This window comes from Armatimonadota bacterium, from assembly GCA_022563855.1.
Taxonomy (GTDB): domain Bacteria; phylum Armatimonadota; class Fimbriimonadia; order Fimbriimonadales; family Fimbriimonadaceae; genus JADFMN01.
Genome location: JADFMN010000001.1, coordinates 1 through 57,671 on the forward strand (window position 1 = coordinate 1; position 57,671 = coordinate 57,671).

Annotated in this window: 45 protein-coding genes and 2 tRNA genes (1 of these 47 running past the window's edge); 25 read left to right on the plus strand and 22 right to left on the minus strand. The window is 58.9% G+C overall.

The features are described 5' to 3' along the window. Both IH944_00005 and IH944_00010 read right to left on the minus strand, forming a co-directional pair. A partial coding sequence (locus IH944_00005) for a PQQ-dependent sugar dehydrogenase (GenBank protein ID MCH7902931.1) occupies positions 1 to 790 on the minus strand: 790 nt, incomplete at its 3' end. Positions 791 to 1,078: 288 nt separating this feature from the next. After that, positions 1,079 to 2,824, minus strand: coding sequence for a PQQ-dependent sugar dehydrogenase (locus tag IH944_00010; GenBank protein ID MCH7902932.1), 1,746 nt, complete (start codon positions 2,822 to 2,824; stop codon positions 1,079 to 1,081). 325 nt (positions 2,825 to 3,149) lie between these two features. Between IH944_00010 and IH944_00015 the strand changes: the two genes are divergently transcribed. Then, positions 3,150 to 3,941, plus strand: coding sequence for a PEP-CTERM sorting domain-containing protein (locus tag IH944_00015; GenBank protein ID MCH7902933.1), 792 nt, complete (start codon positions 3,150 to 3,152; stop codon positions 3,939 to 3,941). Between the two features lie 208 nt (positions 3,942 to 4,149). Here IH944_00015 and IH944_00020 read toward each other — a convergent pair whose 3' ends face one another. Continuing rightward, positions 4,150 to 5,907 (minus strand): PQQ-dependent sugar dehydrogenase, encoded by a 1,758-nt coding sequence (locus IH944_00020; protein ID MCH7902934.1) that lies wholly within the window; start codon positions 5,905 to 5,907, stop codon positions 4,150 to 4,152. A 212-nt stretch (positions 5,908 to 6,119) separates the two neighbouring features. Between IH944_00020 and IH944_00025 the strand changes: the two genes are divergently transcribed. Both IH944_00025 and IH944_00030 read left to right on the plus strand, forming a co-directional pair. Continuing rightward, complete coding sequence (locus tag IH944_00025) at positions 6,120 to 7,220, plus strand: SLBB domain-containing protein (protein ID MCH7902935.1); 1,101 nt, start codon at positions 6,120 to 6,122, stop codon at positions 7,218 to 7,220. Then, complete coding sequence (locus IH944_00030; protein ID MCH7902936.1) at positions 7,217 to 7,939, plus strand: D-alanyl-D-alanine carboxypeptidase family protein; 723 nt, start codon at positions 7,217 to 7,219, stop codon at positions 7,937 to 7,939. The genes IH944_00025 and IH944_00030 overlap by 4 nt, the downstream gene beginning before the upstream one ends. Here IH944_00030 and IH944_00035 read toward each other — a convergent pair. Beyond that, positions 7,936 to 10,266, minus strand: a complete 2,331-nt coding sequence (locus tag IH944_00035; protein MCH7902937.1) for a hypothetical protein — start codon at positions 10,264 to 10,266, stop codon at positions 7,936 to 7,938. The genes IH944_00030 and IH944_00035 overlap by 4 nt on opposite strands. 45 nt (positions 10,267 to 10,311) lie before the next feature. Here IH944_00035 and tkt point away from each other — a divergent pair, with 45 nt between their 5' ends. Then, a complete protein-coding gene (gene tkt, locus IH944_00040; protein ID MCH7902938.1) occupies positions 10,312 to 12,297 on the plus strand; it encodes a transketolase in 1,986 nt (661 codons plus the stop codon). Between the two features lie 5 nt (positions 12,298 to 12,302). Here tkt and IH944_00045 read toward each other — a convergent pair whose 3' ends face one another. After that, positions 12,303 to 12,932 carry a hypothetical protein gene (locus IH944_00045; protein ID MCH7902939.1) on the minus strand — a complete coding sequence of 210 codons (630 nt, stop codon included), beginning with the start codon at positions 12,930 to 12,932 and terminating at the stop codon, positions 12,303 to 12,305. Between the two features lie 81 nt (positions 12,933 to 13,013). Between IH944_00045 and IH944_00050 the strand changes: the two genes are divergently transcribed. Continuing rightward, complete coding sequence (locus IH944_00050) at positions 13,014 to 14,036, plus strand: BMP family ABC transporter substrate-binding protein (GenBank protein ID MCH7902940.1); 1,023 nt, start codon at positions 13,014 to 13,016, stop codon at positions 14,034 to 14,036. 2 nt (positions 14,037 to 14,038) lie between these two features. On the opposite strand, the gene IH944_00055 is transcribed toward IH944_00050, so the two are convergent. Then, positions 14,039 to 14,314 (minus strand): hypothetical protein, encoded by a 276-nt coding sequence (locus IH944_00055; protein ID MCH7902941.1) that lies wholly within the window; start codon positions 14,312 to 14,314, stop codon positions 14,039 to 14,041. A 75-nt stretch (positions 14,315 to 14,389) separates the two neighbouring features. Here IH944_00055 and IH944_00060 point away from each other — a divergent pair, with 75 nt between their 5' ends. Together IH944_00060 and IH944_00065 are read left to right on the plus strand one after the other, a co-directional pair. Further along, positions 14,390 to 15,163 carry a tellurium resistance protein TerC gene (locus IH944_00060; GenBank protein MCH7902942.1) on the plus strand — a complete coding sequence of 258 codons (774 nt, stop codon included), beginning with the start codon at positions 14,390 to 14,392 and terminating at the stop codon, positions 15,161 to 15,163. A gap of 41 nt (positions 15,164 to 15,204) precedes the next feature. Continuing rightward, positions 15,205 to 16,272 carry a Gfo/Idh/MocA family oxidoreductase gene (locus tag IH944_00065; protein ID MCH7902943.1) on the plus strand — a complete coding sequence of 356 codons (1,068 nt, stop codon included), beginning with the start codon at positions 15,205 to 15,207 and terminating at the stop codon, positions 16,270 to 16,272. Between the two features lie 472 nt (positions 16,273 to 16,744). Here IH944_00065 and IH944_00070 read toward each other — a convergent pair whose 3' ends face one another. Further along, on the minus strand, positions 16,745 to 18,877 hold the full coding sequence (locus tag IH944_00070) for a thioredoxin domain-containing protein (GenBank protein ID MCH7902944.1): 2,133 nt from the start codon (positions 18,875 to 18,877) through the stop codon (positions 16,745 to 16,747). 141 nt (positions 18,878 to 19,018) lie between these two features. Beyond that, positions 19,019 to 20,209: a hypothetical protein gene (locus IH944_00075; protein ID MCH7902945.1), complete on the minus strand. Its 1,191-nt coding sequence runs from the start codon at positions 20,207 to 20,209 to the stop codon at positions 19,019 to 19,021. Between the two features lie 368 nt (positions 20,210 to 20,577). On the opposite strand from IH944_00075, the gene IH944_00080 reads away from it, so the two are divergent. Beyond that, positions 20,578 to 21,417: a hypothetical protein gene (locus IH944_00080; GenBank protein MCH7902946.1), complete on the plus strand. Its 840-nt coding sequence runs from the start codon at positions 20,578 to 20,580 to the stop codon at positions 21,415 to 21,417. A gap of 75 nt (positions 21,418 to 21,492) precedes the next feature. Here IH944_00080 and glnA read toward each other — a convergent pair whose 3' ends face one another. Together glnA and IH944_00090 are read right to left on the minus strand one after the other, a co-directional pair. Further along, positions 21,493 to 22,902 carry a type I glutamate--ammonia ligase gene (gene glnA, locus IH944_00085; protein ID MCH7902947.1) on the minus strand — a complete coding sequence of 470 codons (1,410 nt, stop codon included), beginning with the start codon at positions 22,900 to 22,902 and terminating at the stop codon, positions 21,493 to 21,495. A gap of 193 nt (positions 22,903 to 23,095) precedes the next feature. Beyond that, positions 23,096 to 24,682: an acyl-CoA dehydrogenase family protein gene (locus IH944_00090; protein ID MCH7902948.1), complete on the minus strand. Its 1,587-nt coding sequence runs from the start codon at positions 24,680 to 24,682 to the stop codon at positions 23,096 to 23,098. A gap of 87 nt (positions 24,683 to 24,769) precedes the next feature. Here IH944_00090 and IH944_00095 point away from each other — a divergent pair. Next, positions 24,770 to 24,845 (plus strand) — tRNA-Ile (locus IH944_00095). A 65-nt stretch (positions 24,846 to 24,910) separates the two neighbouring features. On the opposite strand, the gene lepB is transcribed toward IH944_00095, so the two are convergent. Genes lepB through trmD form a run of 3 tightly spaced genes read right to left on the minus strand, consistent with a single transcriptional unit; the run spans position 24,911 to position 26,934 of the window. Further along, positions 24,911 to 25,813, minus strand: a complete 903-nt coding sequence (gene lepB / locus IH944_00100; protein ID MCH7902949.1) for a signal peptidase I — start codon at positions 25,811 to 25,813, stop codon at positions 24,911 to 24,913. A 6-nt stretch (positions 25,814 to 25,819) separates the two neighbouring features. Continuing rightward, positions 25,820 to 26,170: a 50S ribosomal protein L19 gene (gene rplS / locus IH944_00105; GenBank protein ID MCH7902950.1), complete on the minus strand. Its 351-nt coding sequence runs from the start codon at positions 26,168 to 26,170 to the stop codon at positions 25,820 to 25,822. 53 nt (positions 26,171 to 26,223) lie between these two features. Continuing rightward, positions 26,224 to 26,934, minus strand: a complete 711-nt coding sequence (trmD, locus tag IH944_00110) for a tRNA (guanosine(37)-N1)-methyltransferase TrmD (protein MCH7902951.1) — start codon at positions 26,932 to 26,934, stop codon at positions 26,224 to 26,226. Between the two features lie 81 nt (positions 26,935 to 27,015). On the opposite strand from trmD, the gene gcvH reads away from it, so the two are divergent. From gcvH to IH944_00135, 5 genes are all read left to right on the plus strand, one after another. Then, a complete protein-coding gene (gene gcvH, locus IH944_00115) occupies positions 27,016 to 27,396 on the plus strand; it encodes a glycine cleavage system protein GcvH (protein MCH7902952.1) in 381 nt (126 codons plus the stop codon). Positions 27,397 to 27,403: 7 nt separating this feature from the next. Beyond that, positions 27,404 to 28,735, plus strand: a complete 1,332-nt coding sequence (gene gcvPA, locus IH944_00120) for an aminomethyl-transferring glycine dehydrogenase subunit GcvPA (GenBank protein ID MCH7902953.1) — start codon at positions 27,404 to 27,406, stop codon at positions 28,733 to 28,735. Positions 28,736 to 28,943: 208 nt separating this feature from the next. After that, a complete protein-coding gene (gene gcvPB, locus IH944_00125; protein ID MCH7902954.1) occupies positions 28,944 to 30,389 on the plus strand; it encodes an aminomethyl-transferring glycine dehydrogenase subunit GcvPB in 1,446 nt (481 codons plus the stop codon). A gap of 6 nt (positions 30,390 to 30,395) precedes the next feature. Then, the gene (locus IH944_00130) at positions 30,396 to 31,064 is read left to right on the plus strand and encodes a hypothetical protein (GenBank protein MCH7902955.1); all 669 of its coding nucleotides are present in this window, start codon (positions 30,396 to 30,398) and stop codon (positions 31,062 to 31,064) included. A 12-nt stretch (positions 31,065 to 31,076) separates the two neighbouring features. After that, on the plus strand, positions 31,077 to 32,060 hold the full coding sequence (locus IH944_00135; GenBank protein MCH7902956.1) for a hypothetical protein: 984 nt from the start codon (positions 31,077 to 31,079) through the stop codon (positions 32,058 to 32,060). A 45-nt stretch (positions 32,061 to 32,105) separates the two neighbouring features. Here IH944_00135 and IH944_00140 read toward each other — a convergent pair whose 3' ends face one another. Further along, positions 32,106 to 33,224, minus strand: a complete 1,119-nt coding sequence (locus IH944_00140) for a sigma-70 family RNA polymerase sigma factor (protein ID MCH7902957.1) — start codon at positions 33,222 to 33,224, stop codon at positions 32,106 to 32,108. A gap of 287 nt (positions 33,225 to 33,511) precedes the next feature. Beyond that, a complete protein-coding gene (gene sucD, locus IH944_00145; protein MCH7902958.1) occupies positions 33,512 to 34,393 on the minus strand; it encodes a succinate--CoA ligase subunit alpha in 882 nt (293 codons plus the stop codon). Between the two features lie 101 nt (positions 34,394 to 34,494). Between sucD and hisB the strand changes: the two genes are divergently transcribed. The 5 genes from hisB to rpoC all read left to right on the plus strand — a co-directional run bounded on the left by hisB (position 34,495) and on the right by rpoC (position 44,919). After that, positions 34,495 to 35,103, plus strand: a complete 609-nt coding sequence (hisB, locus tag IH944_00150; GenBank protein MCH7902959.1) for an imidazoleglycerol-phosphate dehydratase HisB — start codon at positions 34,495 to 34,497, stop codon at positions 35,101 to 35,103. A gap of 121 nt (positions 35,104 to 35,224) precedes the next feature. Then, positions 35,225 to 35,533: a hypothetical protein gene (locus IH944_00155; GenBank protein ID MCH7902960.1), complete on the plus strand. Its 309-nt coding sequence runs from the start codon at positions 35,225 to 35,227 to the stop codon at positions 35,531 to 35,533. 19 nt (positions 35,534 to 35,552) lie between these two features. Beyond that, positions 35,553 to 35,837: a hypothetical protein gene (locus IH944_00160; protein ID MCH7902961.1), complete on the plus strand. Its 285-nt coding sequence runs from the start codon at positions 35,553 to 35,555 to the stop codon at positions 35,835 to 35,837. Positions 35,838 to 36,085: 248 nt separating this feature from the next. After that, positions 36,086 to 40,114, plus strand: coding sequence for a DNA-directed RNA polymerase subunit beta (gene rpoB, locus IH944_00165; protein MCH7902962.1), 4,029 nt, complete (start codon positions 36,086 to 36,088; stop codon positions 40,112 to 40,114). 83 nt (positions 40,115 to 40,197) lie between these two features. After that, positions 40,198 to 44,919: a DNA-directed RNA polymerase subunit beta' gene (rpoC, locus tag IH944_00170; GenBank protein ID MCH7902963.1), complete on the plus strand. Its 4,722-nt coding sequence runs from the start codon at positions 40,198 to 40,200 to the stop codon at positions 44,917 to 44,919. A 10-nt stretch (positions 44,920 to 44,929) separates the two neighbouring features. On the opposite strand, the gene IH944_00175 is transcribed toward rpoC, so the two are convergent. Both IH944_00175 and IH944_00180 read right to left on the minus strand, forming a co-directional pair. Further along, on the minus strand, positions 44,930 to 45,334 hold the full coding sequence (locus IH944_00175; protein ID MCH7902964.1) for a helix-turn-helix transcriptional regulator: 405 nt from the start codon (positions 45,332 to 45,334) through the stop codon (positions 44,930 to 44,932). Continuing rightward, a complete protein-coding gene (locus IH944_00180) occupies positions 45,331 to 46,296 on the minus strand; it encodes a J domain-containing protein (protein MCH7902965.1) in 966 nt (321 codons plus the stop codon). Before IH944_00180 ends, IH944_00175 begins: the two co-directional genes overlap by 4 nt. A gap of 159 nt (positions 46,297 to 46,455) precedes the next feature. On the opposite strand from IH944_00180, the gene IH944_00185 reads away from it, so the two are divergent. Beyond that, a complete protein-coding gene (locus IH944_00185; protein ID MCH7902966.1) occupies positions 46,456 to 47,301 on the plus strand; it encodes an HDOD domain-containing protein in 846 nt (281 codons plus the stop codon). Between the two features lie 36 nt (positions 47,302 to 47,337). Here the strand turns inward: IH944_00185 and IH944_00190 are convergent, their stop codons facing one another. Next, positions 47,338 to 49,407, minus strand: coding sequence for an elongation factor G (locus tag IH944_00190; protein ID MCH7902967.1), 2,070 nt, complete (start codon positions 49,405 to 49,407; stop codon positions 47,338 to 47,340). Positions 49,408 to 49,626: 219 nt separating this feature from the next. On the opposite strand from IH944_00190, the gene IH944_00195 reads away from it, so the two are divergent. From IH944_00195 to IH944_00205, 3 genes are all read left to right on the plus strand, one after another. Further along, complete coding sequence (locus IH944_00195; protein ID MCH7902968.1) at positions 49,627 to 50,202, plus strand: carboxymuconolactone decarboxylase family protein; 576 nt, start codon at positions 49,627 to 49,629, stop codon at positions 50,200 to 50,202. 87 nt (positions 50,203 to 50,289) lie between these two features. Next, entirely contained in the window at positions 50,290 to 51,675 is a 1,386-nt protein-coding gene (locus IH944_00200; protein ID MCH7902969.1) for an aminopeptidase P N-terminal domain-containing protein, read from the plus strand. Between the two features lie 239 nt (positions 51,676 to 51,914). Next, the gene (locus IH944_00205; GenBank protein MCH7902970.1) at positions 51,915 to 52,508 is read left to right on the plus strand and encodes a PEP-CTERM sorting domain-containing protein; all 594 of its coding nucleotides are present in this window, start codon (positions 51,915 to 51,917) and stop codon (positions 52,506 to 52,508) included. 531 nt (positions 52,509 to 53,039) lie between these two features. Here the strand turns inward: IH944_00205 and IH944_00210 are convergent. The 3 genes from IH944_00210 to IH944_00220 form a co-directional block, all read right to left on the minus strand. Then, positions 53,040 to 53,116 (minus strand) — tRNA-Glu (locus IH944_00210). A 36-nt stretch (positions 53,117 to 53,152) separates the two neighbouring features. Next, complete coding sequence (locus IH944_00215; protein MCH7902971.1) at positions 53,153 to 55,396, minus strand: penicillin acylase family protein; 2,244 nt, start codon at positions 55,394 to 55,396, stop codon at positions 53,153 to 53,155. A 50-nt stretch (positions 55,397 to 55,446) separates the two neighbouring features. After that, entirely contained in the window at positions 55,447 to 55,635 is a 189-nt protein-coding gene (locus IH944_00220; GenBank protein ID MCH7902972.1) for a hypothetical protein, read from the minus strand. Between the two features lie 150 nt (positions 55,636 to 55,785). On the opposite strand from IH944_00220, the gene IH944_00225 reads away from it, so the two are divergent. Next, positions 55,786 to 56,664 (plus strand): NAD+ synthase, encoded by an 879-nt coding sequence (locus IH944_00225; protein MCH7902973.1) that lies wholly within the window; start codon positions 55,786 to 55,788, stop codon positions 56,662 to 56,664. Beyond that, on the plus strand, positions 56,661 to 56,924 hold the full coding sequence (locus IH944_00230; GenBank protein ID MCH7902974.1) for an acylphosphatase: 264 nt from the start codon (positions 56,661 to 56,663) through the stop codon (positions 56,922 to 56,924). Before IH944_00225 ends, IH944_00230 begins: the two co-directional genes overlap by 4 nt. Here the strand turns inward: IH944_00230 and IH944_00235 are convergent. Continuing rightward, a protein-coding gene (locus IH944_00235; protein MCH7902975.1) for an SIS domain-containing protein crosses the window boundary here: on the minus strand, positions 56,921 to 57,671 show its 3' portion. It continues 191 nt past the right edge of the window; the window shows 751 of its 942 coding nt (coding positions 192–942); its start codon lies beyond the right edge, outside the window — the gene reads right to left on this strand; its stop codon occupies positions 56,921 to 56,923. The genes IH944_00230 and IH944_00235 overlap by 4 nt on opposite strands.

Sequence of the window (57,671 nt, forward strand, 5' to 3'; positions counted from 1 at the left end):
ACCACAGGCGCCCGGTGAGCGGATCGAAAGTCAGGCCGAACGAGTTTCGGATGCCGTAGGCGAACAGCGCCCGTATCCGTGGATCGCCCTCGCCGATGAACGGGTTGTCGCCAGGGATCGAGCCGTCTAGGTTCAGGCGGGCGATCCCGCCGACGCCGGCAACTGCGGTCGAGTGGGTGTTCTGCTCGATTCGCGGGTCGCCGAAGGTTCCGCGACCCAGGTCTCCCGTGATGACGTAGAGCTTTTCGTCCGGACCTATCTGGATGATTCCGCCGTCGTGATTCACTGTGTTGGCTTGGGCAGGGTCAAACGGGAAGACGACGATCGTGGATTCGAACGTCAGCGTGCTTCCGTTCCACACGAACCGCTCAACTCGGTTATCCAGCCACGTGCCGCCCTGGAAAGTGGCCCGAGAGTAGTAAAGATACACGAGGGGGGTGATCGCAAAATCAGGGTGCAGACAGATGCCCAAGAGGCCTCTTTCACCGGTCGGAGAGACGTCCAAGTCGATGGCAGTCCCCTGAAACACCCCGTCCAGATAGTGCTGCACCCTGCCGGTGTTCTTTTCGAGAACGAGCAGTTCATCGTCATCGACGAACGCCATCGTAGTTGGGAGGCTTAGATCCGTGATGATGGTCTCGACGAAATATCCGGGGAGGGTAAACGTTTGCGATGCTGCCGAGCCGCTGATCGCGAGGAGCGCGAGCACGGCGCATGGCGACGCCAGGCACCGCTTCGACCGGGATCCATCGGAAGCCGCCCGGGGCTGAAGGTGTCGCATCGCCGCCATCACAACTAAATGATGCACGAGAAAGTGCCTGTTGCGTCGGCTTCGAACTGTTAAAAGTGCCATCCTGGCAGAATTACCTGGGCTTCACGAGGGGGATCGGCGTCACGTGAAATCGTTTCACGACGTACCACGAGAGTACAGATCGTCAGGTTCAAGAGAGTAGAATCGAGTTTGGTTCGAGGTAATTCGTAGCCGTTCCGTCAGCGTGCATACGTCGCTTCAGTGATCGAAGAGCAGAATGCGAGGGTCTGCGGTTCAAGTCCGCCCTGCGGCACCATTTTTTCTGACTTACACGCGCACGGTCCAGACGATCTGGTCGATGCGCGCTTGCCACGGATAGGAGATGATCGGCCCGGCCTCCTTCCACTTGAGCCGCGCGCGCATCTTGCGCGTTCCGGATTCGATGAACCGCGAAGCGCCAGCCAGGAACGTCAGCTCGATCACGGAGTCGGACGTCGTCGCGAGGCGCACGTCCACCTCCTCGTACATCCCGGTGGTGAAATTGAACAGCTCGATCCACTGCCTGAGGCCTCCGATGTCGGTCGATGCTTCAAGCTTAAACCGCAGCTCGGTAGTTGTGGATACCGGGGCGGTCGCCTCAACGATGACCTGCACGGGCGCGGCCGAGGCGTTGAGCGTTATCCAAGGGCGTACTACAAGCCGGTCGTCGTCGGAGGCTGCGAGGCTCTGGAGGTTTCCGGAGAGCAAAAGCCCGCGAAATATCTGAAAGCTCTCTGGCACGAACGGATCGAACACAGGGCGGATGCGGTACACCGCGCCCCGAGTGAGGCTGACGATGTAGAGGTATCCGTCTGGCCCGATTTGGAAGTCCGTAACGATTCCCCAGCTTGTTCCGACCGAGTACTGGATGCGCTCCGTAGCATTGTCGGCGACGCGGTCGCTGGTTCCCGTTCGCGGCACGACCCCGTCGCGGGCCGCGTTCGGCTCGAACAGGTACAGGCGGCCGTTGTTAGCGTCGCCCACCAAGACGTGGTTTCGGATGCTTGGCGCAAACTTGATGCCGCTGAGAAACCGGACGGAGGTCACGCCGATCGGCTGCAGCCAACTGAAGAGCGGATCTTGGTAGAAGGCGCCGGGGAGATAGATGAGGTCCGCCGCGTCAAACGGTGTGAAGTTGTTCCTGCTGTATGTGGCGTCGCGCGAATCCGGCCCCATGATCTTCAGCCAGCCCGAGTTCATGCCGGACTCCGCGATGTTCAGCTCGTCGTAGACGGTCGGTCCGTTCTCCGTGTACCACAGGCGCCCGGTGAGCGGATCGAAAGTCAGGCCGAACGAGTTTCGGATGCCGTAGGCGAACAGCGCCCGTATCCGTGGATCGCCCTCGCCGATGAACGGGTTGTCGCCAGGGATCGAGCCGTCGAGGTTCAGGCGGGCGATGCCGCCAACGCCGGCAACTGCCGTCGTGTGGGTGTTCTGCTCGATTCGCGGGTTGCTGAACGTTCCGCGAAGCAGATCTCCGGTGATGACGTAGAGCTTGTTGTCGGGTCCGATTTGAATGATGCCGGCGTTGTGCCACGGACCGTTGGCTTGCGCAGGATCGAACGGGAAGACGACGATCGTGGATTCGAACGACAGCGTACTGCCGTTCCACACAAACCGATCGACTCTGTTGCCCAGCCAAGTGCCGCCCTGGAAAGTGGCCAGAGAGTAGTAAAGATACACGAGGGGGGTGATCGCGAAGTCGGGGTGCAGACATATGCCCAAGAGACCCCTTTCAGAAGTCGGAGAGACGTCCAAGTCGATGGCAGTCCCCTGAAACACCCCGTTCAGATAGTGCTGGACTCTGCCACTGTTCTTTTCAAGAACCAGAAGTTCGTCGTCGTCGACGAACGCCATCGTAGTTGGGAGGCTTAGATCCGTGATGATGGTCTCGAAGAAATATCCGGGGATGGTAAACGTTTGCGATGCTGCCGAGCCGCTGATCGCGAGCATAGCGAGCACGGCGCATGACGACGCCAGGCACCGCTTCGACGGGGATCTGCCGGGAGCAGTAAAGCGATGAAGATGTCGCATTGCCGCCATAATACTGAATAATGCATGAGAATGGGCATTTTACGTCGGCTGTGAACGGTTAGAATTGCTATCCCGGCAGAATTACCAGGGCCTTACGAGGGGGATCGACGCAGCTTAGCAAGGAGTATTAGGCAAACAGCCAAGGGTTGATCTTAGTGGACTTTCTTCGAGCCGTTCGAGTTGCGGCCTAGCAGAGGTAGAGGCAGCGGAACGGCGGTTTTAATAGTCCAATTCTGGTAATAGTAACAGCCTATATTCAACCTTCTTGTACGGTACTGTAGGGTTTCGTCGGCGTCGTTGCGCATCCACCGAGGTGAGCTTTACTTTGAGCAGAAGAGGATTATTAGTTGTTGCGGCAGTTCTGGGCTGTGCAGTCTCGCACGCACACGTGATCTTTCTGACGCACAACGGTAGCGGGGTCGTTATCAACTCACACACTGCTTCGGTCGTCAACTGGCAGATGATCGGCGGGGCGAACCATGTGAACCAGCACACCTGGTACTTCCGCGATGGCGACGGTGGGGCGGCTTCGCCCATCAGCGACATCGGCACTCCGACTGACACGTTGTTTGGCACCCAAGGTGTAGAGATCGTCTACGCGAACAGCGACCTGACCGTGACGATCAACTACTTTCTGCAGGCCAATAGCGACGGCACGGCTGCTAGCTTGGCTGAGCAAGTTGCATTCGAGACCAACTTCGGTATTAACCTGCGACTGTTCCAGTACAACGACTATGACATTAACGGTACGCCCGCCGACGATACTGCCACGAGACTGAACAGTTCGACGATCGTGCAGTTCGACGGCGACTTTGCGGCGACGACGGGCGGCACGCCGTTCCCTGATTTCAGTGAGATCGGCCCGTTTTCAGCCCTTCTCCAGAACATTGAGGGCACAGCAGGTTATAACCTCAACACTCTCGCAGGCAACGGCATCGGTGAAACGGTGAACGGCAACATGACTTTCGCGTATCAGTGGAACCGCAACCTCGGTGACGGCGACTCGTTCGTTTTGAGTACCAACAAGGTCGCCGCAGTCCCTGAGCCCACAACGTTCGCAGTTCTCGGCGTTGGCGCGCTGGCGCTCCTCAGACGCCGCCGACGCATAGCCGCCTGATAAGCTGAATCACGCAGAGCAGGTCGCCTGAAATCGTTCCACTACGTACGACGAGAGTACACGTCGTCAGGTTCAAGAGAGTAGCCCTGATTCTAATTCCAGATAATTCGAAGCCGTACCGTCAGCGTGCATACGTCGCTTCAGTGATCGAAGAGCGGACTGCGAGGGTCGGCGGTTCAAGTCCGCCCTGCGGCACCAGTTTTCTGACTTACACGCGCACGGTCCAGACGATTTGGTCGATGCGCGCTTGCCAGGGATAGGAGATGATCGGCCCGGCCTCCTTCCACTTGAGCCGCGCACGCATCTTGCGCGTGCCGGGATCGATGAACCGCGAAGCGCCGGCCAGGAACGTAAGCTCGATCGCTGAGTCGGAAGTCGTCGCCATTCGCACGTCCACCTCCTCGTACATCCCGGTCGTGAAATTGAACAGCTCGATCCACTGCCTGATGCCGAAGATGTCGGTCGATGCCTCCAGCTTGAACCGCAGTTCGGTGGTCGCAGAAACCGGAGCGGTCGCCTCAACGATGACCTGGACGGGCGGCACGGAGGAGTTGATCACGATCCACGGGCGGACTACGAGCCGGTCGTCGTCGGAGGCTGCGAGGCTCTGGAGGTTTCCGGAGAGCAAAAGCCCGCGAAATATCTGAAAGCTCTCTGGCACGAACGGATCGAACACGGGGCGGATGCGGTACACCGCGCCCCGAGTGAGGCTGACGATGTAGAGGTATCCGTCTGGCCCGATTTGGAAGTCCGTAACGACGCCCCAGCCGGTTCCAACTACGTACTGATTCCGCTCCGTCGTGGTATCGGCGACGCGGTCGCCGGTGCCATTCCGGGGCTCGACTCCATCGCGGTTTGCGTTCGGCTCGAACAGATACAGTTGGCCGTTGTTGTTGTCGCCCACCAGTACCCAGTCGCGGAAGCTTGGAGCAAACTTGATTCCGCTGAGAAACCGGACGGACGTAACGCCTATCGGCCGCAGCCAACTGAAGAGCGGATCTTGGTAGAAAGCGCCGGGGAGATAGATGAGGTCCGCAGCGTTGAACGGTGTGTTGTTGTTTCTGCTGTAAGTTGCGTTGCGCGAATCCGGCCCCATGATCTTCAGCCAGCCTGAGTTCATGCCGGCTTCCGCGATGTTCAGCTCGTCGTAGACGTTCGGGCCGTTTTCCGTGTACCACAAGCGTCCGGTGAGCGGATCGAACGTCAGGCCGAACGAGTTTCGGATGCCGTAGGCGAACAGCGCTCGTATCCTTGGATCGCCCTCGCTGACGAACGGGTTATCGCCTGGGATCGAGCCGTCGAGGTTCAAGCGCGCGATCCCGCCGACACCGGCAACGGTCGTCGTGTGCGTGTTCTGCTCGATACGCGGATTGCCGAAGGTTCCGCGATTCAGATCTCCGGTGATGACGTACAGCTTGTCGTCTGGGCCGATCTGGATGATTCCGCCGTCGTGATTCGGTCCGTTGGATTGAGCGGGGTCGAACGGGAAGACCACGATCATAGATTCAAACGACAAGACGCTGCCGTTCCACACAAACCGCTCGACTCGGTTGTCCAGCCACGTGCCGCCCTGGAAACTTGCAAGAGAGTAGTAAAGATAGACGAAGCCGTTGCCCGCAAAGTCGGGGTGCAGGCAGATGCCCAACAGACCCCTCTCAGATGTTGTGGAAACGTCTAGATCGATGGCAGTCCCCTGAAACACCCCGTTCAGATAGTGCTGGACTCTGCCACTGTTCTTTTCAAGAACCAGAAGTTCGTCGTCGTCGACGAACGCCATCGTAGTTGGGAGGCTTAGGCCCGTGATGACGGTCTCGACGAAGTAGCCGGGCAGCGTGGTCGTCTGCGATGTTGCCGAGCCGCTGATCGCGAGCATAGCGAGCACGGCACATGGCGACGCCAGGCACCGCTTCGACGGGGATCCGTCGGGAGCAGTAAAGCGATAAAGATGTCGTCTTGCCGCCAACATAACCGAATAATGCACGAAAAAGGGCATTTAACGTCGGCTGTGAACCGTTAGAATTGCTATCCAGGCAGAATTACCAGGGCTTTACGAGGCGGAGATCGGCTCGGCTTTCTGTCGTTACGGCGATTCGCGAACTGTCTGCAGTACGCCAAAGAACCTAGGCAAAGTCGATGCTTGCCGGCCCCCCGGTGCGTCCGGTACTGTAGAGGAAAGTCATGCTTCGCCTGACCGTCGTTATGCTTGCGGCCTTGGTTGCCGCTATCGTCATTGCCCAAGAGCCGGCAACGATCGCCAACGGCGACCGTCTGCGGCTGCTGTGCGAAGAGGAGCCGCAGCTCAACAAGGAGTACTCGGTCAACAGCCAAGGGTTGATCCTAGTTGACTTTCTCGGCGCTGTGCGGGTCGCAGGTCTGACCGAGAGTCAGGCGGCGGAGCGGATCGCCACGCAACTGATCAAGGAACGCATTCTCCGATCAGCGACCGTCACAGTTCAGATCATCAAGCACGATCCAGCGCCTATCCGGTATCAGGGAAGGGTGACCAAGACGGGCGAGATGCCGTTTCGGAGCGGCATCCGGCTCTCAGACGTCATTCTGCTCGCGGGAGCGACTGAGGAGACAGACCTTGCGCGCATTCTGATAGTCAGCGACGGCAAGGAGAGGCAGTACGTCGACTACACGCGGTTCGATCCGGCGACCAACGAGAACAACCCGCTGCTAAAGCCAGGCGACGTCGTCACGTTTCTTGCAAAGCTCCGGCCAGATCAAGTCGTCGTGCTGGGCGGCGTCGAGCGGCCTGGAACGATCGACCTCAGCCCTGGAATGACTGTGCGGCAGGCGATACAAGCCGCCGGGGGGTTCTCTACGCTCGCGATACCGGCGGCTGTCAAGCTAGATCGGGACGGCGAGGCGCGCAGGACGCTTGACCTCAGTCGGCCCGGACCGGACGTTGAGCTGCGCGGTGGCGACCGAGTGTTCGTCGAGGTCAAGAGTCGCCGCGAGTACGTGCAGGTCATCGGCGCCGTCGTCAAGGGTGGGTTTATCGAGTTTCGACCGGGCATGACGGTCAGCCAAGCGATCGAGGCGGCTGGCGGCCTCCGGCCGGAGGCGAAAGCCGCCGCCGTTCGAATTGTGCGGTCTCGGACGAACAACTCCATCGAGTTGGTCGACTTGACAAAGGTCGCAAATGGCACCGCTATCGACGTGACGTTGAACGCTGGCAACAGGGTAGAGGTTGACGGATTTCGGTCGCAGAATCTCGACCTGGTCAGGATGGTCGCGACTCTGGCGCTGCTGTACTTCCTGCTTTCAAAATGAAGTGGGACAGAACCCGTGGCAGACCTGAGCCGATCGCCGCGCTCAACCGCGTAACTGAGCGAGAGAACGGCGAACCAATGGTCAATATCTTAAAGGTTGCACCAAAGGTACGCGTTTTTCGCGAGACCACGATCCCGTACGTCAGGAAGAGCGTCGCCCAAATGTTGAAGCGCGCTGCGGCAAGTCTTCCGCGCGGCGTGTATCTCAGCGTTACCGAAGCGTGGAGGCCGCTAAAGCGACAACAGCTGATCTACGAGTTCATGACCAAAAGCCTGTTGGAGGTCAAGCCGAACCTCACGTATCCGGCACTGCGACGGAAACTGAACCGCTGGGTAGCGCCAGTCGATCAAAAAACTCCGCCTGGGCACTGTACTGGCGCTGCCGTCGACGTCAATCTCGTGGACAGGCACGACAAGCCGCTCGACACGACATCGCCGTTCGAGCGGTTTGAATCGGCGCCGACGTTCGCTCTCGGACTGTCCGACGAGGCGCAGGCGAACAGGATGCTGTTGCACGATACGATGATCGACGCCGGGTTTTCGAACTGTCGCGACGAGTGGTGGCACTACAGTTACGGGGATGCGGCGTGGGCGGTGCGGACCGGACGCGACGAGTGCTGTTACGGTCTTGTCGACCTGCCAAAGACTCTTTTCGCGGCTCAGGAGAAGCTGTGGGTGCGAGAGCGAAAGAAGCGGGCCAACCCCTTTAAGGAGGGTTAGCCCTTCGGTGGTGGGCTTGCGAGGAGAAAACCGACCGGAGGCCACGGTCCGTCGGGCTGAAACCTGACAGGACTGGCGACGATCACATCTAGCTCTAGGTCGGCGGACGGCGGAGCGTCGAGATGCAGCACAACGTCGATCGTTCCCCTTGGCATGTTGGCGCTTCCGAGCTTGTACCACGCAAATCCCAATCCGTAAAAACTGACCGGATCGGCGTCTAGTCGCAAGGTTTCGGTTCCGATAGTGACGGTCACCTTGTCTCGAACCGATTCTGGAATCCGGGCGGCGATCCAGAACTCGTGTTCCCCTTCGGTTCTGGTTCGGAGCGGAAACCTGGCGTAGTAAGAGCTGTTGGTGCCGCTGAGCCGAGTGTCCAGCACCAGGCCGCCGTCGCCAGAGCAGCCAGGGATGAGGCGCGGCTCGCTAAAGTTGTAGTCGCGGCAGTGCTCACCTTCGATCCAAAGATACGGAGCCGCCTTTGGTATAGCCTCGTGCAGCAGGTGAGTCAACCCGGGGTAGGCGCCGCTAGGGTTTCGCTTGAACGCCTCGATCAACCTGACGAAATCGTACTGTCGACTGCCCGTGGGGTCAACCCGGTTTTCAAAGTTGGAGAACAGCGCAGTGAGCTGCAGCACGGTCTCCTCGTAGCTGACCTGTGGGATCGGGATTTCAAATGTGTTGCGGATGATGACCGGAATCGACGGCATGTTCAGCTCTATGCTGTCCCGGCGCTTTCGGATTCTCAAGTTGCGTCCATCTAGCGCCGTCAACTCTATGTTCTCTGTGTTAGAGAACAGGAGCTTGACGCGCATCCCGTCCTCTCTCGCCCAAATCACCGAGTATGAATCGGTCGAGCCAGCGTATCGGTAGCCGAGGAGTTGGCTGCCGTAGTCCAGTCGCTCGCCAGCAGCCGGCGCCGGATACCACCACCACCCGCCGAAGATGCGGCCTGGCCGGGCAGGATTCATTGCTGATTCGGGATAGAACAGGGGCGTGGGGCTCCACTCCGCGTCGGAAACGTCGGCTCGAAGCTTACGGGCTATCCGCGAAATGACGGCGACCTGCTCCTTGCTCTTGGCGCGGAAGAACGCACCTCGAACCCCCATGCTCTTCATCTCGAGCAGCGCTGCGCTGAGAGTGAAGCGACCTTGAGTCGTCAACTCGACGTCAGTGGCGAAAATCGCTGTGACCTGTTGCCGTACGAGCGCACTGCCAGCCGCCTTGCTGAGCTGGTCGATCACGTGATATAGGGAATCTCCTCTGATCCGAACGCCGACGCCGGTCAGTCCGATGCGGTCGCTGTCGTACGGACCCGACCATCCGCTCCAGGTCTGAAAGACGGGGCAGTTCAACTCCCTATTGATGCTCTGAAGGAGGCGCTCATACCGCCGCAGAGCGGTCGATCTAACGACCTCTCTGATATCCTTCCAAGCGAGGGAATTGATCCGATTGCTGGCAAACACCTTGTCGAACACGGGATCGTACAGTAGTTCGACGCCCCTGGTATCCGACCAGAGCGGTATCAGACGTGAGAGCTGCTCGAACGTTTCGATGTCGTTTGACCCAATGCTCCAAGCTCGCATACAGGTCACAGGGCTGCCGTACTTTCTTGCAAGGAAGGTCTCCAACTCTAGATGGAAGAGCGGCGAGGTCGGTACGGCGCTGAGGTCCGGCGCAGGGAAGACGGATACCTGACCCAACGGATCGAGTATCCCGCGGAATCCCGATCCGAGTTCGTTTCTCCGCAGCGTCAACAGCAGCTGATCGCGGTGCTCATCGAACCCCTCCCAAAAGTCGGGTATCCCGCTGTTGGTCAGCTCCGGATATAGCAGGAGCACGTGTGGCACAAGAACTTGGGTATCGAACTCTCTGTCGATGCGGCCGCCAGGGGTTTCAATGCGGCCAGCAAACCTAATCGCGCTAGTGCGGTTGTCCGCTATCACGGCTATCGCCGAAATCGCTCCCGGAATAGAGGCGACGACGTGCACGATTCCTTGCAGTTTCTCAATGCGGTAGCCGTGCGGCTCAACAGCTATCCCCCTTGAACTCGGCGCTAGAGACGAGATCGCAATCATGAATCTCGCGTCGGACTCGTGCAGAACTTCTAAGGTGGACTCCCAGCCTGAGCCGTCGACAGGCAGTTCGACGATGAGGTCCAAAATGCCGGCGTCGAGCGCCGCGCGGACGGATTCTGGATCTCCGGCGATCCGCAGCCCGATCGGCATATAAGGTTCGCCGTCCCACAAAACCGTACCGTGCTCGTTCACGGACCAGTTCGCGGGGGAGGCGGGCGAAAGGGCCAGGATCAAGGCAATCGCCTGAAGCATCGTCATAGAGGCTACCCCGCCTCGCCTGCCGGGTAGCATCCAACCGTGGTGTCGACAGAGAAGGATCTCGACGAAATTTGCATCAATACTCTCCGCGGTCTAGCGATCGACGCCGTTCAGAAGGCAAATAGCGGGCATCCAGGGCTGCCTTTGGGCGCTGCGCCGTTTGCATACGTGCTGTGGGACCGCCATCTCAAGCACAACCCCGCCGACCCGAGTTGGTTCAACCGAGATCGCTTCGTGCTGTCAGCCGGGCATGGCAGTATGCTGCTCTACGGCCTGCTTCACCTGTTCGGATATGATCTCAGCCTGGAGGAAATCAAGAGCTTCCGACAGTGGGGAAGCAAGACGCCGGGACACCCTGAAAACCACCTGACGCCGGGCGTGGAGACGGCTACCGGCCCCTTGGGGCAAGGCATCTCGACGGCGGTCGGCATGGCGGTCGCGGAGCGGTTTCTGGCGGCTCGGTTCAACCGACCTGATCACCAAATCGTCGATCACTACACATACGTTCTTGCCTCCGATGGCGACTTGATGGAGGGGGTCACGCAAGAGGCGTGCTCGTTCGCCGGCCACCAGAAGCTCGGCAAGCTGATCGTGCTGTACGACGACAACGAGATCACGATCGACGGTTCGACGGAGTTGACGTTCACCGAGGACGTCGCGCGAAAGTTCGATGCGCTCGGCTGGCACGTTCAAGGGTGCGACGGCAACGATCTTGACGACGTCGATAGGTTGATTTCGTTAGCGAAGGACGAAGCCTCACGGCCGAGCCTCATCATTTGCAAGACGACAATCGGATACGGGAGCCCGAACAAGGCGGGCTCGGAAAAGTCCCACGGCGCTGCGCTCGGCGTCGAGGAGGTCGCCCTGACCAAGCAGGCATTGGATATCCCCGAAGACGATTTCTTCGTGCCGGAAAAGGCCGCTGCGCACGGCCGGGCCGCCGTTGAACGAGGGCTCAAGAGCCAAGAGTCGTGGATGGACGCCCTCTCAGCCTACGCTTCCGCGCACCCGAACGAGCATCAAGAGCTCGTGGCCGCCCTTTCGGGCGATCGGAACTTCGCCTGGCTTGGCGAGCTTCCGACCTTCAGGGAGTCCGAGGCAACGCGCAACAGCAGCAGCAAGATCCTCAACGAAATCGCCGCAGAACATCCGACGATGATCGGCGGATGTGCCGACCTAGCTGGATCCGTAAAGACGGAAATCAAGGACGGCGGGATCATGTCAGCGGCAGTACCGGACGGAAGAAACGTCCGCTACGGGGTGCGAGAGCACGCGATGGCGGCGATCGTTAACGGAATGACGTTGCACCGCGGAACGATTGCGTTTGGCGGGACGTTCCTGATCTTCAGCGACTACTGTCGGCCATCGCTGCGTATTGCCGCGCTAATGCAATGCCCTTCGATCTTCCTGTTCTCTCACGATTCGATCGGACTCGGGGAGGACGGCCCGACGCATCAACCGATCGAACATGTTATGTCCCTGCGCGCTATCCCGAACTTCAACGTGATGCGTCCTGCGGACGGAAACGAGACGGCCGCGTGCTGGAAGGTCGCGCTAGAATCGACGACGACGCCGAGCGCGATTCTCCTGACGCGGCAGAACGTTCGCCAGCTTTCACCTAGCTTCGACGGGGAGCAACATCCCGCAGAGAGGGGCGCGTACGTGCTGCGCGAATGCGAAGGAGGGCCACAGGCAGTTCTCGTTGCAACCGGTAGCGAAGTCGAGATCGCCGTCGACGCTGCGACGATCCTCTCTGAGCAAGGGATTGCCTGCCGAGTTGTCAGCATGCCTTCGTGGCACCTTTTTGAGAGGCAAGACGCGGACTACAGACGGTCGGTGCTGCCGCCAGACGTCGCGACCGTTTCGGTCGAAGCAGGCAGGACATTTGGATGGAGCAAGTACGCCCAGGCGCACGTCGGAATCGACCGGTTCGGCGCGTCGGCTCCGGCTCCGACTCTGTACAAGGAGTTTGGAATAACGGCCGACGCCGTCGCTTCAAAGGCGGCTGAGCTGATCGGTCGTTGACGAGATTAGGTCTTCGGCTTGCGCTTTGCCCGCGCCCTTTTCTTGCCGCCAGGGCCGAGCTCCACTGCCGTGCTTTCTCCCTCAAACTCTGGGCTGAACACGACGTGCCGCTGCAACTCTCCATCGCTCAGCGTTGACCAGTTGACGCGCTCCAGCGACCAGTGCCAGCCGATATCGGTCGGCGAGTACATGAACTCAACGCCCTGCTTGAGAATATCGCTGAGCAGGGTCTTTAGCTCCTTGCGCTTGCCGAGCACGGCCTCTCCGACCTTTTGATCAGGGCGAATCGTTATCATCATTCGCAGAGCGGGCTGCTCAAGCAGCTTCGCCTTGGCTGCAGCAGCCTTTGTCATCCTAGCTGGAGCCTTGGTCGTCGTTTTTCTCGTCTTCTTCTTAACAGGCTCTTCCTCTGTTGCCTTGCTGGCTACCTCTATGTCTCGGATCAGCAGCCGCGTCAGGTCAGCCTGGTCCTGAGGCCACTTGTACGCCTTGCCGTCGAAGATGCAGAGCGCGTGCCTGCCGCACTCCACCAGCGCAGTCGCCACGAGCGCGACGTCGGTCGGCTTGAGCTTCTCGTACTCCTTTCGAATCTGGTCGAAAGTCGCTTCAGGCTTAGTTAGGTTGCAACTGATCAAATCTCTGGAAAACCTCTTGTATCAACCGGCGTTGAGCCTGTCGATCAGGCGCGATTGTACCCGGCAGGGTAAAACTTGAGAATGCGGCGATACGGTTGGGTGGGCCTTGCGGCTTTGGTTTGTACAGCTATAGCCATATTCGGATGTGACACCAAGCCAGGCTCTGACGGCAAGACGGGCGTGATGACCGTCGGCATCGTCTTTGACACTGGCGGGTTGGGCGACAAGTCGTTCAACGACTCTGCTTGGCGCGGGATTGAGCGAGCGGTTGGCGAACTTGCAATCCGTGATATGCGCATAGAGAGCGGTAGCGAATCCGAGTACGAAGACAACCTGATTCTGATGGCTGAAGAAGGCATAGACCTGGTGATCGCGGTCGGAATCAATATGCAGACGGCACTAAAGACCGTGGCGCCGCAGTATCCGAACGTATCGTTTGCGATCATTGACGGCAGCATCCTTGATCTGCCGAACGTGCGGTCGCTGAAGTTCAAAGAGGAGGAAGGGAGCTATCTAGTAGGATTCCTCGCGGGCCTCATGACCGAGAGCGGCAAGATTGGCTTCGTTGGAGGTCAAGCGCTCGCGCTGATCCGAAAGTTCGAATACGGCTATCGGGCGGGCGCCGAGCGCGCAAGACCGGACGTGGAGTTCCTGCCCGCCAAGTACATCGGGAGTTGGGATGACGTAGATCAAGCGAAGGTGGCTGCCAACGTGCTCTACGCCTCTGGCGCCGACGTCGTGTACCACGCGGCGGGGCGGGCCGGTCTGGGGGTCATTCGATCTGCGGCGGAGAACGAGAAGTGGGCCATTGGCGTCGACAGCGATCAAGACGGCGTCGAGGAAGGGTACGTGCTGACGAGCATGGTCAAGGGCGTCGACAAGGCAGTCTTCCAGACGATTCAGGATTTCCTGAACGGAGAGTTCACTTCTGGAGAAAAGGTCTACGATCTTGCGAGCGGAGGCGTCGGCGTTTCAGAGTTCCGATTTACTCGCGGCGACATCGGCGAAGATAACATCAAGCTGCTGGAAGATATTAAGCGGATGATCATCAGCGGCGAAATTGTCGTGCCATCGACCGAGGCCGAGTACCTCGCGCAGCGCTAGACCTACTCGTCTTCTTTTGCCGGCGGATTGCAAGCGCCATCGTCGCCGCCGGACGCGGGCGGATCTGCGGAGCTTTCGCTTGCTTCCTTTTTTGCCGGTGCGTTGTCCGTGTGGTAAAAACCTGATCCCTTGAACAGTATCGCAGTCGGTTGGATCAACCGACGGAGCGATTTCTTCGCGCCGCAACTCTCGCAGTCAGACAGCGGATCATCGGACATCCGCTGCTCGGCCTCAAAGACCGTTTCACACTTCTTGCACTCGTAAACGTAGGTTGGCATTCCTTCCTCATTATCGGGTCTTGGCCACGAAGATGAATTGTGGCAGAATCAGGGTGGCCGTTACCGCTCCGACCCATGGGCAGCCTGACCTTCGAATTCGCAGACCTCGGCACAGTCTTCTTCCTCATCATACTTGAGGGTCTTCTTTCAGCCGACAACGCGCTCGTGCTGGCGATTATGTGCCGGCACCTGCCTTCGGCACGACAGCAGAGGTCGGCGCTGACCTGGGGGCTGGCGATGTCGTTCGTGTTCCGCTGTGTTGCGATCCTCTTCGTGACACAGTTGATCGCGTTCTGGTGGCTCCAGGCGATCGGTGCGGCGTACCTCTTGTACTTGCTGGTCAAGCACTTCTTGTCAGTTCGCAGTGGCTCGTCAGGCGGTCGGGCTGCCGGGAGGGGGTATTGGGCGACGGTCGTTGCTCTGGGTATCACGGATGTAGCGTTCGCGATCGACAGCGTGCTGGCGGCGGTCGCGACCGAGCCGAGGCCGGACAAGATTTGGATCGTCTTCATTGGAGCGTTCGCGGGCGTCGTACTGCTCCGGTTCGCGGCCACCGTGTTCATCAAGCTTCTTGCGAAGTACCCGCTCTTAGATCATCTCGCGTACTTGCTCGTCGGCTGGGTGGGAGTCAAGCTCGCGTTTCTTGCGGGACATAGCTACATGGCCAGCTACAACGTTTCTCACGCCACTCCCTTGCCTTATCGCATTCCTGAAATGCCGCTTGCTGTTTTCTGGGGCGTGCTCGGCATTCTCATAGTGGGAGGGGTCTCCCTCGCGGTCGGAAAGGCCGGCCGCGAGGAAAGTATGCACGCCCTTGACGAGGAGCCCGACGAGGCAGATGACGAGTAGCGGTATTCTGGCGCTTCTATAAGAACCGAACGAGGAAAACATTGCTGAAAATCGGATTGATCGGAACCGGCATGATCTGCAACTACGCCCACGTCCCTGGCTACAAGGCCATGGAGGACGACTGTGAGATCGTTTGGGCGTGTGACCTCATCGAGGAGAGGGCCAAGGAGGTCGCCGAGAAGAACGGAATTCCGAAGGTCACGACCGACTATCACGACATCCTGAACGACCCGGAGATCGACGCCGTCTCCGTCATGACGCCGAACATCGCCCACATGCAGCCGACGATCGACGCGCTGAACGCAGGGAAGCACGTCATCTGCGAGAAGCCGCTCGCCATGAACGGAGACGAGGCCCGCAAGATGTGCGCGGCGGCCAGGGAGAACGGCAAACTGCTCCAAGTAGGCCTCCAGCAGCGGTTCACAGGCGCGGGGCAGTTCATGCGGCAGTTCATCGATGGCGGCGGCCTTGGGGACATCTACTACGCCAGGGCGCATGCGCTCCGCAGGCGCGGCGTCCCCGGCTGGGGGGTGTTCACCAACAAAGAGCTTCAAGGCGGCGGTCCCCTCATCGACATCGGCGTCCACATTCTGGACTTCACGCTCTCGATGATGGATTATCCGAAGCCTGTCAGCGCAAGCGGCATGACCTGGAACATGCTCGGCACGAACCCCGATCTCTACAACGCCTGGGGCGACTTCGACCGCACCAAGTTCACAGTCGAGGACATGGCGGTCGGGTTCATCAGATTCGACAACGGCGCGATCGTCGTGCTGGAAAGCTCGTTCATGTCCAACCTGGACGGCAACCCGTTCTGCACGCAGCTCTTGGGCACCAAGGCCGGCGCCAAGATCGACTTCGACGAAGACGCCAAGGCGGTGGAGATCTACACCGAGTACGACAAACAGCTGTTCAACATGACCCCGGCGAACCTTCCCAAAGTCGAGTCGGCACACGTCGAAGAGGTCAAGGCGTTCGTCAGCGCGATCAAGAACGGCGACGACTCGCCGGTCCCCGGCGAAGAGGGCCTCATTCTCAACGCGATCTTCGACGCGCTGTATAAGAGTGCCGAGACGCGGAACGAGGAGCAGATCGACGTGTCGTACTAAGCTGAGGGCCTGCGGCTGACTTTTGCTTCGCTGACACGCGCTCCAACAATCCGTCCCCCGGCCTACAGGATATCGCTTTTCGCAGCTGTTCGTGGCCGGGGGAGGCAGGAGGAGGCCGAAGCCTGCTTACGCCCTCACCTAACCTCTCCCACTCACCAACGCGCTCGATACGCGGCAGCAAGCAGAGCGGGAGAGGGATTCTCCGGAACGCGTGGCATTGCTGTCCCGATGCGTGTGCGGGGCAGCCATGTGCCTACGGCTACAATTATCGACCTTCCCCATGGAGGGTCGTCCTCCTGGGCGACCTTAGCTTGCGTAGACGGCATACAGCCGATCCTGCCAGTGGCCCTCGGTACCAATGTAGCCGCATCCTTCAGGTTGCGTCCCGGCGTGTCGGGTCGCGGCGCTCAGCGGGAGCCTCTGGCTGGCATGCAAGCTAGAGCATGCGGCTACAACTCTCTGGAATTGGCTTCTAGTCGTCGGCCAGCAAGAGCTTGAGAGCCACGTTGACGTCGGTCGTCGGCAGCTCGCACGCGAAGTTGTGGCAGACGTACACGGTTGTCTTGCCGTTTTGGGCAACGAGCAACTCCGTGTAGCTCGCAATACTGGCAAGCTCGTCCGAATCCTGAGAAGCGTCCTTGAGGACGAAGACTGCGTTCGGTCGGTGCTCTGCCTGTAGCCGTCGCATCATCTTCAGCGCTTCGTCTCCCTCTCCGACAACGACGACCTCACTGGTAAATGCCGAAGTGAAATCCGCTGCGAAGAGCAGCCCTATGTAGCCGTCTGGACTGACGGCGATGTTGCCGCCGAACGCCGCAAGGATATCGCGCCCCATCTCTTCGACGTCGGTGCGGCCAAGCAGCCTTCCCAGTCGCATCATGTTCCACGCGGCGACGCCGTTCCCCGACGGCAGCGCGCCGTCAGTGGCCTCCTTCGGCCTGCCGATCGGAATGTCCGCGCCAGCCGCAGTCATGAACAGCCCGCCGTTCTCTTCGTCGAGAAAGGCGCCTTTCAATTGCTCCACGAGCTTCAGAGCTAACGTGAGGTGAGCAACGTCGAAGTCGGCTTGATACAGCTCGACGAGCCCCCAAAGCAGGAACGCGTAATCGTCGATGAACCCGGTGCCTGATGTCTGTCCACCTCTGAACGAGTGTGCGAGCTTGCCGTCTGGCGACGCCATCTCCTTGTCGATGAACGCCGCAGCCCTCTGCGCCCTGGCGATCCACTCTGGTCGGTCGAACGCGTAACCGGCCCGCGCGTATGCTGCGATCATCAGGCCGTTCCAGTCAGTCAGAATCTTGTCGTCGGTCAACGGATGAACGCGCTTCTCGCGAGCGTCTCGCAGCTTCTTGACAACGGAGTGGAACTGATCGGTATCGGGAAATTCTCTTGTGAATTCCAGAATGTTGCTTCCCATGGCCGCGCCGGTCGCCTCATCGCGAAAGTTCCCGGCGTCCGACGCATGGAACCACCCCTTGGCCAACGTGACCTCTTCCGAGCTCAGCACTTCCGCCAGTTGCTCGACGGACCAAACGTAGAACTTGCCCTCTTCGCCGTCGCTGTCCGCGTCCTGAGCGCTCCAAAACCCTCCGTTTCCGTCGCTCATGTCGCGGCTTACATATGTGAGTATCTCATCGACCGTGCGCTTGAAAATCTCTAGCCCAGTGATCTGGTACGCCTCCGTGTACGCGAGCACATGGAGCGCCTGATCGTACAGCATCTTCTCGAAGTGCGGGGTGCGCCAGATGCGATCGGTCGAGTAGCGGTGGAACCCGTAGCCGACCTGGTCGTAGATTCCACCGAGCCGCATCTTCGTCAGCGTGTTCAGCACCGCGTTCTTGTACTCGTCGTTGTCCTGTCGCTCTGCCATTCTCAACAGGAAGATCAAGTTGGCCGGCGACGGAAACTTCGGGCTGTTGCCAAACCCGCCGTGCAGTTCGTCGTACCTCGACATCAGCCCGTCGGCCGCTTTCTGGAGGGACTCTGCGGAAACCGTGCCCGGATCGGATACAGCCAGGAGCGGTGCCAGAATGGAGTTGATGCGGTCGCCCTCGGCTTGAATTTTATCGGGATCGTCGTTCCAAAGCTTCTTGACCCCCGCTAGCAACTCGAGCAGCGGATCGTGCGGGATGTAGGTTGCTGCATAAATCGGCTTTCGGTCTGGCGTCAGCAGTATCGTGTTCGGCCACCCACCCCTGCCCGTCATCCCCTGCGTCACCTGCATGAAGACGTGATCGACGCCGGGAAGCTCTTCGCGGTCTACCTTGATCGACACGAACGTTTCGCTGAGCGCGTCTGCGACGTCCTGCTTGGCGAACGACTCCTCCTCCATGACGTGGCACCAGTGGCACGTCGAGTAGCCGATCGAGAGGAAGATCAGCTTGTTCTCCTTCTTCGCCTTCTCGAACGCCTCATCGCCCCACTCGTACCAGTCGACCGGGTTGGTCTCGTGCAGCTTCAGGTACGGGCTGGTGGCGAAATACAGCCGGTTGTACCCTTCGGGAGGAGCGTTGTCCTGTGTCACGGCTGACGCGACCTTACCCGCGTCGCGACACCCGCCGACGAACAGCGCCGCGAGGAGGCAAAGACTGACGAGGGACTTCATAACTGTATTGTACTGGCGTGTGCAGTTTCAGGTTCCGCTGGTTGGCATCTGGTCACCGCAATTGGGTTTCCATCCGATAACCTTGACGGCGCAGTCCATCCGATTGTCGCTTAAGCAACGGGTTCGAGCAGCCATCAACAGTTACCTTAGCCCCGGAATCGAGATCGGCTGAAGAGTGTTGACGTAATCATCTGCCGCCTCTTTAGATTCGAATTGATCCCACAAATCAAAGCTGGCATATGGCGACACCTTGTATGATTCCGGAGAAATGATATAGCGCCGTTCGCTAAGGAATGCGCGGACAGCGGGTTTGCCAAGCACCTCTATCAATTCGACTGTAGGACTAAGAAATGTGCTCTGCTCTTCCGCCGATACGGGGAAGTTCAGATACCATAGCTCGGATGCAGGCTCCAATTTCAGGTCACTTCCGTAGGGCCATCCCTCAACAGTTCGACCAGAGAATTCTCTACTCGATATAAAGAAGAGAACAGGTTGTGCCATTCTGCTTAGCTGTTCGTCTGGAAAGTCCAACTGGTCTCTGTACTTGCGTACGTGGTTGTTCACGCCCCTACATACAAGGGTGGCAACACCCTTGACCTTCAGCACACCCATAACATCAACGACTCCTGGGTGGTGATAATCGTAAAGCAGCTCGAGATTGCTACTCAAGACAATGACCCTACATGCATAGAGGTCGGGCGCATTGGCAACGACCACTATCTCAGGTCCGGGATGCGCACTGCTCAGCTCCATGACAAGTAGATGAACAATACAATAATCGAGCCCTGTCCCAAATGTGCGATCGGGCCCAAGGGAAAACTCTCTGGACGGTTCGGCAAGCGGATCCTCAAACAAGAAGACGGTGCCGGGCGTGTCACCGACGTGCCGTGTGCCAATCAACACCTTTCGTACCACGTCCGCTCCTAGTTCCACCACCCCGCCAACGGTGATTTCGGACCCTACTTCGATCTGCGCCAACGACCGACCATCTCTTGACCTAACGTCTGCAAAGTTCTGCCCCTTGTCCTTGCAGTCGATTAGCCCCATTCTTAAATTGTCCACGAAAAGCCCCACGCTTGAATCGTCCACGACCGCTGGTCTGTTGGTGTCCGCTTCCTCGGCAATCGATGTACTTTTGGCCCATGGGTTCCAGATCGTTGCAACGATGAGCAATACTCCCCCCAGAAAGATCACCAGCGATGACCCAGCAAGGTTCAACTCAATATTAGAGCCGGGGATCTTGACAGTGTTCTTGCCCTTCGTGCCCTTGATCGCAAACAGAATTATGCCTGCGAAGATGACAAGCGTGCCAACGATTTGGACGGAGTTCATTTCTTCTCACACCGAATTGCAACGGCCCTACGCAGGCAATCGAGGCGGCACGGTCGTGTCGACGTGCGGCGAGACGGTATCGAGGACAACGTCGGTCAAATTCTGGGACCATGGAATTAACTCCGCTTCTGAAATGATCAAGTAGTCTGCCATTAGGGACTGAGATTACCAGTCCATGCCTTTATTGGACCTTGGTTCAAGTTGACTTTCTCGTGATGTTACGCCCCGATCTCCCAAGTCACGGCCCGGAACTCTCTGAACACGCCTGCGATCCCCACCCTGCACACCGCTCCCGCAGGTTCATTTGAACCTGGACCAGCCTGGCCTACATTGCTTTCTGCTAATATTGTCGTTACAAGGATTCGCCCATGCAACAAGGATTCAAGATCTGCCCGAAGTGCGGACTTCAAGCAGCACTAAACCAGCAGCAGTGCGTTCATTGCCTGCATGTCTACAAGACCGACTTCTCAAATAAGACGGTCGCGATGCCGTCACATTCCCAGCGGTTGATCGCCAGAAGGAGATTTCCTTGGGGTTGGGCTGTGGCCCTGGTGCTTGCCGGAATCGCCATTTATGGCGGAGTGAAAGTCCTGACCCCGACTCCCGCAGAAAGACTGATTGGCTCGTGGGCTACTGTGTCCGGGCCACTCGAAGTTCTCACATTCTTCGATGAACAACATGGTATGACAGTGGGCGAATCAGGGGTAGAGCACCAATTCGTGTGGTCGACGTCGAGCGACATCGTGTACATCGAGTTTCCAGACGACAAAATGGGCTACAACTTCCGCTACTGGATCGATGGCGAAATTCTAATTATAAACAGCATGCGGTACGCACGCCAAGAAGAAATGCCTCGCCGGCCGGCCGAGAACATCCTTACGCCCGATCAGATTGACTCTCAATCGCGCACAGCCGCGCCGGCTGCCAGCCAGCCGCCAGCGGTGTCAACGGCCACCGATATCCGCTCCTCGCGCGACATTCTGGATAAGATAAACATCGGTATGAAGGGCAACACAATAGTCGCTATTCTTGGTCCAGCCGACAAGACGAGTTACTTCGGCCCAGAAGGGCAGTTAAACAGGCTTCTCACCTACCACACCAGCGACGGGCCCATATACATTAAGATCACTTATCCCAATCATGTCGATTCCATTACGACTTACAACCCACTGATGTCTTCGTACGATCCGTTGATTTACCCTCCCTAACCACATCTGGCGACACGTTCGCCTCTGCGCTGATTGCGACCGTGCCGAACAGCTCCCGCGACAGCCCGCGACGCGCTAAATATCGTTGTACAAATAGAACTCGTACGGGTGCGGCTGCAGCTCGACTGCCCGCACCTCGAACTCCATCTTGTAGTCGATGTACGCGGTCAGAAGATCCTCGGTAAACACGTCGCCCTTCGTCAAGTAGTCGTGATCGCGGGCCAAGTTCTCCAGCACTAAACGCAACGAGCCAGGCGTCATCGCGATGTCGGCCTTCTCCTCTGGCGGCAGGTCGTACAGGTCCTTGTCGATCGGTTTCGGCGGCTCGATCCTGTTCTGGATGCCGTCGAGCCCGGCCATCAGCATCGCAGAGAACGCCAGGTACGGGTTGCAGCTCGGATCGGGCACCCGGAACTCGACCCGCTTGGACTTCGGCGAAGTGCTGTATATCGGGATGCGGACGCAGGCTGAGCGGTTGCGCGCAGAGTAGATCAGGTTGATCGGCGCTTCGAATCCTGCCACGAGCCGGCGGTAAGAGTTAGTCGATGGATTGGTGAAGGCTAGCATCGACGGAGCGTGCTTAAGCAGCCCGCCAATGTACCAGCGGGCCTGGTCGCTGAGGCCCGCGTAGCCGTTTTCGTCGTACATGATGTTCTCGCCGTTCTTCCAAATCGACTGGTGGCAGTGCATCCCGCTGCCGTTGTCGTCCATGACCGGCTTCGGCATGAACGTCGCCATCATGCCGTACATCGTGGCGGTGTTCTTGATGACGTACTTGTACTTCATCATTTTGTCGGCCATGAGGAGCATGTCGTCGAACTTGATGTCGATCTCGCACTGGCCGGGCGCGCCCACCTCGTGATGGTGCAGCTCGACCTCCACCCCGACCTCTTCGAGCATGAGCACCATCTCGCTCCTGAGGTCTTGCAGCTTGTCGCCCGGCGGGCAAGGGAAGTAACCGCCCTTCGGCCGGTTCGTGAAGCCGATCGCCTCCTCGTTGTTGCTGTTCCAGTGCGCCTCCACGCTGTCGACGGTGAACGACGCGTGCTGCGGCGTGTTCTGATACGACATCCGGTCGAACACGAAGAACTCCGCCTCAGGGCCGAAAGACGCGGTGTCGCCGATCCCGGTCGATTTCAAGTACTGCTCGGCCTTGTGGGCGATGAATCTGGGATCGCGGGTGTACCGCTGGCGGGTGATCGGGTCCTCGATGTCGCCGATCATGACCGCAGTCTTGTGCTGGGGAAACGGGTCGAAGAAAAGCGTCGTCGGGTCAGGCATCAGCAGCATGTCCGACTGGTCGATCGACTGGAAACCGCGGATGCTGGAGCCGTCAAAGCCGATCCCGTCTTCAAAGATGTCTGCCGAAAGCTGGGAGACCGGGATCGAGAAGTGGTGCCAGACGCCGAAAACGTCGGTGAAGCGGAAGTCGACGAACTGGCATTCTTGAGAGGCGATCTGATCTAGCGCGGACTTGACTGACATGGTGCCGACGGCGTGATTCGGGTTGGGGTTGGCGGACTGGCGGTCGTGAGAGGCGATCTTATTTATCGAGGTCTTGACTGACATCGTGTGGATCCTATGGCTTGTTTCGAGTATGCCATCTTAAGCCTTAAGACGGGGCAGGATTCAAGAGTGCATCTAGAACAAAAGAAAGTTAGTCACTCCGGCGCGGACGCTACAGAGATCGCTGGAGAATCGGCTTCCGCGTTTCGAAGATCGCATCGGACAGCTCTGCCACGTGGCCCGGTCGGGGTTTGGGCAAAGTTACTTCCTCACTTGTGATCACCTGGAACGCATACCCGGCTCTTGCGTTCGCCCAATTGGCGAACCGATCGTAGGCCATCTGGGCGACTCCCCCAAGCCGATCCGCCCGCAGGCGCGTCGACTGTTCGGCGAAGCTCAAGATCATGAGGTCTGCCAGCGCGCCGAGCGCGACCTGCTGATCGACCGGTTTTGACAGAGCCTGCGCCAAGAGCTCGCTGACGAACGAATCTCCCGGCGGTTTTGCGCTTTTGAGGAGTCGCTGGGAATGCTCGGCGATGAAGATGCGGTTGATCTCGTTCGTTCCCTCATAGATTTTGCTGACCCGGGCATCGCGATAGATGCGCGCCATAGGGAACTCCTCAGAAAACCCGTACCCGCCGAACACCTGCAGCGCCTCGTCGGCGATCACAGCCTGAATTTCCGAGGCCAGAACTTTGACGATGCTGCACTCGATCGCGAACTCTCGCGCGGCCTTCATGTTGCCCGGCACGTCGCCTGCGAACTGCTTGAACGCACCGTCGATGTTGTGTCCTGTTCGGAACAGGCACGACTCGGCGGCGAAGTACAGCGCAGCCATGTCCGCGAACTTCTGCTTCACAAGGCCGAAGCTCCCGATGGGCTGGCCGAACTGCTTGCGCTCTTGGGCGTACAGGGAGCTCTGCCAAATCGCCTCCCGGGCCGGACCGAGCGACATGGCGCCGAGCTTGAACCGACCTAGATTGAGCGCGTTCAGCGCGACCTGGTGCCCCTTGCCGGGCTCGTGTAGCAGGTTCGCCTGCGGGACATGGGCGTTCTCTAAAACCAGTCGCGCCGTCGACGAGCCTATCAGGCCCAGCTTGTGCTCCTCGCGCCCGACCGAGACGCCGGGGAAGTCGCGTTCGACGATGAACGCAGCGAGCTGGCTCCCATCGACTTTGGCTATCACGAGGAACACGTCGGCCCACGCCGCATTGCTGATCCACATCTTGGTGCCGTTGAGCACCCACTTGTCCCCCTGGCGCTTCGCCGTCGTCGCCAGGCTCAAGGCATCGGTGCCGCTGTCCGGCTCGCTGAGCGCGTAGGCGCCGATCGCCTCGCCGCTGGTCAGCTTAGGGAGGTACTGGCTCTTCTGCTCGTGCGTGCCGAACAGGGAGATTCCGAGCTGCCCGATCCCGCTGGTGACGCCGATTGTGACGCTGAAGGAGGCGTTGAGCGAAAGGTGCTCCAAGATTCTGGCCGCGAGGTTCTTGCCGAGACCGAGTCCACCGTACGCTTCGGGGCCATCGACGCCGCAAAACCCTAGTTCGCCGGCCCGTCGGATCAGGCTCTGCATCAGACCCGCCTCTTTCTGGTCGAGCCGCTCTTGAATAGAGATGACCTCGTTTCTGCTGAACTGCTCAGCCATCTCGAGCATCAACAGCTCGTCGCCGGCAAAGTCTTCTGGAACGAAGGTTCTTTCTGGGGTTGAAGTGAGGAACGAACCTCCGGATTCGGTCGTGTGTACAGGTGCTTCGGCCAATTGTTCCTCGAAACGGGCGATGCCCGCGAACTGGATTATACTGATGCCGCCTGACTTTATGGTACTGGTAGACTCAAGAGGCTCTGCGGGCCTGTAGCTCAGAGGTTAGAGCGTGCGGCTCATAACCGCTTGGTCGGGGGTTCGAGTCCCCCCAGGCCCACCACTTTCGGGTGACGGGTGACGGGTTCCCCGCACCATGTGCCTCGCACCTTGATCCTCGAACCCTCCCTAGCGAGTCTTGCCAGCGTGCCCGAACGGGAACATGACGAACGAGCTGCGCCCGATGATGTTCTCGCGCGGGACCAGGCCCCACATGCGGCCGTCGGACGAAAACGTACGGTGATCGCCCATGAACAGATAGTAGCCCTCCGGGATCGCTGCGGGCGGGAGGGCGGCCAACCGTTGGCCCTCCTCAAACGACCCGATTAGAAATTTCTCCACGGTTCCGAGGCGCGAGGTGTTGACTTCGGATCCTTCGATCAGTAACGGTATGTACCGATCACCGTCCTTTACAAGCTTGAAGTCTGCCATCGGTTCTAGGTCTGCAGCCTCCCCAACCACGATGGTGTAGCCATTGAGGGTCCGGGTCGATATCGTCACGAACGGCTGCTCGATAACTTCACCGTTGCGATAGAAAACTCTATCTCGAATCTCAACTACGTCGCCGGGCACGCCCATAACCCGCTTGATGTAGTCGGATCGCTGCTTGCCGGGCAGGAACGCATGCTCGGGCGGTCGGAACACTGCTATCTCGTCCACCTTCGGATCGTTGAAGCGGTAAACGAGCTTGTTGGCCACGATAAAGTCCCCCTCGTGAAGCGTCTCCACCATCGAGCCGGACGGGATGTGGAACGTCTGAATCCCGAACGGTCTGACCAGCATGAAAACGACGATCGCCGCGTAGATGAAGGCGTCGCAGGTTTCGTTGGCGATGCGGGCGAACGAGAATAGGCCGGTCCGTTTGTGAGTGGGCGTGTTCTTCAGGTACGGGTAGAGGACAAGTCGCACAGCGCTCAGCACCAGCGCGAAGATCAGGACTTTGCTGAGCGGCGTTCGGGCGACCTTATCAACCCAGAAGATAAGGTTAGAGGGCTCTTGAGATTGAGCTACGAAGTTCCAGAGGCTGCCCACAGCGGTTTATCTGCGCTCAGGGATGCGGGCCTTCTTGCCGACCTTGTCGCGAATGTAGTATAGCTTTGCGCGCCGGATCTTCCCGTGGCGCATGACCTCGAACGACGCTACGTTCGGTGAGTGAAGGGGGAAAGTGCGCTCGACCCAGACGCCGCTCGCCTGCTTGCGGATGGTGACGTTTCTGGCGATACCCCCGTTCTTAATGGCGATTACCAAGCCCTCGAAGACCTGGATCCTCTCCTTGCCGGCCTCTCGGACCTTGACGTTCGCCTTGAGCGTGTCGCCGACTTGAATCTCAGGCAGATCATCCTTGAGATACTCTTCGGCAGCGGCGTCTAGAATCGCTTGCTTTGACATTGAAACCTCATCTCGCTGCGCCACGATCCGTGTTGCACAGGCCGGGAGCCCAATTATGACAGATCGAGGTCGACGACGGTTAGGTCCGCTTGGCAGTAAAGGTCGGGGCGGTACTTTCGGGTCGCTTGTACCTGCCTCTGGCGGCGCCACTTGGCGATCTGGGCGTGGTTTCCCGACTTCAGCACGTCTGGCACCTGCTCGCCCAAGAACTCCTCTGGTCTTGTGAAAAGAGGGAATCCGAGCAGGCCTTCGCTGTGGCTGTCGTCCTGGTGGCTCTCCGGGTCGCCCAGAACGCCGGAAAGGAGGCGGACCACCGAGTCGGCCATGACGAGCGCGGGGAGCTCTCCGCCGGTCAGGACGTAGTCGCCGATCGAGTAGACGTGGGTCGCGAGCCGGGTGCGGACGCGGTCGTCGATCCCTTCATAGTGTCCGCAGAGGAGGATGAGACGGTCTTCCTTTGACAATGCCTGGGCGGCCGCTTGGGTGAATTTTACGCCGGTCGGGTCGCAGAGGACGACCGGCGTGTTCGGCTCTGGTTTCAGGGCGTCGAGAGCGTCTTTGATAGGCGGGGCCATCATGACCATGCCAGGTCCGCCGCCGTAGCTCGTGTCGTCTACCGTCCTGTGCTTGTCGTGGACGAAGTCTCTGGGGTTTGAGGTGCCGAACTCGACCGCCCCGGACTTCGCCGCGCGCGCCATGATGCTGTGCGAGAGGGCGTCCAGCACCATCTCCGGGAACAAGGTCACGAAATCAACGCGGAGCATAGTCCGCAAGGTACCCCGCCCTCGAAGCACAGAGGTAACATCCGACGTGAGCCGAGAGGCGTTTTCAGGAGTATCGGGCGGTTGATTTTTCCAACAGATTTGAAGTACACGAAGTCACACGAGTGGGTGCGCGTCAACGGCGACACGGCCACGGTTGGCATCTCCGACCACGCACAGTCCGAGATGGGCGACGTGGTGTACGTTGAGCTTCCCGAGGTCGGCCGCACGCTCCAGTCGCAAGAGTCGTTCGGGACGATCGAGAGCGTGAAGACCGTCAGCGACGTCTACGCGCCGGTCGCGGGCGAGGTCGTCGAGGCCAACGCGGCCTTGGTCGCCCAGTCCGAGCTACTGAACACCGCCCCATACGAGGAAGGCTGGCTCGTCAAGATCAAGATGTCCGATCCGCGGGAGGCGGATTTGCTCATGGGCGCTGAGGCGTACCAAGCGTCGCTCGACGACTGATCCCGCGATGCCGTATATCCCCCACACCGACGAAGACCGCCGTGCGATGCTCGAGACGATCGGCGTCGGTTCAATCGAGGACCTGTTCGTAGAGGTTCCTGCTGATCTTCGCGTTAAAGGCGGGCTGAACGTGCCTTCAGCGATGGACGAGCACGCGCTGTTCGGCCACCTGAAAGAGCTTTCAGAGAGGAACGTCGATCTTTCTCGCACAGTCTGTTTCCTTGGCGCGGGGATCTACGACAGGTACATCCCGGCATCGGTTGGTACGGTGCTGTCGCGAGGCGAGTTTCTGACGGGCTACACGCCTTATCAGCCCGAGGCTTCGCAAGGGTTTCTGCAGACGATCTACGAGTTTCAGACGATGGTCGCGGAGCTGTTCGACATGGATCTCGCGAACGCCTCGCTGTACGACGGTGGGACGGCCATGGCCGAGGCCGCTCTGATGGCGCACGGTGTAAATGGGGGGAAAGTGGTTTTTGTTTCTTCGGCGGTGCATCCTCATTACAGGCAGATTCTCGAGACGTACTGCTGGCCGATGGGGATCGAGGTGCGCGGGATTCCTGTCTCGGATGGCGCGACTTCCGACTACTCTTCGGTGAACGACGAAGCTGCTTGCGTGATCGTGCAGTACCCGAACTTCTTCGGCGTGATCGAAGACCTTTCGTCTGCGCGCGATGCTGCCCGGAAGAGCGGGGCGATGTTCATCGTCGTCGCCGATCCGACCGCGATGGGGGTTCTTCCCCCACCGGGGAGGTTTGACGCGGACGTGGTGGTCGGCGAAGGTCAGTCGCTCGGCATCCCGATGGGTTTCGGCGGCCCGCTGCTCGGGCTGTTCGCGACGAAGAAGGAGTTTGCGCGGCGCATCCCAGGCCGCATCGTTGGGCGTACGACGTGTGTGCAGGGCAGGGTCGGGTACACGATGACCCTGCGCACCCGCGAGCAGGACATCCGCCGCGAGAAGGCGACCTCGAACATCTGCACGAATGAGGCGCTGATGGCGCTCGCCGCGACGGTCTACATGGCCGCGATGGGCAAGAACGGGATGCGCTCCGTCGCCGAGACGACCGTGCGGAACACGCAGTACGCAATCGGTAAACTGACCGAGGCTGGCGCTTCTTTGAAGTTTGCACGGAAAGTGTTTGGCGAGTTTGTTCTGGAGCTTCCGGTGAACGCGGAAGAGGTGCAGCTCGCGCTCCTGCACGACGGAGTCCTGGCCGGCCTTCCGCTCGGAAAGTTCTATCCGGACATGGATAACTGTTTGCTGGTCGCGGTGACAGAGGTGCGCACGAAAGACCAGATCGACGACTTCGCGAAGAAGCTCAAGGAGGCAATCGCGTGATGTTGAACGCCATCCCTCCACACTTCGAGTGTGGAGGGTTTTACTTGCCGGAGGTTCACGCTGAATCGAACCCTCCACACTTCGAGTGTGGAGGGATGGTGGAAAGAGGTGATCAGGTGATGTTGAACTCTTACCCTCCACACTTCGAGTGTGGAGGGATGATGGAGGTGATCGCGTGATTCAACGAGGAGTTCCCGAACCGAAGTCTCTGTTCGAGAAATCATCCCCTGGGCGGGTCGGTTGCAACCTGCCGAAGGCGACTACTCCAGAGGTCGATCTGAGCAAAGCGATCGGAGAGTCGAGAACAGAACTCAACCTGCCGGAGATCGCGGAGCTGGACCTGATCCGGCATTTCACGAACCTCAGCCAGATCAACTACGGGATCGACACGGGGTTCTATCCGCTCGGCTCGTGCACGATGAAGTACAACCCGCGGATCAACGAGATGACCGCGTCGCTGCCCGGCTTTACGCAGCTCCATCCGATGCAGCCGGAGGACTCTGTGCCGGGGGCGCTCGAGGTGTTCATGCAGGTTTACGAGATACTCGAAGAGATCACAGGTTTCGACGAGATCACGATGCAGCCGGTCGCCGGCGCGCACGGCGAGCTGACGTGTCTGCAGATGATCAAGGCGTACCAACAGGGCAAGGGCGAGAAGCGAACAGTCGTGCTGATCCCCGACTCCGCACACGGCACGAACCCTGCGAGCGCCGCGCGCTGTGGCTATGACGTCAAGTCGGTACCGACCAACGACGAGGGCAATACCGACCTGAACGCGCTCGCAAACGTGCTCGACGAAACCGTCGCGGCGTTCATGGTCACGAACCCCTCGACGCTCGGGCTGTTCGAGCCGCACATCGTCAAGGTTTGCGAGATGGTCCACGCGGCCGGCGGGCAGGTGTTCTGCGACGGCGCGAACATGAACGCGATGGTCGGCACGACCCGGCCCGGCGACCACGGCTTCGACTGTATGCACCTCAATCTGCACAAGACGTTCAGCACGCCGCACGGTGGCGGCGGTCCGGGGTGCGGCGCGATCGGGCTGATGAGCCACCTCGAACCGTTCATCCCAACGCCACATCTAAAGCGGATAAACGGCAAACCGAAATTCGACTACAACAGGCCGCAGAGCATCGGTCGCGTGAGCGATTTCCACGGGCAGTTCCTGATGGCTGTCCGCGCGCTGACGTATCTGCTCGCATACGGCAAAGAAGGTCTGCCCGAGATCAGCAGGCACGCGGTGCTGAACGCGAACTACGTGATGGCGCGGCTGAAGGATGTACTCCCGCCAGCGTACGACAGGACGTGCATGCACGAGTGTGTGCTGACGGCAAAGCAGTACAAGAAAAACGGTATCCGTGTGCTCGACATCAGCAAGCGCCTGATCGACTACGGCTTCCACCCGCCGACCAACTACTTCCCGCTGATCGTCCCCGAGTGCCTGATGATCGAGCCGACGGAGACGGAGAGCAAGGAGACGCTCGACGCCTTTTGCGACGCGCTGGTCGCGATCTGTAAAGAGGCTGAGACCGACCCCGACCTATTGCTCAACGCGCCGAGCAGCCAAGTCGTCGGCCGGCTCGACGAGGTGAAGGCGGTCAAACAGCTCGACGTCAAGTGGACCGCAGAGCGGCCCGAAACGAGCCCGGTGTAAAGAGTGATGCTCGTCACAGTCGAACCCCTGAAAGACGGCAGGACGAACATGGCCCGAGACACAGAGCTTCTTGAGCTCGCCGAGAGGGGCGAGTCCGCCGCGCGGGTCTACTCATGGGACGGAGCGTGGGTCAGCCTGGGACGTTTCCAGCACCCGGAAAAGGCGCTGCTGCACCCCGAGAGGATCAACTGGGTCGTGCGCCCAACCGGCGGCAAAGCGGTTCTGCACGGCCACGACGTGACGGTCGGCTTGGCGCTGTCGCTCCGAGACATCGGGATCGGCGAAACGGAGGCTAGGCGTATTTCGGTCGTTTATCGCAGAGCTATCGGGCCGTTGGTTGAAGCCCTGTCACGCGCTGGGGTTTCCGCAGAGCTTGCGGAAGACACAGAGTTCGTTCGCAACGCGGGGCACTCGGCGGACTGCTTTAAGTACGTTTTGCCGAACGACATCGTCGATCCTTCGACGGGCAAGAAGGTCTGCGGCTGTGCGCTCCGGCTTACCGACCGAGCGGTTCTGGTTCAAGCCAGCATTCCGAACGGCACGCCGCTCGTACCGCCTGAGACGGTGTTTCGCGAGGCGCAACAGACCGCCGCCGCTGGAAAGCTGAATCTGTACGATTTTGCACAGGAATTGGCTTCTGCGGAATGGAACCCACGGATTCTCAGTTGCGTGTAATACAATAGAGACATGCCGCGTCCTATGGTCATCCTGTCGATGCTTCTTGTGGTGCTCGTCATCGCTTGCGGTTGTAGCAGCGGGGCTGGGAAGGCACCGCTTACGGGCATCTCTGGCCCTCCCTCCAATGAACCGGCAAGGGACGCTGGTCCACCGTGGGAGCTCGACAGAATTCCCGAAGGAGTCGGCGAACCAGGGGAGCAGTTGTACTCATTGGCGATTCAGTACGAAGAGGGAGCGGAGTATCGATACGAGCTGACGAACGACATGGTGAATCGGCTGCCCGACCCAATTTTCGGTCAAATGGTGACGGTGAAGAGCGATCTGACCGCGACTCAGACCGCGAGAATCGAGCAGCTGGATGGCAGCGGTGCTGTGATTCTGATCAATACGTTCAACGTCGAGTCTAACGTTGAAGGGGACGAAGAGGTAGCGATCCTTATCCAGGATGCCACGGCGGGTATCGAGGGCTCGCTCATGAGAGGCAACTACGACGAATTCGGTCGCGGCACCGATGTCTTTCTAGAGCGTGGGATCGGCTTGAGTCCAATCGGCGCACAGGCGGGCGACGAAGACCTGATCGTCGGGCTAATGGGATTGCTGTTGCCGCCTACGCCGGTAACGCTGGCCGATGAGTGGTTGGGATCGTTCGATTTCACTGCCCAGGTCGGGTCATTCTTCGTCAAGGTCGGAGGGACCGTAGAGAACGGCGAGTTTCCGATCGTTTACGCTCTCGAACAGGTAAACGAGGAAGAGAACTACGCAGTGATCGGCATTCGATCGGAGGGCCGCCCCACGATCATTCTGGCACTCGTCGGCGATGAAACAGTCTCTTCCGAAATGCACGTCTTGATGGAAGGCAGGGCGCTGATCGACCTAGATACAGGCTGGTTGCGCGAGATGAAGGTCACGACGACGGTCGACTACTCCGGGTTTATGCCTGGCGTCAAGCAGGTCGTTCAAAGCACCACCAGGCGGGTTTCTATAAAGAAATAAGCCGCCCAGCTATCTGCTGGACGGCTCTTCAGGCTTCCGCCGCCCCTAGGTCGGGGTCGGCGTGATCGTGAAGCCTTGCGTGTGAAGCTCCTGGCCGATATGGCGCAGCTTCTTCATCGCCCTCAGCTCGATCTGACGAACTCTCTCTCGGGTGACGTTCAGCGACGAACCGACCTCTTCGAGGGTCCTCGCGCGGCCGTCGTCAAGGCCGAACCTCAGCCGGACGACATCCCGTTCGCGGCTCGTCAGGCGACCCAGGATCGTGTCGATCTCCTCGCGCCGCATCAGGTTCCAAGTCACGTCGCCCGGAGTCGGGATGTTCTGCGAAGGGATGAAGTCGCCGATCGACGAGTTGTCCTTTTCACCGACTGGGGTTTCGAGAGACAGAGGCTCGATCGCGACCCGCAACATCTCTTGCACACGGTCCGCCGCCATGCCCACTCGCTCGGCAACTTCCTCAGGCGTCGGCTCGCGGTGCAGCTCTTGCTGAAGCTGGTTCGCGGTCTTCATGACCTTGTTGATCAGCTCAGCGACGTACACGGGGATACGGATCGTTCTGCCCTGGTTGATGATCGCGCGGGCGATCGCCCTTCGGATCCACCAGGTCGCATACGTCGAGAAGCGGAAACCCTTGCGCCAGTCGAACTTTTCGACGGCGCGGATCAGGCCGAGGTTGCCCTCCTGGATCAGATCGGCTAGGGGGATCCCCCGCGCGTTGTACTTCTTAGCGATGCTTACGACCAGCCGCAGATTGGACTCGATCAGCTGCTTCTTCGCAAGAACGCCCAGCTTCATGACGTCCCCGCGCTCCCAATCGTTGAACTTGTGCCTGCGCGATAGGTTCCGCAGCTCTGCGACCTTGTCCCACTGATCCTGTTCCGCGAGATCTTTAGCCTGCACTTTCTTCGCGAGGTCCTCCTCTTGGGCAGGGGTCAGCAGGTGGGCGCGGCGGGTTTGCCGCATCCACATCTCAAGCTCTTCGGAGTCGTCGCTCTTCTTGCGGGCTTCGGCTTCCTGCTCCTCCTCTTCTTCCTCAAGCTCAAGAAGCTCGTCTTCGGTCAGCTCGTCGTCATCGACCAGCATGTGCTTGCTGGCGTCGATGTAGGCGTGACGGCTGTGGGTCCGAACGGTGATCGCTTTACCGCGGCGGACCTGCGTAGGCATCTGGTTGTCTGCTGGCATAAACTCAGTAACTCGTTTTCGTTAGATTCTCGGCACCGGCGACGACGTCTTGTCAATCATCGTTCGACAGTACAAAACGCCTTCGGGCATCACACCAATAGCGGCGGACAACCTGTGGAAATCCTAGGAGTTTGCCGCCGCTGAGTTTCAATCTGATGTAGGTTCAAGGCACGTGCCAATTTGTACTGACGCCTCTATTGTAGTACACGTTGCGCGATTTGTGGAAAAAATCTCCTTTGGGCCGGTCGATTTGCAGTAATTCCGGGGTATTAGGCCCGGACTGCGTGGAGTGCTTCCTTCACCAACTGCGGTATGTCGCTCGATCTATCGGCTACCGCCGCACCCGCAGCCTCGAGCGCGTCTACCTTCGATTGCGCTGTGCCCATCCCGCCGCTGATGATCGCGCCAGCGTGCCCCATTCGCTTTCCAGGAGGCGCCGTCCTGCCCGATATGAACCCGACTACCGGCTTCTTCATCGTCTTGATGTACTCAGCCGCGATCTCTTCGTCCGAGCCCCCGATCTCTCCGATCATGACAACCGCCATAGTCTCAGGATCGGCCTCGAACATCTCCATAGTGTCGATGAACCTGGTTCCGATGATCGGATCTCCACCGATTCCGGCGCACGTAGTCTGGCCCAAGTCCGCCCTCGTCAGCTCCCATACGATCTCGTAAGTCAAGGTTCCAGAGCGGGATACCAGCCCGACAGGGCCGCGCTTGAAGATGTGGCCCGGCATGATGCCGAGCTTGCATTCGCCGGGCGTGATGACCCCCGCGCAGTTTCCGCCGAGGAGCCGGGCACTGCCGTTCGTTTTCAGCCGGTTCACCACGGTCAGCATATCCTTGGTGGGGACGCCTTCGGTGATGAGAGCGATGAACGGGATGCCCGCGGCTTCGGCCTCCAAAACTGAGTCGGCTGCGAACGGTGCCGGCACGAAGATCAGGGCCGCGTTGCCCGCGGTGGCGTCGACCGCTTCCTGCATGGAGTCGAATACCGGCACCCCGAGCAGCTCTTGGCCGCCCTTGCCTGGAGTCACGCCGCCGACTACGGCGGTGCCGTAGGCGATCATCTGCTCAGTGTGGAACGATCCTTCGCGGCCGGTCATTCCGGCAACGATCACGCGGGTGTTCTTGTCTACGAGTATGGCCAAGGGGTCTATAGCCTCCAGGAGGAAAGAACAGAATACCGAAAGAATTGCCGGTATCCGAGACCTTCTGAGCGCCTGAGACCGTAGTACAATCCTAGAAGCGTATGTCGAAGCAATCAAAGACCGTGCGATTCGCAGAGGTTGACAGGGAGACCTCGGAGACCGATGTCAGGCTCACTTTGGACCTCGATGGAGGCACGAAGGTCGATGCCGACACGGGCATCCCGTTCTTCGATCACATGTTGCGAGAGCTAGGTATGCACGGTCATCTCGATCTGGGAATCAAGGTTCGCGGAGATCTCTCGGTCGACGACCATCATACGGTGGAGGACGCCGGGATCGGTCTGGGAATGGCGATCAGGCGGGCGATGATGGATTCGGACGCCATCATGCGCTTCGGCAGCGCGCAACTGCCGATGGACGACGCGCTCGTGCTCGTTTCGATCGACATGATCGGGCGGGGACACCTGGAGTTCGACGTCGAGTTTTCGCGCGAGAGCATTGGGGGCCTCTCGCTCGAGAGCGTTCGTGAGTTTTTCCAGGCTCTCGTGATCAATGCCGGAATGACTGTGCACATGCGGAAGCTGGCTGGCGTGAACGACCATCACGTTTGCGAGGCGCTCTTCAAAGGTTTCGGGGTCGCGATGCATCAAGCGCTGGTGCGCTCGGATCGACGCAGCGGCGCTGCCTCGCACCGGAAGGCCCGGACATAGCGGACGCAGGTCCCAAATCAACTATTTCGGCAAAACGTATCGCTTTGAATCTCGTACCTTGGTGAAGAATGATTGCGTTGAGGCGACACATGAGTGATTGCGCAGGAGGCCACACGTCCTGATGAGGCTTATTGGAGTACTGGTGCCCAGCGAAATCCTGCCGTTCGTTCTCGGCGGTATGGCGCTCCTCATTCCGATCGTGTATCTGCTGACTCACCACCAGCGAAAGATGGCAGAGTTGCTCCGCGGCGATAATAAGCAGGAAGCGTTGCCAGAAGTGATCGACGAACTTAGGCAAATGCGGGCCGAGTTGCAACAGTTACGGACGGAACAGCACGAGACGGCGATCGCAGTCGATGAGCTGCGAACGAGCGTCTCGGCTAGCAGGCAAAGCAGTGCCGGCGTGGAGACCAGGTTGCATGGCCAGTAACATGGCTGGAGGATGACAAATGGCATTTGATTACGTTTTTCTGATACCGATCATTGCGATTGTGATGGGCGGCTTCATAGCTGTAGCAGTCATCGTGACCGGCCACCATCGCAAGATGGCAGTGCTCGTTCGGAAAGAACAGCCGGACTCCGAGGTCTTGAATGAGCTTCGCGCACTGCGAGGAGAGATCGCCGAACTGCGCGATCGAGTGAACCAGCAGACTCTGGCTTTGGAGGAACCCATAGAAAATCGGCCCCGAAGACCGGAGACTCCGCCAGACATCCCGCAAAGACTCACTGAGTGACGCAGGGCTGGTAACCTCCTTGCCGTCGGCAGTCAGGCAAGCCCAAGAGGATGGAGCGATCCGGCCTCAGGAATCGTCCGAAGCCGCCAGCCGAGACAGTCCGAGAGGCGAAAAAGGACTTGTCGGTCGCGAATCGGACGAGTTGGCGTCGAATTGGTCCTGAAAACGTCCGTTTGCGCCGGTTTTGCCTTGATTCTTGCCAAAAAGGGCTGGTATCCTTAAGCTTCCCTCAATCTGCGGAGGAGCGGATGAAAGTAATTCAGCCTTCCTCGAAGCGAATCGGAAGATTGCTCGAGGTGCCGAATCTAATTGAAGTTCAACTCAATAGCTACAAGTGGTTTCTTGAAGTAGGCCTGCCCGAACTATTTAAAACGTTTTCACCGATCTGGGATTTCACCCAGACGAACTATATAGAGTTTGTCGATTTCATACTCGGCGAACCGAAGTACGGTCTCGACGAATGTCGTGACCGCGACTTGACGTTTGAGGCACCTATCAAAGCGACCGTCCGTTTTGGCGGCAAGGATCGCGAGGTGATCGAATCCGAAGTCTACTTGGGCGACCTGCCGTTGATGACCGACGCTGGCACTTTCGTGATCAACGGTCGAGAGCGCGTCATCGTGTCTCAGCTATCAAGATCGCCCGGCATCTATTTCGAAGAGGATGTCGATACTTCGATGCAAATGGTCATCCGTGGGCGAATCATCCCGAAGGAGGGTCCTTGGCTCGAGGTTGAGAACGACGCTGCCGGTGTTGTAACGACCCAGATTTCACAGACCAAGAAGCTTCCAATCACGCAGCTGATCAAGGCGATCCACGGATTCGATCGCGGTCGCGACAGGCAGCTTCAGAAGGTCGGGGATTCGCTGCACAAGAAGCTGAGCGAGCCGCTCGTCGATCCGAAGACCGGGGAGATCGTTCTCGACAAGGCGACGATTCTGACGAAGGCCGTGCTGGCTGGACTCAAGAAGAGCCAGGCATCTTTCAAAGTGACCGTCGAGACTCCGCTTGGCACCAACGACGATATGTTGTGGGCGTTCGGCGAAGAGCAGACCCTCGCCAAGCCGGATGCAGAGGAACTAGAGGGTACTCGGCCGATCCAGGAGATCAAGGACGGCGAAGACAAGGTCATCGTCGGCGCGTTGGTCTTGATCGATGCGGAAATGGCGGAGAGAGTCGCCGAGCTAAAGCCTAAGAACCTTGAGGTGCTGCGGCTGTCAAAACTGGCTGAAGCTACGTTGGCTTCCGACAAGACGTCGACCACGCGCGAGGCGATCCTCGACATACACAAGCGTATGCGTCCAGGTGAGGGGGCCAACGAGGACGCGGCAAAACAGCTTACTTACAGCCTGTTCTTCGACCCGAGGCGGTACGACCTCGGTCGCGTCGGACGCAGGTTCCTCAATCAGCGCCTCAAGCTGGATGTCGACCTCGACATTCGGAATCTGACGTCCGACGACCTGGCGAAGATCCTGAGTGCGATTGAGCCCTACCTGACGAAGCAGGCCGAGCGTGACGATATCGACGATCTCCGAAACAAGCGGGTGCGATCGGTCGGCGAGCTGCTCCAAAGTCAGCTCAGGCTCGGCTTCGTAAGAATGGAGAAGGTCGCTCGCGAGAGAATGACCAGCGCAGATCAGGACAACCTCTTGCCGAGCATCATTCTGTCGGTCAAACCGGTCAGCGCGAGCATCAAGAGCTTCTTCAGCTCCAACCAGCTCAGCACGTTCATGGATCAGACCAACCCGCTGAGCGAGCTGACGAACAAGCGCCGTCTTTCTAGCCTCGGCCCAGGCGGTCTGCAGAGAACGAGCGCGAAGCTGGAAGTCCGCGACGTACACAGGTCGCACTACGGTCGAATCTGTCCGATCGAGACCCCGGAAGGGCCGAACATCGGGCTGATCAACCAGCTGACGACCCATGCGCGCGTCGATGAGTTCGGCTTCATCATGACCCCGTTCCGCAAGGTGAAGGATGGCAAGCTCTTGGACGAAGTCGTTTACTTGACCGCCCAAGAGGACTTCGCTTTCCGAATTGCCCCGGCTGACACGCCGCTCGACCCCAAGACAGGGCTGATCGTCTCCAAAGAAGTGACGGTTCGATGCCCAGGTGGAGATGCTGCGTTCGGTGGTGCGAGCTACCCTACCGTCCCTCGCGAGACGGTCGACATAATGGATGTCTCGCCGGTTCAGATCGTGTCAGTGGCAACGTCCCTGATACCGTTCCTGGAGAACGACGACGCGAACAGAGCCCTGATGGGCGCGAACATGCAGCGCCAAGCCGTGCCGTGCCTGCGCTCGGATGCGCCGGTCGTCGGCACTGGTCATGAAAAGCGAACGGCGATCGACTCAGGAGCGTCCGTCGTTGCACACCGGGCAGGCGTAGTATCGTACGTCGATGCGCTCCGCATAGACGTCGTGTCGGACGACGGGCATGAGGAGAAATACGACCTGTTGCATATGTTCCAGAGCAACAAGTCGACGTGTTTCACCCACCGTCCGGTCGTTTTCGCCGGCGACCGAGTCGAAGCTGGCGATCCGCTGGCTGACGGCGCAACGTGCGACGAAGGGAGGATGGCTCTAGGCCAGAACCTCATCGTTGCGTTCATGCCCTGGGGCGGCTACAACTATGAGGACGCGATCCTCTTGAGCGAGCGCCTGGTCAAAGAAGACATATATACGTCGATCCACATCGAGCGGTACGAGACGGAGGCCGTCGATACGAAGCTGGGGCCCGAAGAGATCACGCGCGATATTCCAAACGTCGGCGACGACGCGCTGAAGGACCTCGACGAGAACGGGATCATCCGCGTTGGTGCAGAGGTCAGGCCGGAAGACATCCTGGTCGGCAAGGTCGCGCCCAAGGGGCAGACCGAGATGACCGCCGAAGAGAGGCTGATCATCGCCATCTTCGGCAAGAAAGCCGAGGAGACTCGCGACGTGTCGCTGCGCGTCCCGCACGGAGAAAAAGGCGTCGTAGTCGATGTGACCGTGTTCAGTCGGTACAAGTATCTAAGCCCGACGATCAACTACGTTTACAAGGAGTCGAAGAAGAGGGAAAGGCTCATCTGCGACCGCACCGAAGAGCCCCTCTTGCAGATTTCAGGCGACGATCTTGCTGCCGGCACCAACATGAGCGTTCAGGTCTACGTTGCGCAAAAGCGCAAGATCATCATCGGAGACAAGATGGCGGGGAGGCACGGCAACAAGGGCGTCATCTCTATGATCCTGCCGGTGGAGGACATGCCGATGTTGCAGGACGGAACGCCCGTCGACATCATCTTGAATCCGCTTGGCGTACCGAGCCGAATGAACATCGGGCAGATTCTAGAAACGCATTTGGGCTATGCAGGGCGGCATCTCGGAGTGCGATACGTGTGTCCCGCGTTCGAGGGAGCGACCGAAGACGAGATATTGGCCGAAGTCGAACGCATGAGCGAATCCATGCGTAGCCAGGTGCTGCAGGCTTACTGCAACAGCGAGCTGAATCTCAACCTGAAATTCAATCCGTTAGACAATCTTGACCAGATGTTCAAGCGAGTCGAGACGAAACTGAAACAGTTGGACGAAGATCGATTGGAGTTCGTCTCGTGCGCGGTAGCTGCGGGCCCGGTAAAGACCAACGGAGAGCTGTCGGTGGACGTGGATATCGACGAGTGGGAGCCGGTTGAGCTGCCGGAGCGTCCAGGTCCGCCTGCGAAGGCAGACCCCGAGATCTACGAAGAGATATTGAAGCGGATCAAGGAGAACGCGTTCGACAGGGCTGGTATCGATCCGGTTTCGTGCAAGTCCGTAGTCCGAGATGGGTTGACGGGCGAACGACTGCCCAATCTGATCACCATCGGGCTCATTTATATGCTCAAGCTCGAGCACTTGGCAGACGAGAAGATTCACGCGCGCTCGATCGGGCCGTATTCGCTCGTTACGCAGCAGCCGCTCGGCGGCAAGGCGCAGTTCGGCGGGCAGCGATTCGGAGAGATGGAGGTTTGGGCTCTTGAGGCGTACGGAGCAGCGTACACGCTGCAGGAGCTGCTCACGATCAAGTCCGACGATGTTGTCGGGCGTGTCAAGGCGTACGAGGCGATCGTGAAGGGCGAGGCGATCTCCGAGCCAGGGATTCCAGAGTCGTTCAAGATTCTTGTGAGCGAGCTTCGTTCCTTGTGCCTGAAAGTGACGATCGAAGATGATCGCAACAGGGTTTTGACGCTTAAAGACCTCGACGAGCTGACAGGCAGCGACGATGTGAGGCTCGCGCGATCAGTGGGGTTCTTCAGTTAGTAAATCGACATTGCAGCCCGGTCGGCGATTGTGCGATCGGGGAGTTCATGCGGCGTGGCCGCAACGAAGAATAAGACAGTAGCATGGCACATAAAAACCTGTTTGATAAAATTCGGATCGGCATCGCTAGCCCGCAGGAGATCAGGAGCTGGTCTCACGGTGAAGCAAAGAAACCCGAGACGATCAACTACCGCACCTTTAAGCCGGAGCGCGACGGGCTGTTCTGCGAGCGGATTTTTGGTCCGGTCAAGGATTGGGAATGCGCTTGCGGTCGGTACAAGAAGATTAAGTACAAGGGGATCGTCTGCGAACGGTGCGGCGTCGAAGTCACGCGCAGCAAGGTTCGTCGCGAGCGCATGGGGCATGTCGAGTTGGCGGCGCCCGTGTGCCACATCTGGTATCTGAAGGGCGTCCCTTCGCCGCTGTCGCTCATCCTGGACATCTCTCCCAAGCAGCTGGAAAAAGTCATCTACTTTGCTGCGTTCATCATCATCGATCTCGAAGAAGAGAAGATCAAGGAGCTGATACCTAAGATCTACCAAGGCGTCGAACAGGAGAAGCTCGGTATCCAGGAGCAGATGAAGCAACTGGAAGTGGAGAGCCTGAAGCGTCTCGCGACAGAGATGGTCAACAACCCTGACGAGTACTTCGACGAGGGGTACGTCCGAGAAAGGATGAAGGCCAATTTCGATAGAATCCGGGCGGAGTTTCGCGATGCGGACGAGCGGCTTCACGATCTCGATATCGCTGCCAAGCTGGTCGGAGAGCTTGAGGTCAACATGCTCATCGACGAGGACAAGTGGCGAGCGATCAGCAAGATGCTCGACGCCGTTGGGCGACGGCTTCAAATCGACCTTGACGAGCTGGTTACGGCAAGCATCGGCGCTGAGGCGATGCGGCTGCTCTTGCGCCGCGTCGACATGGAGCAGTTAGCCGTGGATCTGAAAATCGAGGTCGTCGAAGCCACGAGTCAACGGAGAGTCCGCGCCATCAAGAGGCTGGAGATAGTAAAGGCTTTGCTGAAGTCGAAGAGCCGGCCGGACTGGATGATCCTCGATGTGGTGCCGGTGATCTCGCCAGAGCTGAGGCCTATGGTCCAGCTCGACGGAGGCAGATTTGCGACGAGCGATCTCAACGACCTCTACCGGCGCATCATCAATCGGAACAACAGATTGAAGAAGATCATCGAGATTCAGGCGCCTGAGTCGATCATCAATCACGAGAAAAGGCTGCTGCAAGAGGCAGTGGACGGATTGATCGACAACGGTCGCAGGTCGAGGCCCGTGGTCGGCAGCAACCAAAGGCCGCTCAAGTCGTTGAGCGATATGCTGAAGGGTAAGGAGGGCCGGTTCCGAAAGAACCTCCTTGGAAAGCGCGTTGACTACTCCGGCCGGTCTGTGATCGTCGTCGGCCCGCACCTGAAGCTCCACCAATGCGGTCTGCCGAAGGAGATGGCGCTCGAGCTTTTCAAGCCTTTCGTGATGAAGACGCTGGTCGAGCGCAAGATAACGCAGAATATAAAGACAGCAAAACGCATGATCGAGCGGATGCATCCTGCCGTCTGGGACGGCCTGGAGGATGTCATCAGAGAGCATCCGGTGCTTCTGAACCGTGCGCCTACCCTGCACCGGCTTGGCATCCAGGCGTTCGAGCCGATCCTGGTCGAAGGCAAGGCGATCCAATTGCACCCGCTGGTGTGCCACGCCTTCAACGCCGACTTTGACGGTGATCAGATGGCGGTTCACGTGCCGCTGAGCATGCAGGCTCAATCCGAGGCGCGCGTCCTCATGCTGTCGACTCAGAACTTGTTCTCTCCAGCGGACGGGCGGCCAGTTGCGTCACCGATTCAGGATATCGTGCTTGGCTCGTACGCTCTGACCTTTACCAACATCGAGGCGGCAAAGGCTCTCGACAAGCAGATAGAGCTGAACGAAAGCGACCCGGAAGAGCACGCACCGCCTCCGATCTTCAGCAGCCCAGATGAGGTCCTGCACACCTTCGAGAACCCTCGCGGAACGACGCTCAATGTGAACGCCCCGGTTCGCGTTCGAATTCGCAGACCGGTTTTCAGACCGGATGACGAAATCGACCACCGCGATCCGGAGACGGGCGGCGAGTTCGTCGAAGAGATCACAACGAACGAATTTGACGAAGAGGTGCGCGAGCTCAAACCGTTGGAGCGAAAGTACGAGTCGCTCGTCGTGACGACCACGCCAGGCCGCCTGGAGTTCAACGGCGTGTTGCCGTACCCGCTGCGCTACAGCGACGAATTCCTGCATCTCGAGCTAACCAAGAAGGCCCTGGCTACAACCATCGTTGCCTGCCACGACCAGGTCGGTACGGAGGGCACGATCAAGCTGTTGGACGACATCAAGGACATCGGCTTTAAGTGGGCGACTCAGTACGGCCTATCGATCGCCATGACGGATATGGATCCCCCGGATCGGCGTGTCGAAGTGCTCGACGAGGCGGACGTCAAGGCGGATCGCATCTTGCAGCAGTACCGCACCGGCAGGACGACATTCCGCGAAATGCAGGAGAACTTGATCAGGCTTTGGACGGATACCTACGATGAAATCGGCAACGCGATCGTCGACAATATGAGTCAGGACAACCCGCTTTCGATCATCACGGTCTCAGGCGCGCGCGGCAGCGTGAAGCAGATCGCGCAGCTCTCCGGTATGCGCGGCCTGATGTTCAACCAGTTCAACGAAGTCATTTACGAGCTGCCCGTCCGCAGTTCGTTCCAAATCGGACTGTCGATGCTTGAGTTCTTCGTAACCACGCACGGCGCTCGCAAGGGGTTGGCTGATACGGCGTTGAGAACGGCAGACGCCGGCTACCTGACGCGGCGACTTGTAGATGTCGCCCAAGACGTCATCATTCGTGCGAAGGACTGTGGCACGCTGGAAGGCAGCATTGCGACGAAACTGATGTTCGAAGGCAAGGTGATCGAAAACATCGGAGACCGTACGTTCGGCCGAGTGGTCACGAAAAGCGTCAAAAACCTCAAGGGCAAGCTCGTCGTAGCCAGCGGTGGTGTCGTCACGGTTGACATGGTCAGCGTCTTGAACGGTGTTGAGGAGGGCTACGTCGTGCTCGCTGCAGAAGTTGAATCCGACGAAGATCTGACAAAGCTTCACAAGAAGTTCAGGCGGTTGGGTTATGACTTCGACGACCACGGGCGCTTGGGCTTGGTGGTCAGAAGCCCACTCACATGCCGACTCGAGCAGGGCATTTGCGCCATGTGTTACGGTGTTGACTTGGCGAGTCAGAAGATCGTCGAGCAGGGCGTAGCCGTTGGAATCATCGCTGCGCAGTCGATTGGCGAACCCGGCACGCAGCTAACTATGCGGACGTTCCACACGGGCGGCGTCGCGGGCTCCAAGTCGATCGCTAGAACCAGCCAGTACAAGACCGGCAAGTTCATTCGACAGTTCCAAGAGGACTTTCAAGCAGCGACACAAACGGACAGCAAGGAGTTCGATCCGACCAAGCTGATCGAATCGCAGTCCAGCGCCGTGAAGAGTCTTTTCACAAGAGGTGCCCTGGTAGAAGAGGCCGGCGCAAAGCCGAGAAAGACCAAGGCCACGGAGAAGGCGAAGGAGAAGGCCGACACTGAGTCGCGGAGAATGTGGGAACGGAGTCGCAAGACGTTCTTCTACTCTTGGACCGGTGAGTCCAGCGGCATCGTTCGCGTAGAGGAGATTTTTGAGGCCCGGAAGCAACCGCGAGGTAAAGCGATCATCTGCCCGGTGACCGGGGTCATCGCTGATGTGCAACGATCCAGCTACGGACGATGGGTGATAGTCGAAGCCGAGGTTCCGACGAACCAGACTATGAAGGAGGCTTACGTCGCGGACACTCAGAACTGGGAGACGCAACTGTCAACGGTCCCATCGGTGTCGGGGAAGAAGAAAGAGAAGACCATCGAGACTTACGATTCGGCGCTGGAGAGAGTGATCGGCCAGAAGATCAATACTGCAACCCTACAGGTGTTGCGACGGCACAAGTGCAAGACCGTGCGAGTCTTCTATCCCATCCTCGTTCCACCTCTTGGAAACCTGCCGATCGAGAAGGGCGCCAATATCATCAAGGGCGATCCGCTTACGGAGGGCCCGCTCGATCCTCACGAGGTTCTTGAGCTTGCAGGAGCGAAGTCGGTCTACGACTACTTCATAGAAAACCTACAGTCCGTCTATAAGGATCAGGGCGTCGATATCAACGACAAGCACCTTGAAGTCATCATTCGGCAGATGCTGAGAAAGAGGAAGATTACGGAGGCAGGCGACACGCCGTTCCTCCCAGGCCAGATCGTTGACCGTTTCCGGTTTGCGCGAGAAAACAAGAAGCTCAAACAGATGATTGCGGCCGAAGAGAAGGTTCAGATCGTCGATCCGGTAACGGGTGGAACGAAGGAGCGCAAGCCGAAGCTCGCAACCTGTTCGTGGGTCTTGCTCGGGATCACGGAGGCCTCGCTCGCGACGGATTCATTCCTATCGGCGGCGTCGTTCCAAAAGACCACCAGGGTACTGACGGATGCTGCGGTGCGTGGCAAGCACGACGAGCTTCGGGGGCTGAAAGAGAACGTGATCATCGGGCGTTTGATTCCGGCTGGCACCGGAGTCATGGAGTACCGGGATCTCGCCGTCGATGTCGACCGGACCCAGCCGAGTTGGGCGCATCAGTCGCTCAGTGCGTTGGTTGAATCAGGCGAAGAGGACGTCGAAAGCCTTGAAGATGCATTTGGCGGCCTGTCGCTCGCCGACCTCGCCACAGAGGAAGCGAAAGAGTCCGGAAGGTAAGTCAGGCGGGCTACAAGTCGAACTTCTTTCGACTCTTGCGCCGCGGCACCGGGAAGAGCGGCTGGTCGCTTCTGATCGGAGCCTTCGTGTTGGCGAACTGTTGTTGAAACCGTTGCTCGACTCCGATGACGTACTCATCAAACTGCTTTTCAAAGTCGGAGTGCATCTGATCCATGTCGTCGAGCAGGCGAAGGATAATCTCGACGCCTGCAAGGTTGACTCCCATCCCCTGCGTTAACCTTTGGATTCTCCTAACGCGATCGATGTCCTTCTCGCTGTACAAGCGGTTCTTCGCTCCAGCTCTTGCCGGAACGACTAGTCTAAGTCGCTCGTACTGCCGCAAGGTCTGCGGATGCACGTTACAAAGCTCCGCCGCGACTCCGATCATGTAAACGGGCTGGCCACTGTCTTTCATTTGTTCTGTTTTGTTAGGTCGCTGATCTCCTTCAGCAGGGCGCGTTCCTTCTTGGAGAGCCTCTTCGGAACAGAAATCTTGACTCGAGCTCGCAAATTGCCTCGCGATCCGCCGAGCTTCGTGATACCCTGATTGGCTAGGCGGAAAACCTGGCCGGACTGCGTCCCCGCCGGGATCTTCATGCTGACCGTGCCGCGAATCGTCGGCACTTCCGTTTGGCCTCCAAGCGCTGCCAGCACATACGGCACGACGATCTCTACCTCCGTATCTTCGCCGACCCGACGGAACTTCTTGTGTTTGGCCTCGCGAATCACGACGTATAGGTCTCCCGACTGGCCATTGGATCCAGCCGCGCCCTTTCCGGGTACGCGGAGCTTTTTCCCTTCTGACACCCCCGCAGGAATTTTCACCTTCACACTCTGGGTCCGCGACTGGGTTCCGGATCCTCTGCAAGCCGGACAGGCTGAGCGGTGTCTGTCCCCCGTACGCACGCTCCCCGCGCCCCTACAGTGATTGCAAGCGTCCGCCGTCGTGTACGTCAGCTTCCGATCCGTGCCGGTGTCAATCTCCTCGAGCGTCACTTCAACGTCTCTGCTGACGTCTCGAGGTGGAACTTGCCTCACCTGAGGACCGGGCTCCTCGCCGCTCATCTGCGAGAAGATTTGTTCGAAGATCGTATCGAAACCGCCGCCGAAGCCGGTCTGAAACCGATCGCTGACGCGCTCACCGACGTTCTGCAACTGCTCCCAATTCGAACCGAGCGTATCGTACTTCTTGCGCTTCTCAGGATCGCTCAGCACGGCGTACGCTTCGCTAGCTTGCTTGAACTTGGCTTCGGCGGTCGGATCGTTCGGATTGAGGTCAGGATGGTACTTGCGGGCGAGGCGACGGTATGCCGCCTTGATCGCCTTGTCGTCCGCTCGCCGGTCGACCGACAGAATCTTATAATAATCCTTCGCCATTGCCTCAGTCAAACTCAAGAGCTTGAGTGTACTATACTCAAGTGACGTCGCTGGACCGGGAGGGGTTTCACGAGTCCCGTTCCGAAATCTCACACATTCTTCTAGGAAAGTGGCTGCCCTGGGTAAGAGAGAGTCCGGTCAGACCCGAAGATTGAGCTTGTGGACTTAGCTAGTCTTGGGATTCGTATTGAAAGGAGTGAGAACCTGCCGGTTCTTTCGCAAGCGGCAAGCCAGATTCTTCGCCTTGTCGATCATCCCGATGTCAGCTCGCATCAGGTCGAGGCAGCGATTCAGAAGGATTCGGCCATTACGGCCAAGATTCTCAAAGTAGCGAACTCAGCTTTCTACGGCGCAAATGGGGTCCCAACGGTCGGCCGGGCAGTAGCGGTGATCGGGATGAACTCCGTACAGTCGCTGGTTGTCGGCATCACCTTCCAACAGATGGCAGCGAACAAGATGGAGTGTCCGAATTTCGGAAAGCTCGAGTTCTGGCGGCACTCTCTGGCGGTTGCGACGGCAGCAAGGATCATAGGGAAGCTGACCATGGCCTCCAAAGCCGAAGAGCTGTACTGTGCCGGGATGATGCACGACATCGGATTGCTCGTGATGGATCGCTTTCTGCCGAAGATATTTGAGACAAATCTGAAGCTGTGCCAGAAGTTGAAACAGCCGCTGTATAAGATTGAAAACCAAACGCTCGGGTACGATCACTGCACGGTAGGAGGGCTGTTGGCGGAGAAGTGGAGCTTGACGAAGATCATCAAGCACGCAATCGAGTTCCACCACAATCCCGCCCTTGACGGCGAATACTATGAGACCACCTGCGTTATCGCAGCCGCTGACGCCTTAGCTCATCAGTGCGGGTTTACTAACAGCGTTCCCGGCGTCGCCTACGAAATCGACACCGAGGTAGCGGAGGCGATCGGCCTGCCGACGGAACAGTTCGCCGCCATTCAAGACGTTGTTATCTCAGAGGTCAATAGGGCACAGGAAGCGTACAGGTAGCGCTTTCCTCAATCCGGATTCGGACAAGCTCTTCAGCTAGTGGTCGTCGTCAGGCGCCTGCGCTGCGGCGTAAGCCTTCACAAGGTTGTTCATCTCGTTGTGCGGCATTTCGTCGTAGTGCGACATCGTTGCAGTAAATCGCCCGCGGCCCTTCGTGATCGATCGCAAGTCAAGCGCGTAGCGCATCATCGTCGCCATCGGGACGGTCGCCTTCACAGTAGTCTTGCCCGGGCCGGCCGGCTCCATGCCCTGGAGCTGGGCACGGCGGCCGTTCAGATCGCCAACGACGTCGCCCACTGCAGGCTCGGGAACCTCGACCTCTAGCTGTAGAATCGGTTCAAGGATGACCGGCGAAGCGCTTTCCGCAGCCGACTTGAACGCGATCGCGGCAGCAAGCTTGAACGCCATCTCGCTTGAGTCGACGTCGTGGTACGAGCCGTCGAAAACGGTTACCGCGAGGTCAACGACGGGATATCCAGCTAGGAAGCCCTTTGACAGAGTTTCATTCACTCCTTTCTCAACTGCTGGGATGAAGTTCTTGGGGATCGCGCCGCCTACAACCTTGCTGGAAAACTCGAAGCCTTCGCCTCTAGCACGAGGAGAGAGTTCGAGCCAGCAGTCGCCGTACTGACCGCGCCCACCCGTTTGCCGCTTGAATTTTCCTTGAGCTTTGGCGGTCGAGCGGATCGTCTCACGGTACGGGACCTTTGCTTCCTCTGTTACGACCGTAACTCCGAACCGCTCTTTGAGCTTAGCAATCGCCGTATCGATGTGGATATCGCCCATGCCGGCGAGGATTTCCTGGTGAAGCTCCATCTCGCGTACGTAATGGAGCGTCGGATCCTCTTCCAGTAGTCGCTCGATGGCGCCTCCAAGCTTGTCTTCGTCCGACTTGGTTTCAGGGCGAATTGCCACACGGTAGATCGGAGCGGGGAAGTCGATTTGTGGGAACGTGATCGGATGCTTTGGATCGCACAGAGAGTCTCCGGTGTGCGTATCGCCCAGTTTGGCGATAGCGCAAATGTCTCCGGCCACAACCTCTTTCGTCGCTACTGGGTTCTTGCCAGCCGGATGGAACAGGTTGTGTACGCGCTCGTCTTTGCCGCGCACGGTGTTCTGCACGTGATCGTCAGCCCTCAAAGTGCCGCGGAAAATCCGCACGTAGTTGATTTTGCCGACGAACGGGTCTGCGGTGGTCTTAAAGCAAAATGCTGCGAGCGAGCCAGATGGGTCGGCTTTGATCTTCTCGCCGTCCACTTCAACATCCTTGTACTCGGGCGACGGCAGCTCGCCTACGATCCTGTCCAGCAGCGGCGCAACACCGATGCCGCTCTCAGCCGAACCCAATAGAACCGGAATTACGCGGCCCTCCTTCATTCCAAGCAGCAGGCCGCGCTCGATCTCCTCTAGCGTCAAAGTCTCTCCATCCAAGTACTTCGCCATCAGATCATCGTCGCCCTCGGCCGCTGCGTCCATCATCTTCTCGCGACGCGCATCGGCTTCCTCCTGGTGGCCTGCCGGAACGTCCTCTATCTCGATGCCGCGGTCCCTGCCCTTGTACACCTTCATGCTCAAGAGGTCTAAGACGCCGCTGAACGCTGCCTGGTGGCCGATCGGTATTTGCACGTTCACGATCTTGTGCCCGTACCTTTCATGCAGCGACTCGATGAGCCCCTCGTAGTCGGCGTTGTCTCTTTCTAGCTTGTTGACAAAGATGCAGCGCGGAAGGTTGTGCGTCTCTGCGACCTCCCAGGCCAGGTCGAACCCGACGTCCAGATCGCGCTTCGCCTCACAAACGATGATCATCGAGCCGACGACCCGTGCGATCGCGTGCAGGTCGCCGATGAAGTCCGGATAACCCGGCACGTCGATTACGTTGATCTTGTGGTCGTGCCACTCGATCGGCAGCACGGACGCGCTGACGCTGATCTGTCGCTTCACCTCAAGCGGGTCGAAATCGCTCAGCGACGTACCGGCCTCGACGGAGCCTATGCGTTCCGATGAGCCTGCCGTATAAAGCATGTGCTCTACGAGCATCGTCTTGCCGACGCCGCCATGGCCGACGATGGCCACGTTCCGAATCTTGTCTGGGGTGTAGCTCTTCAAAATCCAATCCTACGAAAACAGGTTGAAACCGGGCTCCTGAGAGGAGATACCGGTACACCACAAGGATACTATGCGCAGGCGGATGTTCGCCCGGTCCAGAGGACTGATTTCGCCAATTCTGGACGCCCGCCGGTCCCTGGAGGCTGACAGTTCGATGGTTGCTCACAGGACTTTGGCCGTCGGCGGGAACCGCTTGTACAAGTACGGGGTTTCGATTGTATGCGAACTATAGACAAGAACGAAACACCGACCGGCTACGCTCTCCACGGCATCGAGGATGCTCCTGAGCAGTCCCGCCCGACCCTTGAGGCGGTCCAGTCGAAATACGGTATGTTGCCGAATCTTTTTCAGGTTTTCGCCGAAGTACCTTCTGCAGCGTCCGCATACGCGAGCTTAGGACAACTGTTCAGTGAGACGAGCCTTTCGCCGACAGAGCAGAACGTGGTTCTGGTCGCGATCAGCGTGACAAACGGCTGTGAGTACTGCGTTGCAGCGAACACTGCCATCGCCAAGGGCGCACAGGTGCCGGACGGCGTGATCGACGCGATCCGAGAGGGCCGACCGATCGATGACGCAAAGCTACAAGCGCTCCGAGCGTTCGTGCAGGACGTCGTCGAGACCCGCGGCCGCCCGAGCGAAGAGACGCAGAGCGCTTTCTTCGAGGCAGGGTACACGAAGAAGAACGTCATCGAAGTCATCGTAGGCGTGACGATGAAGACGCTTTCCAACTACGTCAACCACTTCGCTGAGACGCCGCTCGACGAGCCGTTTCAGCCTTTCGCCTGGTCCAAGTAACCATCGCACAGTGTCTGGGTCACAAGGACGTGGCCCAGACCAATAAATAGGGGCACTCAGAACCCGCGCTGTGCGATACTTTCTCCTATGACCCAAGTCGCCGTTTGCGCTCTCACGCTGCTCGTCACGAGCAGCACCGTCCCGCAAAGTCCGGCCTATCCTGTCTTTGAAAACGACAAGATCCCTTCGTCTGAGCACGCCGCTCGGCGGCAGGCGCTCAGGGATCACATGGGCAGGAAGAGCATCGGTGTGTTTTTCACGAATGCAGTGCACCACAGAAACGGAGATGTCAACTTTCAGTTTCGCGCAGAGTCCAACTTTCTGTACCTCACAGGGTTCGAGGAGCCCGATGCCGCTCTTGTCCTGATACCGGGCGGCGCCGTAGTCGATGGCAAGCGCGTGACGGAGATCCTGTTCGTCAACGAGGCGACGCAAAACTCGATTACATGGCTCGGGTATCGCATGGGTTCCTCCAACGTCGAAACACTCCTCGATTTCGATATGGGCGCGAGCAACGCGGCGTTCGCGGACGTTCTGAGTGCGGTGGCGCAGGCGGCTGGTGCGACGAGGCTGTATGGGAACAGCCCGCCGCAGGCAGCGACGGGGACCATGTCTAGAATGGCCAGCGCGTTCGCAAAGTGGCGCAGCGCATCGGGAGCCGCGCTGAGCAACGAGCGCTCTTGGAGCAGATACCTGGCTCGCGCGAGGGAAATCAAGAGTCCGCTGGAGCAGAAAATGGTGCGCCGGGCAGTCGTTATATCGGTTGAAGCGCACATCGCAGCGATGCAGACGACGAAGCCGGGAATGAGGGAGTATGAAATCGCCGGATTGGTCAAGTACGTTTTCGCGAGAAACGGCTGCGAATACCCCGGCTACCCGCCAATCGTCGGATCGGGGCCGAACAGCACGATCTTGCACTACAACACCAACCGCCGAATGATGCAGGACGGCGACATCATCTGTATGGACACGGCGGGGGAGTTCCACGGATACACCGCCGACATCACACGCTCGTTTCCGGTCAACGGGAAGTTCTCTCCCGAGCAAAAGGCGATCTACGAGATCGTGCTGCGCGCGACCGATGCCGGAATCGCGGCGTGCAAACCGGGTGCGACGCGCAGGCGGGGCGGGGATGTTGACCTGGCGATTAGACAGATACTCATAAAGGGCCTGCAGAGGCTCGGAATCATACAGAACGCGAACCAGCTCGGTCGCTATTACATGCACGGATGGGGGCACAACATCGGCTTGGACGTACACGACGTCCAGCCGAGGGGGACGCTCGAGCCGGGTATGACCCTGACCGTTGAGCCAGGGATCTACATCAAAGCTGGCAGCCCGTGCGACGAGAAGTGGTGGAACATCGGCATCCGGATCGAAGACAACGTCCTAATCACCGCTGACGGCCGGGTAAACATGTCGGCCAGTGCCCCAAGGACCGTTGCTGAGATCGAGGCCACCATGCGCCGATAAGGCCTTTCAGCTCAGGGCGATGCACATGGGATTTCGGACGTTCTGCTGATCGAGGACGGGTGTTCGCGGAGAGCGGGGAACAAACACCGAATCCAGGTAGTTTCACTAGGTCGTCGGAGACCAAAACCTTATATACTCATCCTCGTATCGCACGACTTTGGTTTCGAAAGGGTCTGTTGCGGCTTGAAGATCGCTCAGCAATCTGGCTTTCGACACGTGCGTATTTCAGGAGAATGAATATGATTCGAGGAGCACAAATACTTACATCTAAACCGTTCGTGACCGCAATCGCGGTCGGTTCGATTGCAGCGCTCGCGCTGCTGCCCAACCGCGCACAGGCTACACCGTTGAGGCTGGACTACACCATTCAGGACATTGGAGGCGGACTCTTCGACTACGAGTTCTTCCTGACGGTCGACAACAACGACAATACATACGCGGCAGGACAAGGTTGGAGATGGCTCATCTTTGGCGACGTGCCATCAGGGGCGCCGCCCCTAACTAGTTTCACCGGTGATTTGGGGGACATGCCGGTAGGCCCGTGGACCTTTTACGGGACTACCAGCGGAGGCCACAACGGGCCGAATCTCGGGTTCGTGCTCGACTTCTGGATACCGACGGGAATCGGCGACTCCCTTTTCTGGTCGGGAACGTCGACTGCGGTCGTGCCGGAAGGAGATCTGGACTGGAGCACGATCGCCGGTACTCTTAATGGTGGCGTCGTGGCGGATTTCGAGCACGCACACTTGGTCCCAGAGCCAGCATCGCTGTCCGTGCTGGCGCTCGGCGCTTTGGCTCTACTGAGGCGAAGACGAAAGCGCGCTGACGCGTAGATCGGTGCTGCTTCGCAGCGCAGCGAATTGGCTAGATGTCCGTGGGGCGATATGCGTTGGCGCATATCGCCCCATTCGGTTCTCGTACTGCCTACCGATCTACCGAGGATTCGTCGTGTACAACGGCCTGACCGACGAATCGGAGATTCACAGACGACACAGGGTGGACAATTCGCAGCGGCTAGTTCTGAATTGTTGGTACTCCCGACGGGATTCCCTTCGACAGGCTCAGGACAAGCTTCTCATCCCGGCTGTTGTAAAATAAGAAATCAGGACGGACTGTCTTCGAAAGCCCGTCCTGGTTTCTTGGTACTCCCGACGGGATTTCCTTCGACAAGCTCAGGACAGGCTTCTCATCCCAACGGAGGCCAAGAACTAAGCCAGGACGCACTTGCTATCGCAGCACGTCCTGGCTTAATTGGTACTCCCGACGGGATTTCCTTCGACGAGCTCAGGACAGGCTTCTCATCCCTACGGAGGCCAAGAACTAAGGCAGGACGCACTTGCTATCGCAGCACGTCCTGGCTTAATTGGTACTCCCGACGGGATTCGAACCCGCGATCTTCGCCTTGAGAGGGCGATGTCCTAAACCGCTAGACGACGGGAGCACTCGGACGGTATTTTGACACAAATGACCGGCGGCCTCAGGTTCTCCTGGCCCAACCCCACATCGGCTTGTACGTCCACGCGCGCGCCAAGTGGGTCTGGTCGTCGCTGTGATCTCCGCTCTCTGCCACGCCAGGCGACGCCACGCTCCGCGCCACAGGATTCGGCGACATCTCGGTGATCTGAATGTACGTTCCGCGATTGATGTACGGTATCGGCGGCCCGTTGGGAACGCGGATCGATCCAGGCTCGTACGACCATGTTGCCGGGTCGTCGCCGTGCCGCACCTTCAAGACGGAGAGCGCGTTCGACATCGCCTCTGTGACTACGTCCGTCGGACTGCGACCGGCGAGGTAGTCGTACTTCGTCTCAGAACGCAAAGCACGGCGAATGACCGTTGGCTGCAAGATTAGCTCGAACAGGCTGGCCTGCAAGAACGTGCCAACGTGCTGCTGAAACAGAATCTTGCGCAGTTGCCTGACGCTTTCATCGTACAGCAGAGCGCCAGCGGTGCCAGCAACGTGCCAGCCGTCGTAACTGCCCAGGTACCGCGTCAGTTCGCTCGTCTCGCCACTGGCGACCTGCGCATCGAGCACTGCCTTGAAGTCGGCAAGGAACGAGGCGGTGGACGACGCATCACGGCGAGCGATCGTCCAAGCCGCCATCTCAAGGTCGCGACGTCCGAGACGCGGCTTGTCAATCGCGCCGAGCAAGACAGTGTTTCGGAAGATACCGCCCCAAACGGGCGTGTCGAAGTTTGGCCACCAAGCGGCGGGCTTGTTGTTCCAGTTTGCGATGACGCCCGAATTCGGGTTCACCACATGGGGCATGGATCGAGTTGAGACGAAGCCCTGCCACGCGGTCTCTGGAGTGCTCGGCATCGGGAACCGGGGGTCATACCCCGCTGCCCGGAACGGCACCAGGCCCGTATAGTGATAGCCGATCTCGCCTCGCACCGTCGCGTAGAAAAGATTGAACGTCGTCGGGATTTGCGGTACTAGCCTGGCAACGTCAACGGAGGTCTTGGCCGAGTACATTTTGTGCAAGGCCGCGATTGCGGCTAGCTCGCGGTGCCGATGGGACGACTGCACGCTGTAAACGGCGTTCCCGACCCTGCTCCTCAGGATGACCGGGCCGTGATGAGTGCGCTCCACGGTGATCGTGACAGATTTCTCGCCCTTGACCTTGATCACGTGCTCGTAACGAATGATAGGTCGGGTTTCGGCACCGTATTGATACTCGTTGTCACCGACCAACGGCGCAAAAAAGATGTCCTCAAGATCCGCTGCGCCGCTCGTGATTCCCCACGCGATATCTGGCGTGTAGCCGACGATGACGACAGGAACGCCTGGCACGTCGATTCCGGCTACTCGGAGATCTGGCGAGTCGATCGCGATCTCATGGATGACGCTCGGTGAGAAGTGCCCCATCTGCGGGGCGGACATCAGCAACGGGTAACCGGTCGCCGAGCGGTCGCGCCCAACAACCACGGCATAGCTGCCGAATCGGTGCGCGACGGACAGCTCCTCGGCGACCAAATTGGACTGTTCGCTAGATGCAAACTGGATCGCCGGAAGAAGTTCCAACAGATTCGTGCGCGGGAGCAACGCGATGTGCGCTTCGGTCTGCGCGCGGCTCGGTTCGCTGAATACAGGGTGAGTTTGTGCTAACGGGTCGTCCAGCGGATCAACCGTCGGCACGGCAGCCGGATCGTTTTGCCAAGCCAGGTCGTCGATGACGTCCAGCACGCTCGCCTTGCTCGACTGACCACTGAGGTACAGGTACATCGCGTAGTTGCGCAACTCGCCTGCTCCGCCGGTTCCGAACTGCTGTAACAGATTGATTGCGATCGCTGCCGAGTCCAAGGTGGTCCATGGCTCTGGAGAGAAACCGTTGCTGCCGTATCCGGGTGGGAGCGTTCCGTCTGACGTGCGCTGCTGTATCACCGCATTCACACCCGCCGCATACTGCGAAAAGGCGTTACGGACGGACTTTGGCAGGGCGGAGAACTGTGCCTCTAGCTCGTCGTCCGTGTACCCCTTGGCAATGACCACCTTGTCGGACGCGAGCCTCGATGGGCCGAGGACCTCCGCGAGCCTTCCGCGCGTTAGGCGGCGGGACATCTCCATCTGCCACAGCCGATCTTGGGCGACCGCTCTGCCGAACTGAAAGTACGCGCGCTCAACCGTGCTGGCACGCACCAGCGGAACCCCGTAGTCGTCGCGAACGATCTCATCGCTCTGAGACGCGAGGAAAACAAGACTGACGAGCAACGCCTGCATTCCCACATCTTAGCCGCTGGCGCAGCTCGCCTGATTAGATTCCCCGCGACCTACGGGAGGTATTCGTGCTTGTTGCTGGTGATCGACTTTCTGCCGACCAGCCTGAAAATGACGTATGCGAGCCCGCCAACTATGGCGAGGGGGATGATCAGACCCAAAATGTTGCCGACGACAATGAACGCATATCGTATCGCAATTATCCCGAGGACCAGGGCTAGTATGATTTTTCCAGCTTTCATACAGTTGACTCCGGTGGAGCCTTCACGGCGCCACGAACAGTATTGTAAGTAATGAATCAGGCAAGTCCAAGTCCAACTAGGACCAGATCAGGACTACTGGCCTAGAAGATCGGGACCTTATTGGCCGCTAGGTACCATTTTAGAATCGGGATTCCTGTTTTCGGCACAGCTCATCAGCAGCCGGTTGCGGACGCTGCTCTGGAACTTGACAGCGCTCTTGTTCGGCGTTGGCTGGTTGCCTTCCTATCTGACGAGATTCAGAGGAAGCGCGGTATCAAGGGTGCGATCATCGGCCTCAGTGGTGGCGTAGACTCTGCGGTCGTCGCCTTTTTGTGCACCGAAGCACTGGGGAAGGAAAACGTCTTCTGCTTCAGCTTGCCGTACAAGACGTCGTCGCACAGCAGTGGTGAGCACGCTGCCCTGGTTGTGAAACAGCTAGGAGTAATGCGCGAGACGATCGACATCTCGCCGATGGTTGACGGCTACGTTGAAGAGCTTGAGGGAGAAATCGATCAGCACCGTGTAGGAAATGTCTGTGCAAGGTGCAGAATGACGGTGCTGTTCGACCAAAGTGCAAAGCTCGGCGCGCTTCCGGTCGGAACGGGGAACAAGACCGAACGGTGCTTCGGCTACTTCACGTGGCATGGCGACGACGCACCTCCGATCAATCCGCTTGGCGACCTGTACAAGACGCAGGTGATCGCGCTGGCTAGGGAGTTGGGCGTTCCCGAGGTCATCATTCAGAAACCACCGACTGCCGATCTAGTGCCTGGCCAGAGCGACGAGACGGATCTGGGAGTCACCTACGATATCGCAGACCGCATTCTGATCCGATCGCTGCGCGGTCAAACTGTGCGGCAGATCGAAACTGACGGGTTTTCTGCGGCGGACGTCCGGCTCGTGCGGGACAAAGTCGCAGGCACGCACTGGAAGCGTCACCTGCCGACCGTCGCGATGCTCAGCGATACGTCGATCAACGACTACTATCTCCGGCCGGTCGACTACCGTGGCGTCAAGAAGCCTCAATGAGTTCTGTGCGGTTTAAGGTAGTAGGTCGAGTGCAGAACGTCGGCTTTCGGGCGTACGCGTGCAACGCGGCAAGTTCGTCGGGCGTGACAGGCGAGGTTTGGAACTGCCGAGACGGCTCCGTCGAGGGGATTGCGTCCGGGGACTCGGTGGAAGGCTTTTTGGAGCTTCTTAAGTCAGGCCCGGGGGTTGTGACGATGGTGCGGCGCGAAGACGCACCCGACCAAACGTTCGAAGGGTTCGTCATCGTTTCGACCCGCTAAAGGGTCTTCGTGATCTTGTGAATGTTCTGTGGGTGGTCCGGATCGATGCCTCTTGCCCGTGCGGCCAGCAGCGCAAGCCATTGCCCGTAGAACGCATCCCATATCGGACTGATCGCGGGATCGGGCGTCTCTGGCGCGATGACTTGCACGCAGCCAAGATCAAAGAGCGACTGGGGGGTGTCTCCGTACACAATGGCGGCCGTCTGCGCGCCAGCGAGCGCTTTCGGGCCGTGCTCAAAGTCTGCCGTCGAATACGCCTTGCACGGCAGCAACGCGCACTCCATCAGCTTCAGCGCCGTTTCATGTGCCGAGCTGAAACTGTAGCCGCGTGCCAGCGCAAACAGTGGGCTGCACCGCAGAATCGGGCCAACCGAATCCGCTGCCGCGGCTTTCGTCAACTCAGTCCATTGATCGTCCGGCAAGATTGGCTCTTGAAGATCGGCGCCGAGCGCCCGGGCTGTCTGATAAAGAGCCAGCAGGGAAGAAGTGTAGGTCTTGGTCGCAGCGACGGCCTCCTCATCGCCGGCGCCCAGCAGCAACGTCGCGTCGGCGACCTTGGTCAGCCGTGAGGCGGAAGTGTTCGTGATGGCGAGAGTTGCATGGCCGGAAGACCTCAGATGTTCCAGCACCTCGGAGACGTCGGGCGCCTCGCCGCTCTGCGATATTCCAATTGCTAGGCAGTTCGGATATTTCAAGCGGGAGCCGTACTTGGTTATGACGGACGGAGCGGCGAGCGACACCGGGATT

What these genes read in the sequence shown, in the direction of transcription:
- IH944_00010 (MCH7902932.1), bottom strand. Translation starts at nt 2,824, where the DNA reads ATGCGACATCTTCATCGCTTTACTGCTCCCGGCAGATCCCCGTCGAAG.
- IH944_00020 (MCH7902934.1), bottom strand. Translation starts at nt 5,907, where the DNA reads ATGTTGGCGGCAAGACGACATCTTTATCGCTTTACTGCTCCCGACGGA.
- IH944_00025 (MCH7902935.1), top strand. Translation starts at nt 6,120, where the DNA reads ATGCTTCGCCTGACCGTCGTTATGCTTGCGGCCTTGGTTGCCGCTATC.
- IH944_00030 (MCH7902936.1), top strand. Translation starts at nt 7,217, where the DNA reads ATGAAGTGGGACAGAACCCGTGGCAGACCTGAGCCGATCGCCGCGCTC.
- IH944_00035 (MCH7902937.1), bottom strand. Translation starts at nt 10,266, where the DNA reads ATGCTTCAGGCGATTGCCTTGATCCTGGCCCTTTCGCCCGCCTCCCCC.
- IH944_00050 (MCH7902940.1), top strand. Translation starts at nt 13,014, where the DNA reads ATGCGGCGATACGGTTGGGTGGGCCTTGCGGCTTTGGTTTGTACAGCT.
- IH944_00055 (MCH7902941.1), bottom strand. Translation starts at nt 14,314, where the DNA reads ATGCCAACCTACGTTTACGAGTGCAAGAAGTGTGAAACGGTCTTTGAG.
- IH944_00060 (MCH7902942.1), top strand. Translation starts at nt 14,390, where the DNA reads ATGGGCAGCCTGACCTTCGAATTCGCAGACCTCGGCACAGTCTTCTTC.
- IH944_00070 (MCH7902944.1), bottom strand. Translation starts at nt 18,877, where the DNA reads ATGAAGTCCCTCGTCAGTCTTTGCCTCCTCGCGGCGCTGTTCGTCGGC.
- IH944_00075 (MCH7902945.1), bottom strand. Translation starts at nt 20,209, where the DNA reads ATGAACTCCGTCCAAATCGTTGGCACGCTTGTCATCTTCGCAGGCATA.
- IH944_00080 (MCH7902946.1), top strand. Translation starts at nt 20,578, where the DNA reads ATGCAACAAGGATTCAAGATCTGCCCGAAGTGCGGACTTCAAGCAGCA.
- glnA (MCH7902947.1), bottom strand. Translation starts at nt 22,902, where the DNA reads ATGTCAGTCAAGTCCGCGCTAGATCAGATCGCCTCTCAAGAATGCCAG.
- rplS (MCH7902950.1), bottom strand. Translation starts at nt 26,170, where the DNA reads ATGTCAAAGCAAGCGATTCTAGACGCCGCTGCCGAAGAGTATCTCAAG.
- trmD (MCH7902951.1), bottom strand. Translation starts at nt 26,934, where the DNA reads ATGCTCCGCGTTGATTTCGTGACCTTGTTCCCGGAGATGGTGCTGGAC.
- gcvPA (MCH7902953.1), top strand. Translation starts at nt 27,404, where the DNA reads ATGCCGTATATCCCCCACACCGACGAAGACCGCCGTGCGATGCTCGAG.
- IH944_00130 (MCH7902955.1), top strand. Translation starts at nt 30,396, where the DNA reads ATGCTCGTCACAGTCGAACCCCTGAAAGACGGCAGGACGAACATGGCC.
- IH944_00135 (MCH7902956.1), top strand. Translation starts at nt 31,077, where the DNA reads ATGCCGCGTCCTATGGTCATCCTGTCGATGCTTCTTGTGGTGCTCGTC.
- IH944_00140 (MCH7902957.1), bottom strand. Translation starts at nt 33,224, where the DNA reads ATGCCTACGCAGGTCCGCCGCGGTAAAGCGATCACCGTTCGGACCCAC.
- hisB (MCH7902959.1), top strand. Translation starts at nt 34,495, where the DNA reads ATGTCGAAGCAATCAAAGACCGTGCGATTCGCAGAGGTTGACAGGGAG.
- IH944_00155 (MCH7902960.1), top strand. Translation starts at nt 35,225, where the DNA reads ATGAGGCTTATTGGAGTACTGGTGCCCAGCGAAATCCTGCCGTTCGTT.
- IH944_00160 (MCH7902961.1), top strand. Translation starts at nt 35,553, where the DNA reads ATGGCATTTGATTACGTTTTTCTGATACCGATCATTGCGATTGTGATG.
- rpoB (MCH7902962.1), top strand. Translation starts at nt 36,086, where the DNA reads ATGAAAGTAATTCAGCCTTCCTCGAAGCGAATCGGAAGATTGCTCGAG.
- rpoC (MCH7902963.1), top strand. Translation starts at nt 40,198, where the DNA reads ATGGCACATAAAAACCTGTTTGATAAAATTCGGATCGGCATCGCTAGC.
- IH944_00175 (MCH7902964.1), bottom strand. Translation starts at nt 45,334, where the DNA reads ATGAAAGACAGTGGCCAGCCCGTTTACATGATCGGAGTCGCGGCGGAG.
- IH944_00180 (MCH7902965.1), bottom strand. Translation starts at nt 46,296, where the DNA reads ATGGCGAAGGATTATTATAAGATTCTGTCGGTCGACCGGCGAGCGGAC.
- IH944_00195 (MCH7902968.1), top strand. Translation starts at nt 49,627, where the DNA reads ATGCGAACTATAGACAAGAACGAAACACCGACCGGCTACGCTCTCCAC.
- IH944_00200 (MCH7902969.1), top strand. Translation starts at nt 50,290, where the DNA reads ATGACCCAAGTCGCCGTTTGCGCTCTCACGCTGCTCGTCACGAGCAGC.
- IH944_00205 (MCH7902970.1), top strand. Translation starts at nt 51,915, where the DNA reads ATGATTCGAGGAGCACAAATACTTACATCTAAACCGTTCGTGACCGCA.
- IH944_00215 (MCH7902971.1), bottom strand. Translation starts at nt 55,396, where the DNA reads ATGCAGGCGTTGCTCGTCAGTCTTGTTTTCCTCGCGTCTCAGAGCGAT.
- IH944_00220 (MCH7902972.1), bottom strand. Translation starts at nt 55,635, where the DNA reads ATGAAAGCTGGAAAAATCATACTAGCCCTGGTCCTCGGGATAATTGCG.
- IH944_00230 (MCH7902974.1), top strand. Translation starts at nt 56,661, where the DNA reads ATGAGTTCTGTGCGGTTTAAGGTAGTAGGTCGAGTGCAGAACGTCGGC.